This window comes from Microcoleus sp. T3_B1, from assembly GCF_036700445.1.
Taxonomy (GTDB): Bacteria; Cyanobacteriota; Cyanobacteriia; order Cyanobacteriales; family Microcoleaceae; genus Microcoleus.
In genome coordinates this window covers 1-46,322 of sequence record NZ_JAUBOX010000065.1, presented here as the reverse complement: position 1 = coordinate 46,322, position 46,322 = coordinate 1, and the positions used below count along the sequence as shown (strand labels likewise).

Sequence of the window (46,322 nt, the reverse complement as noted above, 5' to 3'; positions counted from 1 at the left end):
AGGGTTGATTAGGAAACTGGAAAATCAATAAAAAGCCGTCGTAGAACGACGGGGCTTCAGACCCAGTTTTTTGGTGACGGGAAGGAAGGCAAATCTTCATAATGAATTGTTAGCCCGTCTGGCGGGAGGAAGCGCTTCGCCCTTCGACGCTGAACTCTATGCTACAGCTTATCGACCGATCGAGCGAGACGGCAACCAATGCCTCGATATTTGGCAGGAAAAACTGGCTGTGGGCTGCGAGCTCCCTGTTTTACCGCTGTGGCTGCGCGGCGAGATTTGCTTGGCTGTGGAATTAAATCATATTTACGATCGAACTTGCCGAGAACACCGAATTGCTAGCAGCGCTTAGCATCAGGGCTCTTCGTCCTCACTACGAACTCTACTGCGCGAGAAACTAATGGCATGGAAACTAAATGGAACTACTTAAAACAACCGATGCCAAGTCAATTCTTTTGTCGCAGCATTTAAATTCCAGCGCAACAATTGACTTGCCGATTTGCCAATAATTCCCGAAAGTCCGATCGCCTTTCTTGGAGATTCAGTTGCCAGGGCGATCGCACTTTCGGCATCGCAAATCCCCCACTCCACCAAATTCTGTACTCCCGCCAACAGCGGCAGAGTAGTACCTGCCAAAGTAGCACATTCCAGGGCCGAGTGATAATCTAATCTTACCCAAGCTGTACCTTTTCTGACTTCAATTTGTCGGGAATCCCAAGGATAAACACCGTCAGGCAAACCCAAAGGAGCCAAAGCATCGCTCACTAAAAAAACGCCTTTTTGATACCTACCAGCGCGTAGCAAAAAATCAATCATTGTCGGAGAAACGTGCTTCCCGTCAGCAATTAAACCGCATTTTACCCCCGGATAAACAATCGCCGCTCCCAACAAACCCGGTTCTCTGTGGTGCAAACTCGGCATCGCATTAAAAGCGTGAGTTACCATTGAAGCCCCCCGCTCAAATGCTTGCTGTGCTTGCTCTGCCGTCGCTTGGGAGTGTCCGAGACTGACGGAAATTCCCAAACTTTGCAAATAGGAAATGACTTCGCCAGTGCTGTCTAACTCCGGCGCTAAAGTAATTATTTTGACAATATCGGCACAATCTCCTAAAACTTGCTTGACATTTTCTATAGTTAGCGGTAACAAAAACTCAACTGGGTGAGCGCCTCGCTTCTGGGGGTTGAGAAAAGGGCCTTCGAGGTGAACTCCAATAATTTCCGCTGTTTTGGGTTCAATTGTTGCGCGATCGGCGGTTTGTACAGTGCGGATATAATCAGCTATAGTTGAGAGCGATCGCCTAAACTTATCCAGCGAAGTTGTCACCAAAGTCGGCAAAAAAGCATCTACTCCCTGATTCCACAAAAATTGACAAATTTTCGGCAAAATTTCAATATGCTTGCTTTCTAAATCGGGAAAAGCAAAACCCAGGGCGCCGTTAATCTGCAAGTCAACACCGCCCAGAGAAAGCCAATCGCCTGCTACATCAAGCACGTGCAAATGGGGAGGACAAATCCGTTTAAATACGGCGTCCATCGGCAAAACTTCTTGAATGATTCCCGTTTCGTCAACAGCAAGCATCTGCAAATCCTTGCAACCGGGGATGCGAACATTGAGAATATCTGTGGGGGCGGCAGTTGGGGTTGTGGCTTCAGTCATCCGATTTTAGATTTTAGATTTTAGATTTTAGATTTAATATTCGCTACGGATAAGTCCGGTGGCTGGCGATCGGGAGGGGGAGCTTTTTGCTTTTTGCTGGCTCTAGGGCTGCTCAGACGGGGGCTTGTGGCAAAATTGCTTTGAAGGGTCAGTTTTGGTACAAAATATCTAAATTTGAGTTAACGCAATCATTTAAAATTAGCATTTATCTGAAATCTCAAATCTGAAAATTTTATGAATCAAGCGACAGTTGGAATTATCATGGGTAGCGATTCGGATTTGCCAACCATGAAAGATGCGATCGCAGTTTGCGAAGAATTCAACGTTGCTTGCTCCGTAGCGATCGTCTCGGCGCACCGTACCCCCTCGCGCATGGTGGAATACGCCCAAACCGCTCACCAACGAGGCTTGAAAGTCATTATTGCAGGTGCCGGGGGAGCGGCGCACCTCCCAGGTATGGTAGCATCTTTAACCCCCTTGCCCGTAATTGGCGTGCCCGTACCGAGTCGCCACCTCCAAGGCCTAGATTCACTGTACTCGATCGTGCAAATGCCAGCCGGGATACCCGTAGCAACAGTGGGGATCGGCAACGCTAAGAATGCTGGCTTGCTGGCAGTTCAGATACTGGCAGCTCATCAGCCAGAATTGCTAGAGCGAGTTTTGCATTACCGCAAAACTTTGTCCGAATCTGTACTGAAAAAACAAAATCTTCTAGAAGAGCTAGGCTATCATAACTATCTCAATCTCAACAAATAATCCATAAACTTTTGTAGTAAGATTGGAAAGTTTTCCGAATATTGCTGAGCTTACTAGCCGTAAAGAGGGTAAAAGTGATTAAAATGACTGTCGGAAAGAAAAAGTCAAAACCCGTCAGGCGGGAGTCTTTCAATTTGTCAGCAGCTAAATTTTTTACGAAAGTCAACAGGTTGAAGAAGTTACCACGGGCGATCGCCCGCCTCACTCCAAGTTGGCAAGCCTGTATACCTTTAGCTGCAATCATCGTCTTGGTGTGGGGATATGCGGCGGTAGCCCAAACAGCTCCCGCACCAACCACCGAGGAACAATTAGCAAGCCTTAAGGTGGGCATGGATACCATGTGGGTCATGGTGGCGGCGATGCTAGTGTTCTTTATGAACGCGGGTTTCTGTATGTTGGAAACCGGTTTTTGCCGCCAAAAAAATGCCGTCAACGTGCTGTCCAAAAACTTGATTGTTTTTGCGCTTTCTACGATCGCATATTGGGCGATCGGCTTTGCCTTAATGTTCAGTGACGGCAACGGTTTTATCGGCACCAGCGGCGGATTTTTCCTGTGGAACGTAGCTGACAACAGCCCCGCCACAGGAGAGGCTTATCAAGGCATTTTCGACTCGCTTAACTGGACGGGAGTGCCTCTTAACGCTAAATTCTTTTTCCAATTAGTTTTTGCGGGAACTGCTGCGACGATCGTTTCTGGAGCCGTTGCAGAGCGAATTAAATTCCTTGAATTCTTAATTTTCAGCTTGCTGCTAGTAGGAATTGCTTACCCGATTACCGGACACTGGATTTGGGGCGGCGGCTGGCTGGCAAAAGCAGGGTTCTACGATTTTGCCGGTTCGACAGTGATTCACTCGGTAGGCGGTTGGGCTGCTTTGATGGGAGCGGCATTTTTGGGGCCGCGGATCGGCAAGTACCGCGACGGCGATACTGTGGCGATGCCGGGACACAATATGAGCATTGCCACCCTGGGCTGTTTGATTCTGTGGTTGGGTTGGTTCGGGTTCAATCCCGGTTCGACAATGGCAGTCGATCCAAATGCGATCGCCCACATTGCGCTCACCACCAACACCGCCGGTGCCTTCGGGGGAGCTGCTGCAACCATTACTGCTTGGCTGTACCTGGGCAAACCCGACCTTTCGATGATTATCAACGGCATCCTCGCCGGCTTAGTCGGCGTAACAGCGAGCTGCGCTTGGATCAACTTGCCCAACTCTGCCATAATCGGCACGATCGCCGGTATCCTGGTAGTTTTCGCAGTAACTTTCTTCGACAACTTGAAAATTGATGACCCTGTAGGAGCAACTTCAGTTCACTTAGTCTGCGGCATCTGGGGAACTTTGGCAGTTGGGCTGTTTGCGGACGGGCCTACAACTGGACTTTATACCGCAGGCCCCGCAGCCGGATTGCTTGTGGGCGGAGGTTTCGGTCAACTCTGGGCGCAGTTGGTCGGCATTATCTCTGTAGGCGGGATGACCGTGCTGCTGAGTACGATTTTTTGGCTGGCACTCAAAGCTTTGCTGGGTATCCGCGTTTCTGCTTTAGAGGAGGCTGAAGGTTTGGATATCGGCGAACACGGGATGGAAGCTTACACCGGGTTTGTGAAGGAAACGAGCTTGGATAACAGAAGTGAGAGCGGCTACGGCGTTTATGGTGGGGGTTCTGGTGGGAGGCCTAACAAAATGTAGAGCGTGCGAAGAGATCGATCAATTCAGCTTTCGTGTCCTAAATTAGCTATTTATCAGCTAATTCACCCCTTTATTCAGAAACACCCGAATCTGAAATACCCGCCAACTTATGGCTGTCTATCGTTGTGCTCGCGTTTCAATATTCGATACGAACGCGGGCATATTTTTATTGTTAGTTTACGTTTAATGGCGTACATATAGCAGTTTTCGATTGCCTGAGATGTGCGCCATTAATTGGTAATTGATAATGGGGAAATGGGAATTGAGAATCTGTAAATCACGAGCGTTGAAAACTGGTGTATTGGTTAGAGTTGATCGCCAATTGCCTTAAGTTCTTCAACGAGGCGCTTGTTCTTGACATTCCTCCTGCCATCAAGGCGGGCGGAGACAATAGCGATTATTTCTAGTATATCTTTAGCTAAATCCTCGTCACAGCTAGCATTTTCGGTTTGATTTATAATCACTACCTCTGTCCCAAAGTGTTCGCACAAATTAAAAATTAGTTCAGAACCAAGTCTCAGCAGTCTGTCTTTGTGAGTTAATACCAACCTTTCTACTTGATTGTCTGCGATCGCCCGAATTAGATGTTGTAAACCCCCCTTACTGTAATTAACCCCAGAACCTACATCCTCAATGATTTGGAATTGCCACCCCTGAGATGCACAAAACAATTCCAAAACTTGTTTTTGTCTGTCTAAATCATCTTTTTGGTTGTGGCTGCTAACCCGAGCGTAAGCTATGGTTAAAGCGCCGTTGGGTTTTAAGCCGAGAAGATGAGCTAGGTCATAGCGTCTGTGACCATTAGCGGTGCGTTCGGGTATTAGCTTGCCTTCGGCTTCCCACCTGCGTAAGGTGGAAGCGCTCACACCTTTAATTTTGGCTGCTTCAGTTATAGTTAATTTTTTCATTTTTGGATTTTAGCATCAGAAATGGGTAATTTCGGTAAGTTTTAGATATATTTATGTCCCCGTCTGCCGGTTGGACAAGTCCGATTTATGGCAAGAAAGTTTGGTAGGCAGATTTTTTATGGTAAAGTAGTGCGAAAAAGCAAAGTTCTGCATCGCCGCCCTTGCCCAACACAGCACAGTGCTTGATTATTACAAGAATTGAGGCTTTAATTGAGCGGTAAAATTTGATGCAGCAATCAGTGCAAATTATTCGGTGTGATGGCTGCAAATAGCTTGAGTTTATGGAGAAGTTTGGAGGAGGTAGCAGAAGTAGAACTCATAAATCCCTCTTAGGGATGGAAGTTAGCCGATCGAAAACTGTTCCGGTTTGGGCTTTGCTATCTTTGGTGACGAACGGGGTACTGATACTTACAGTAGCTCAACTACTGCTGCGGGGAAACAACTTGACAGAACGCTTCCAGGCGAATGATGCGGTGACGGCAGAAGTGGCCCAGGAACAAATAGACCAACCGGCAATCTCTGCAAAGGCAGTGCTAGACGTGCCCGTTCCCGGGCCGCGACATAAATGGACGTACCAGCAGTGGGTGACGCAGTTGGGTCGCGAAGCTGAGGCGGCGGCGGCGAATCGACCCTCAAGACTGAGTGTTTTGGCTGGGGATTCTCTGAGTATGTGGTTTCCGACCAAGCTGTTACCAGCCGATCGAATTTGGCTGAATCAAGGAATTTCGGGGGAGACTTCGGTGGGTTTGCTGAAGCGGTTGCAGTTGTTCGATCGAACTGCGCCGGATACAGTGTTTGTGATGATCGGGATTAACGATTTGTTGCGGGGGGCCAGCGACGAAGGGATTTTGGACAACCAGCGGCAGATTATTCGCGATTTGCGGTGGGCGCACCCCAAAGCACAAGTAGTTGTGCAGTCGATTTTGCCCCACAGCGGGGAACAAGCTACTTGGGAAAATCGCGATCGGCTGTTGGCGATTCCTAACAGTCGGATTAGGGCAATAAATCGACGGCTGAAAGAAATTGCTAGTTCGGAAAATGTTTTGTATCTGGATTTGTACCCGCTGTTTGCGGATGTTGACGGCAATTTGCCAACTGAACTCAGCACAGATGGCTTGCACCTTAACGATCAAGGTTATCTGGTTTGGCGATCGGCCCTGCAACTGTTCGATCAGATGCAGTTGAAAAATGATTCATGAGTTATTAGTCATTAGTTAGAAAGATCAAGGATAAAGTAACACTCTCCACAACTCTCCCCCTCTCCTCCTCCCACTCTCCCCAACTCAAAACTCCTGCCCTCTCCTCAACTCCCCCTCTCGGATTGCTCTGCTATCACTGGCTATGTCAAGTATCCACTGATAGATGAAGAAATATGATACTTAGCTATTTAGTATAGGGCGATACAGAATCACTGTTGGTACACATGGTGCAATCCAAAAGGCATAGACCATGAGATTGATAGTTGACGAATTTAGATGAGTCCGGCTATACGAAGTCGCGGGGTTGAGGATTGGGGAATTATCTATTGAAGATTTGTTCCGCTAAAACAGGGACTTAAAACCAAATAACTATTGCATCTAAAATCCTCACATCTAAAATCGGCTCGGTCTTCCCTGAAAATTGCTGAGTATGAAAAGGTACGACTAACGTGATCAAAAAAAGTTTAACGATCGGCATCATGGCGCTGTGGCTGTTAAGCGGGCCGCTGATGGACAATGCCTTAGCTCAAGATGCTGGTGCCGCGGCTGCGGTGGCGCCGAATCCTATCAACAGTGGCGATACGGCCTGGATGTTGGTCTCCTCAGCACTGGTATTGCTGATGACACCGGGGCTGGCGTTTTTCTACGGGGGACTGGTGCGATCGCGCAACGTCCTCAACACCATGATGATGAGCTTGGTGATGATGGGAACGATCGGCGTCACCTGGACGTTGTGGGGGTACAGTTTAGCCTTTGATGTCACCGCCAGCAACCTCAATGATAAAGGGTTTGGTCAAGGGATCGAAAGCTTCATCGGCGGTTTCGACTGGATGTTCTTGAACAACGTCACGGCGGACACCCCAGATCCGATCGGCTACGCACCGACAATACCCCACCAAGTCTTCATGGTTTACCAGATGATGTTCGCCATCATCACTCCAGCCTTGATTTCCGGGGCGATCGTCGAAAGGGTAACATTTAAAACCTATTTCTGGTTCGTGCTGCTGTGGTCTACCTTCATCTACTCTCCTTTAGCCCACTGGGTTTGGGGTAGAGGCTGGCTGGCGGCGCTCGGATCTCTGGACTTTGCCGGCGGCACAGTCGTACACATTAGTTCCGGTGTTTCTGCGGTTGTCGCAGCTTGGATGATCGGACCCCGCAAAGACCACTTGAACAAGCCCCACACCCCTCACAACGTACCTTACGTCTTGCTGGGAATTGGGATGCTGTGGTTTGGCTGGTTTGGCTTCAACGGCGGTAGTGCTTTGAGTTCTGGTTCTTTAGCAACAGTGGCTTTTGTCACCACGATGATTTCTGCAGCAGCCGGCGGTTTAACTTGGACAATTGTGGAATGGGTGCTCAGAGGCAAACCGACAGCAGTGGGAATTGCTAGCGGTTTCCTCGCGGGATTGGTGGGCATCACACCTGCGGCTGGATTCGTGTTTCCAGTGGGAGCGCTTTTGATCGGATCGATTACTTCGGTTTGCTGCTTCTTTGCCGTTAGTTGGCGGGCTAAGCTGGGATTTGACGACTCTTTGGATACCTTCCCAGTTCACGGCGTAGGCGGAACTGTGGGCGCGATTCTGACTGGCTTATTTGCGACTAAAGCCGTTAACCCTCTCGGAAATGACGGGCTGTTTGCGGGGAATTCGGGGCTAATCGTGAGCCAGTTTGTAGGCGTTCTAGTTACTTACGTGTTTGCGGGTGTCGGCACTTTTGCGATCCTGAAAATTTTGGAACAGTTTATGGAACTGCGAGTGCCGTCATCTGCTGAAGACCAAGGTTTGGATATCGGCCAGCACGGGGAAGAAGCTTACGGTGAGGATTTTGCCGGCGGTTTCAGTTCGTTTGAATCGAGTTCTCCTTTTGCGCCGAAGAAGGTTTGAAGCTAATTTTCTGAATAAGTTCGATCGTGCAGAGACTCAGCAATCTTGGTCTCTGCAATTTTTTTAAGTTTTTTTTAACGAACCGCGAAGGCGCGAAGAGCGCGAAGAAGGAAGAGGAAGAAGGGTTAAGATGAGAGAATTATGCGTTTGATGCCTTCTTTGAGGATCGGAACGTTGAAGTTGATCAGAAGGCCTAGGGTGTTTTTGGTCATTTTAAGATAGGAGATAACTTGGGCTTCATGGATGGGAGCTAGCTTTTCGACAGCTTTTAATTCGACAATGAGGATATCGCCAACCAGAAAGTCTAATTGACCTTCGCCCACTGGATAACCTTTGTAAGTGATTGCTACTGGCTTTTTAGGGTGACAAGCTATCCCCCGCATCCGAAATTCAACTTCTAAGGATTCCTGATACACTGATTCTAAAAATCCTGGCCCCAAAAGCCGATGCACCTCAATAGCCGCCCCAATCACTCTATAAGCCAACTGTTCTAGCTGTTCGCCCAATTGTCTCATTCTTCTTTCTTCTTCCTTCGCGTCCTTCGCGTCTTCGCGGTTCATTCCTTCTTCCCTCTCATGTGTCGATCATATAAATAGCATATCCCCTCTTCGCTACTGAACCAATAAGCCCGATCGCACCCCAGGCATTCTAAAATCAAAGGTAATTAACCTAGATTTCTACTCGATACCGCATGGATACTAAAGCTTTTAAACGATCGCTCCAACAGTCGGAAAACTACCACCGCAAGGGTTTCGGACACGAAGCTGAGGTAGCTGGGGTAATGCAGACGGCTTATCAAAGCAGTCTGATCCAGCAAATTCGCGACAATAATTACAGGCTGGAACGCGGCGCAGTCACGATCCGACTCGCTCAGGCTTTTGGGTTTTGCTGGGGGGTGGAACGCGCTGTAGCTATTGCTTACGAGACTCGCCAGCATTTCCCCTCGGAACGGATTTGGATTACTAATGAGATTATTCATAATCCGTCTGTGAATCAGCATTTGCGCGATATGGAAGTTGGTTTTATTGCTGTTGAAAAGGGGCAGAAAGATTTTTCGGTTGTCGATAGTGGCGATGTGGTAATTTTACCTGCTTTTGGAGCGAGTGTTCAAGAAATGCAGTTGCTTAATGATAAGGGCTGCAAGATTGTTGATACTACTTGTCCTTGGGTTTCTAAGGTTTGGAATACTGTTGAAAAGCACAAAAAAAAGGATTACACTTCGATTATTCACGGTCAGTACAAGCATGAGGAAACTGTTGCTACGAGTTCTTTTGCTGATAAGTATTTGATTGTGCTCAATTGGCAAGAAGCTGAATATGTCAGCAATTATATCTTGCATGGGGGCGATCGCGAAGAGTTTCTTGCTAAATTTAGCAAGGCTTATTCTGCTGGTTTTGACCCGGATCGGGATTTGGAAAGCGTTGGGATTGCTAACCAAACTACTATGCTCAAAACTGAGACAGAGAATATTGGTAAGTTGTTTGAAAAAACGATGATGCGGAAGTTTGGGCCGGAGAATTTGAACGAGCATTTTCAGAGTTTTAATACTATCTGCGATGCGACTCAGGAACGGCAAGATGCTATGTTGAGTTTGGTTGAGGAAAAGTTGGATTTGATGCTGGTGATTGGGGGTTTTAATTCTTCTAATACTACCCATTTGCAGGAAATTGCGATCGACAAAACTGTTCCTTCTTATCACATTGATTGTGCGGAGCGCATTTTACCGGGAAATCGGATCGAACACAAGCCTTTGGGGGGAGATTTGGTCGTAACTGAAGGTTGGCTACCGGATGGTAAAATTGTAGTCGGCGTGACTTCGGGTGCTTCTACGCCTGATAAGGTTGTTGAAGATGCGATCGATCGCATTTTCGCAATGAAAGCGGCTGCGATTGTGTAATTATATTGTTGCGCCACTGCACTCGGAATCATAATTTTCTCAGTTAATTTTCTCAGTGCAGGGCGAGTGTCTCTTTGCCAGTGCGATCGAGACGCTCGCTCGTAAAAAGATATAATTCCGATGTTAAACTATAGCCTTTCTCAGAAAGATGAGGTACTCATGGGCATAGGGCATAGGGCATAGGGCATACCTCACTTTTTTGAGAACCGCTATAATTTCAACCCCATTCTCCCCAATTACCCGATCGCTCGCTTTTCTGATTTCTCATACTATTCACCCGCGTCATCGCTTCTGTGAATTTCTCCCTCGCTCCAAAAGATTATTTTTTAAATAAAATATTAAAAATTCGCCTTTTTTTTTGGGGTAAAAAGCTTGACTTTGCTAGATTGACAATGTATTATTTAATAATGGGAATAGTGACAAAATTTAAATTTATGTCACCACTCCCATTATCTAAAATATACCCCAAAAATCAACAGGAGTCAATAGGTAAAAACTCTTTTCTTTACGCCGCAATTTGAAACTGCCAAAGCAACACGAACGATACAACAATCGATGCAAAAAAAGGCGAATTAAGCTTTTCAGGCTATCCTAGATTGTGTAGCGTTTGCCTGAATCACGAGACGCAAGAGAGCGATTTATGCCATCTCAGACTTAAGGGGGATGCGAGGAGGAGCGAGGCTAAATTAGAAACAAGATCGATCGCAAATTTGAACCTTAAATTTATAGGCTTTATTCGCCGTCTGTGACAGCGCCAAAAATTCGAGTAGTCCGTATCCAGCTAAAATAAAAAAAAGCAGGACTCGCGTGCCGAGTATTCCATGAAACAATCCCTGACTCGCCAAATCACCGCAGGTATCGGAATGGCCGTGGCGCTGCTGATTTTCAATGCGGCTACATCCTACCGCAACACTCTCAAGTTAATCGAAAACGAACGCTGGGTGAGCCACACTCACCGAGTTTTAACCGAACTCGAAGCCACGCTTTCTACCTTAAAAGATGCTGAAACCGGACAGCGCGGTTATTTGCTGACGGGAGAAGAACGGTATTTAGAACCCTATCACAGCGCGATCGCCCGCATCAACCAACAAGTAGTCGGATTGCAGCAGCTAACGGCTGACAATAATCGGCAGCAACAGCGCATTCGCAACTTGAAAATTGCGATCGACTCTAAATTAGCCGAACTTGAAGGAACCATCAATCTGCGACGCCAACAAAAGTTAGAAGCAGCCCTGCGGGAAGTAAAATCCGGTAGGGGAAAGCAAATCATGGGCGGCATTCGGCAGCAGATAGCCACCATGACAGCCGAAGAAACTCAGCTATTGCAGCAGCGTGCCCGAGAATCTCAAACGAGCGCTACTTTGACAATCCTGACTTTTACCGTTGCCACTTTAGTAAATTTCCTGTTGATGCTGTTGGTTTACTATTTGGTGAAGCGCGATCGAACTTTGCGCGACAATGCCGAAATCAAGCAAAATCAACTGTTAGAACAGCTAGAACACGATCGCCACTCCCTACAATTAACCGAAGAACGTTTCCGCCTCGCCATTCTCAACGCACCGCTGCCAATTATGCTGCACGCTGAAAACGGACAAGTTTTGCAAATTAACAGCGCTTGGACAGAATTTTCAGGCTACCAACACTCAGAAATTCCCACAATTGAAGATTGGACAGAAAAAGCTTACCACAACCGCAAATCGCTAGTGCAAGCAGATATCGATCGGCTGCACCAATTAAACAGCCGCATTTCTGAAGGCGAATATATGATTGCCACAGCCAGCGGCGAAACTCGCATTTGGGACTTTTATTCCGCACCTTTAGGCCAGCTTTCCGACGGCAGAAGTTTAGTAATTAGTACCGCCATTGACATAACGGCACGCAAGCAAGCAGAAGCAGAAATTCGGATGCTCAACGCTACCTTAGAACGGCGAGTGGAACTCCGCACCAATCAACTTCAAGCAGCTAACGAAGAATTAGAAGCTTTCACCTATACCGTCGCCCACGATTTGCGGGCTCCCCTGCGGGGAATGCAGGGATTAGCTGAAGCTTTATTAGAAGATTACCGTGACATCCTCGACGAACTTGGTCAAGAATACGCCCAGCAAATTGTTAATTCTGGGCAACAACTAGAAGAATTAATCGAAGATTTGCTAGCTTACAGCCGCCTCAGCCGCACTGATTTATCGCTGCAAGTTTTAGACTTAGAATCTGCTGTGGTCGAGGCAATTGCTATGGTAAAAGCCGACGCTAAATCCAGCCACGCTCAAATCATTGTTCAATCACCCTTGCCTGCGGTAATTGCCCACCGCGTTACTTTAATTCAAGTAATCGCCAATCTGCTCACCAATGCTATAAAATTTGTGGAAGGCGTATCACCCCAAGTACAGATATGGGCAGAGGAACTTGAGCTGCCTCAAGAGGGACAGACAGACAGGGATACAGGGGGAGAATTGGAAAGGGGAACTGTGGGACAGTGGGAGCATTCTCAGTTACTTATGACCAGCCCTCTATTGCCAGTCGGCTTCATCCGTCTTTGGGTAGAAGACAACGGCATCGGTATTGCTCCAGAACATCAAAAACGCATTTTTGGGGTTTTTGAACGGCTGCACGGTATTGAGTCTTACCCCGGAACTGGTATAGGATTAGCTATTGTAAAAAAAGGAGTCGATCGCATGGGCGGTCAAGTTGGAGTGGAATCTCAATTAGGACAAGGCAGTCGATTTTGGATACAACTGAGAAAGCATGACGCAAACGCAGACGATTTTGCTGGTGGAAGATAACCCCGTTGATATTCTATTGATGCAGCGGGCATTTCGCAATGAGACTTTTGCTAATACTTCGCTGCAAATTGTGCGAGATGGAGATGCAGCGGTTTTTTATTTAAATGGGGACGGAGAATACAGCGATCGCGATCGCTATCCTTTACCTGCGATAATTTTACTAGACTTGAAATTGCCCAGGCGATCCGGTCACGAAGTTCTAGTTTGGCTGAGGCAGCAGCCGGAACTAAAACGCTTGCCGGTGGTTATGCTTACTTCTTCTAGGCAAACACTTGATGTCAAGCGCGCTTACGATTTAGGGGTAAATTCTTATTTGGTTAAACCGGTCGGGTTTGCTTCTTTATTGGAAATGATGCAGAGTTTTAGCGAGTATTGGCTCAACTATAGCGAACTGCCGGAACCTAGAGAATTTTCTGGTTTGTAGTAGCCGTTTCCCGGTTTTTATTGCTTGTTTACTCGTTACCAGGCTCTTTCGGGTAACGAGTAAATTAAGTTTCTAGTGAGTAAGCCCGTCCTGTCTCATCTTAAAGGGGCGATTTCTAACATTTTTATGATAATATATCGCCACTCTAGCTAATAGCAAAATTATTAATTGTTACAGTGCTACACATTCTGGTAATTGACGACAACCCAACAGATAGGCTGCTGGTCAAACGCGAATTAGATCGGCAATTCTCGCAATTGCAAATAACGGAAGTTTTTGACGATAGATTATTCGGGGAAGCACTGAAACGAGGCGGATTCCATCTGGTAATTACTGATTACCAACTACGCTGGACGAACGGTTTAGATGTGCTGAAAACTATTAAAGCTAGTTATCCAGAATGCCCGATTGTAATGTTTACGAATACTGGCAACGAAGAAATTGCTGTAGAGGCAATGAAATCCGGCTTGGACGACTACATTATCAAGTCGCCGAAGCACTATGTCCGCCTTTGCGTTACGGTTCGCGCAGTGCTCGATCGAGTTGCCGCCTGGAAGTCGCCCGACTGGAAAATCAACTTCATTCTCTGCTAGAACACTTAAATGTCGGAGTTTTTCGAGCGACTTCCGAGGGGCAGCTTTTGGAAAGCAATCAAGCTTTTTTGCGCTTGTTTGATGCCAGAAATTTAGCAGATGTCCAAGGGATTTATCTTCAGAAATTGTTTGTGCAACCCCTAGATTCAGGCAGGGCTGTTTCGGGGCAACCACGGGGGGATTGCCCCTACGGAAAACCAGGGTTTTGTAGGGGCGGTGCCCCCGTGCCCGCCCAGCCCATAGACGAGGGGGTCGGGGTTTCAGATATCGCGGCTCTTCACGAGGGATTGCCCGTACAAGACAATGAAACAGCCCTGCTAGATTCAGGGGAGTCTCGGTCTCAAAATATCGAAATTACCTTTCCTTTGCCAGACGGTCGAGTAAAATGGATTCGGTTTACTCAATATCTCTACAGCGCAGAAGGTGAAAGTACCATTGAGGGATTGGTTGAAGATATTACTGATCTCAAGCAGGCTGAACTTGCTTTGCGAGAATTTAATGAAACTTTGGAAGAGCGGGTGAGAGAGCGTACTGCTGAGTTAGAAGAAGTTAATGCACAGCTCGAATCGTTTACCTATTCAGTTTCTCACGACTTGCGCGCTCCTCTGCGGGGAATTTCGTTTTTTGCTGAAATGTTGCTCCAAGATAAAGCCAGCGAGTTGGATGCTACTGCACAGGATTACTTGTATCGGATTAATGACGCCGCAAGTCTGATGAATACTTTAATCGAAAATTTGCTAGAGTACAGCCGCCTCAGCAAAGCTAACTTGCCACTAAAAGCAGTCTCTCTTCATTTAATTGTGGCTCGATCGATCGCGCAACTAGAGGCGGAAATTGCCGAAAAACAAGCTCGGATAACGGTTGTCGAACCGCTACCTACGGTGTTGGCCCATCCTGCTACGCTGCTGCAAGTCTTGACTAACTTGCTTTCCAACGCTATTAAGTTCGTGCAGCCGGGGATAGAGCCGCAGGTGCGAGTTTATGCAGAAGCTGAGGAAGAATATATCTATCTTTGGGTAGAAGACAACGGCATTGGTATTGCAGAAAGATTTCAAGAGAGGATTTTTGGGTTGTTCGATCGCCTGCACGGTCAAGAAGTTTATCCAGGGACGGGAATAGGGCTGGCGATCGCGAGCAAAGGAGTCGATCGGATGGGGGGTGCGATCGGGCTGAAATCGACTCTGGGAATCGGTACCAGCTTCTGGGTAAAATTACGCAAGTGCGAGAGTTGAGGAAGCAAGTTCGGCAACGCGCAGTGAATCGGGATTTAAAAGATGAGGTTCTAGGGAAGAAGGTTTTAACCGCAATATTCTGCTGTAGCTCAAAGAATCAATCAACCCGCTTGTTCACACCCGAAGACAGCATAAACAATTAGTATAGTAACAGTTAAGTAATCTCTTGCACCTTTCCCGCTTGAGCAGGCTTTCTGATCTGTTTGACAACAACTTACTTAATTCATTTGCGTGTGGACACGCCCCTAAAAGCCTGGCTGAGGATATTACAAGCTTTAAAATATAATAAAATACAAGCAAATACAATAAAATTATTGGCAAGTCTAATTAACCCACCAAGTACATATTTAAATTGTCGAGATTGCTCAATAACATATTGTTAGATTTAAGAATGTTTGCGCCCATACAAAAACTAAAAGGCTAATGGTGTCTATTCTATTAATCGACGACAACCCGAACGATCGCCTGATGATCGAGCGAGAACTGAGGAAAACTTTTCCCGATTTAGAAATTAAGTCGGTTATTGATATCCAAACTCTCGAACAAATCCTGGTCGCCGGGGGTTTTGACCTAGTAATTACCGACTACCAACTGCACTGGAGCGACGGATTAACTATTCTCCGCAAAGTTCACAGCCGCTACCCAAATTGTCCGGTAATTATGTGTACTGACAGTGGCAGCGAACAAGTGGCAGTCGAAGCTATGAAAGCGGGTTTGAGCGATTACGTGTTCAAAGGGCGACACTTAAAGCGGCTGGCGGCGGCAGTGGGCGAAAGCTTGAAAAATCAGCAGTTGCGCGAGAAATACGCGAAAACGTCGGCGCAGTTGGCAATTTCGGAGGAAAGGCTGAGGTTGGCGATCGAAGCCTCGAAAATGGGAACTTGGGATTGGAATTTATTAAATGGCGAGGTGGTTTGGTCGGAGGGACACGAACTGTTATTCGGCCTGGAAAAAGGCAGTTTTGCGGGAACTTACGAAGCTTTTTTTAGCTGCATTCACCCGGATGACCAGGCCTCGCTCGCCCAGGCTGTTGCCTTTGCTTTAGAAAACAAAATAGAATACCAATACGAATTTAGAGTCATTTGGCCCGACGGCAGCTTGCACTGGATCGCGAGTAGGGGCAAGTTTTTTGAGGATGATACGGGTAAACCGGTGCGAGCAATCGGCGTGGTTTGGGATATTACCGATCGTAAATTATCGGAAGCCAGGGTGCAAGAAAGCGAGGAAAACTTGCGCTTTGCCCTAGAAGCAGCTAATACGATCGCTTTTAGCTGGGATGTGGCATCCGGGGAAGTCCGCCGTTCGCCCAATGCCGAAACACAGATGGGTTTGGGCCCAGACAGCACCTTTGGTACTTTTGAGCAAAAAAAGAATACGGTGCATCCAGAAGACCGCGAAAGCTTTTTGGCAGATTTGGATGCCGCACTCAGCGGGACGGGAGTCTACGAGTCGGAATACCGCCACGTGCGCCCCGACGGCTCAGTCATTTGGCTCCACGACAAAGGGCGGGTGGTTTTTGACGCATCGGGCACACCCCTTCGGCTGTTCGGGGTGGCGATCGACATTACGGATCGCAAACAGTTAGAATACGAGCGCTCGCGCGCGTTGGCGCGCCAGCAGTCGTATTTGCGCCGCCTGCAAAAGTTAACCTCCGCGTCAGTTGCTATCAACTCCACACTGTCGGTGGCAGAAATACTTCAGTTAGCTGCCGATAGCGCCCGCCAAATTCTGGAAGTCCACCAGGTAGCGGTCAACCTCAACCCCACCGCCAACTGGGATTCGGGAATTAGCAAGTTTTCCATGTCAGAAAAATACGCCGCGTGGCAAGATTACTGCGAAGAACCAGACGGTACGGGCATTTACCAACAAGTTTGCCAGCAGCAACAGCCGATGCGAATGACTCAAAGCGAGTTAGAGGCTCACCCGGCCTGGCGGGAGTTCGGCAAGGCTGCGGGGAAGCACCCGCCGATGCGGGGCTGGCTGGCTGTACCGCTGACGGGTCGGGACGGCAGAAATCTGGGATTGATTCAGTTGTCGGACAAGTATGAGGGGGAGTTTGCCGAAGATGATGAAACTATTTTAATGCAGTTGGCTCAGGCGGTGTCGGGGGCGATCGACAATGCCCGCCTTTACGAGGAATCTCAGCAGGCAAATCGCATGAAAGATGAGTTTTTGGCAACTCTTTCTCATGAGCTCCGATCGCCCTTAAACGCGATTTTGGGCTGGGCGCAACTGCTGCGGCACCGCAGTTTTAGTCCGGCTGCTACTGGGCGGGCTTTAGAAACGATCGAGCGAAATGCTAAATTGCAAACTCAATTGATTGATGATTTGCTGGATATTTCTAGAATTATTCGCGGCAAGTTGACTTTGAATCCTTGTGCGGTAAATTTGATTTCGATGGTGGAAGCAGCGGTGAATACGGTGCGGTTGGCCGCCGATGCTAAGTCGATCGATTTACGGTTTGCAATTGTAGATTTGGGCTTGGAGACTGCAGAGTTTTCCGAAGCCGGGGAGATTTCTGGCAATCCTGAATCTCAGTTAAATCCGAAATTTTGGGTATCAGGAGACCCCGGCCGCTTGCAGCAAGTGATTTGGAATTTGCTGACGAATGCGATTAAGTTTACGCCGCGCGGGGGGCGAGTTGAAATCCGGCTTTCGAGAGTTGATTCGGAGGTTGAGTTGGCTGTTACCGACACGGGAATTGGGGTTGCACCGAATTTTTTGCCTTACGTGTTTGAGTCTTTCCGCCAAGCGGATGCTACGATTACTCGCAATTATAGCGGTTTGGGGCTGGGTCTGGCGATCGTCCGGCAGTTGGTGGAACTCCACGGCGGCACGGTTTGGGCGAGCAGTCCGGGACTGGATATGGGATCGACTTTTACTTTCCGTCTCCCTGCGATGCAGGTAAATTCCATCGCCGGTGAGGAAGCGCAGGTTTTGGCTGGCGCTGGTAATTTACTGGGAGTTAAGGTTTTGCTGGTTGATGACGAGGTTGATTCGCGGGAATTTATGAGGTTTGTCTTGGGGGATTCCGGGGCCACTGTCATGGCTGCATCGTCTGCTGCTGAGGCGTTTGAGGTGGCTTCGCAGTTTGATCCGGATGTTGTGGTCAGCGATATCGGAATGCCGGAGGAAGACGGCTATTCGCTGCTACGAAGGCTGCGTTCTTTGAACACGCAGACAGGGAAATTTTGGGCGATCGCTCTGACGGCTTATGCTAGGGATGAAGACCGCGATCGTGCTTTTGCTGCAGGTTTCGATCGGCATCTGTCTAAACCTGTGCAACCCGATGTGTTGGTAGAGACTATAGTCAAGTTGAGGCCGCAAGGGCTAACAACTTAAAAAATTCTATTAATAAATGGTAAATGGTAAATGGTAAATGTGTTTGTAGTGGCGACTTTAATCCTCGTAAAACTCGCTCGTACTTGCCTTCCTCACTACCAATCTATAATGCTGATTTTACCGGACACCACCTGATTAACCCGACTGGATATCGACGGAATCGCTCAACTGAGAAATATAAAAATTTGTATTTTTCAAACTCTTCAACTTCTGCTTGTGGGGCTTTGCTTCTAGCCCGCCTAAAATATGCAATTTATATGCCGATTAGGTGATTGGTTTGTGTTAATATGCTAAAATATCCAACAACCACGCGGTAATTAGGTGGACAAACTTCAGACAGATATAGAGGCAATTTACTCTCAAATTGAGGAATTGCGCCTGGAACGCCAGCAGCTTAGTATTGCCGATGTTGTCCCAGCCGGTGATTCGCCCCAAGCGATCGCCGATGCTTATCGTCGTCACGCGAGGGAAAAAGCACAAGTATCGGCAGAAGTCAAGGGGATAGATGACGCGATCGCGGCTCTGTCTGCTCAACTAAGTCAGAAACAGCAGCAGTCAGTAAAGTTGCAAAGAATAACTCCGATGGAGGAGCAAGTTGAAGAAGGAAGATTACTAGCCAAGGGACACGCGGAACGGATTAATGAACTGGCGGCGGAACTGGCGGCGGAAGTGAAGGGACTCAAAGCCATCGCCGACCAAATTAGTCCCAGCTACTGGCAGGTTTATTACAAGCCTTTTATTACGGGTTTTAAGAGTATTTCTGTTCCCTACGTGCGATCGGACGGGGATGTTTGGACTATTGTCAATCGAGTAGTTTAGAGAGGCTGCGGGAGCAGAAATAATCAGCGCTCAAGACAATTTTTTTCCTGTCCCTATTCCTCTACCTCAACCTCGCAGCAATTGCTTAATAGTGCCGACCAATTCTTGAGGGTGAAATGGCTTGGCGATGTAAGCGTCGGCTCCTTGTTTCATTCCCCAATAGCGATCGAACTCTTCGCTTTTGCTCGAACACATTACCACCGGCAAATTTTGGGTTTTAGGGTCGCTTTTGAGCCGGCGACAAACTTCGTAGCCGTTCATCCGGGGCATCACGATATCCAGAACCACTAAATCTGGGCGGTTAGCCTTGATTTGCTCTAGAGCTTCTACGCCATCACTCGCTACGGTGACGTTGAGTCCTCTACCTTTGAGCAAGTCGGCGATCATCTCCCGCAGAGTGACGCTATCATCAACAACCATAACTGTACTCATAGAATAATCCCTACCAAGTTTCTGGGTTGAAACGTTCTCATTAACGTTTACACTAACGTTCACCTTCAAAGGTGTCTTTTCCTGATTGAGATTGCGCTCTGCTAAATGTAGTTTACCCACTTTTGCTGATTTCTCAATCATTTTCTGAGTAATTTCGGCCAAATTTAAAGTTCCGCGCAATCTCGGTTGACACAGGAGGCTATGTCCGTTAGTCTATCATTTTCTTTCTCAAATGGTACTATTATCAAAAAATCAGGGTATAGCTTGGTTGTGCGTTTCCGGTTGAGGACGGCGGCGCTCGGCCGCCTGCATCAACGGGAGCATCTCAATGAAAGCAGCCCTCCGCTAGAAATTGGAGTTTTGAGGCAGAAGGCAGGAGGCAGAAGGCAGGAGGAAAGAGGAAGAAGGAAAGAGGAAGAAGGAAGGAGCTAGAAGGAAGGAGCTAGAAGAAGTTTTTTTACAAATATGAGATGCTCCCTGCATCAACATTTGTCTAATTAGGATTTTTCGTACCTAAAGCCGATAGTTTTTGGTCGTAGAGCGTGTCTAAAACGACCGGACGCTGGCGGTAGCTGTGACCGGTGTTTTTGCAGCCGTTAGCAACGATTCCCAAGACGCAAGCTCCAGAAATTTTTAATTCTTCTAAAACTTTGCGAACTTGCGATCGGTCTGTTTGCCCAATTTGGACGACCATAATCGTAGCGTCTGTGCGAGCTGCGATCAAGTGGGTGTCTGCCAAGCCTGCTACTGGCGGGGTGTCATAAATTACTAAGTCAAAAAATGCTTGAAATTGCTCCATTAGATACTGCATTTTTTTGGAAGAAAGAAGCTTGATCGGATCGGGGGGAATTTGGCCTGCGGTGAGTACGAACAAATTTTCTTGGTTCGGGACTCGTTGAATCGCGTCGTTGAGGCTGAGATCGGTAGAGATGGCATCGCCCAGGCCACGCACGTTTGGCAGTCCTAACTTAGCGTGCAGTTGCGGGCAGCGCAAATCTGCATCTACTAGCAATACTCGCTGTCCGACTGCTGCTGCTGCTGTGGCTGCCAGGTGCAAAGCTACTGTAGATTTGCCGTCTCCGGCTACGGCTGAGCCGACTAAGAGCGATCGAATTGCCGTGCCTGCACTCAGCAAGTGAATGTTCGTGTATAGCGATCGAAATGCTTCTAAAAATTGATAGTCCAAGTCGCTCAAAATACTTGGTCCCCCGCTCGTCGAACCAGTATGTCTAGCTTCGGCCGGTTCGACTACTTCCACTTTCAAGTTCGATCGAGCTGATGTTAGTTTCCTCTGTCTGGCTGGCGGTCGGCGCTTAACTTTTTTGGTAAACGGAATCACCCCGAGTATTGGCAATCTTGTGGCCATTCTCAGTGATTCTGGAGTGTGGAACACAGTATTTAGTACCTCTACCACCAAGCCGACTGCTATGCCCAGCAGACTGCTTAAAATTACTGCCAGCGCTAACTGTTTTTTGGTTTGTTTGACGGTAGCTGTTATAGGCCTGCCGAATTTGTCTAGCGGAATTTCCGGAGGAGTGATCGGCACCCAGGGTATTTGCTGCTGAGCAGCATCAATCCGCAAGGCTTCTCGTTTTGCCAAGAAGTCCGACAAACTCTTAGTAACTACTTGCAGTTCCCGCTGTAAATTGTCGTATTGTCGGGTTGTAACTGAAAAGTTTCTAATTTTTTGGTTGAGAGCATTTTGCAAAGCTGTCATTTCGCGATCGCGCGCTTCAATTTCTTTGATTTGGGTCTCTAAATTTCCCATCACCACTTCTTTTGCTTGTTTAGTGGCGGTTAAAATCAGTTCTTCCCGACTTTTTCGCAGCGCTAAAACTGGCAAACTGTCTTCTCTGTACTGAGCTGCTTTTAAGGACAATTCCGAGTCTATTCTCTGAATTTGACCTAAGAGTCCGCTGTAAGCTTGTCCTTGGGTCATCAGCAGCCCCTGGGGATTATTTTCGTTGAGTAATTTTTCATAGCTTTGGTAGAGGTTTCGCATCCCTTTTAGCTGAACTCTAATTTCTACTTGCTTACCCCGAATGCTTTGAACTTGTTCAGAGAGAGATTTTCCCTCCATCTGAGGTTCAAACAAGTTGCTCTGCTGCCGCAGTCTTTGGACTTGCAGTTGCAGAACTTCCACTCTTTCTCGGAGCTTGGGCATCTCCGTATCTATAAATTTAATACCTTGATTAATGCCGATCAGCCGTTGCTGCAAGCTGTAGTCTAGATAAGCTTTAGAAATTTTATCCAATACGGTGGAAATTTTTTCTCGGTTTGAATCTTTGTAACGAACTTGTAAAATTTTTGTGCCTTGCTGTTTGCCATCTTTCGCGTAGCTGACGCGGTTGATGGACATTTTTGAGATCAGTGCCGTATAGTTCATTTTGGGATACCAGGCTCGCAATTCCTCAATCACGGGCTGCATCAATTTGGGGCTACGCAAAATCCTAATTTGGGTTTCGTAGTCTACTAAGCTAATTCCTTCTATATTAATTCTTGCTAAATCTGCCGCTTGGGTGTTGTTTAATTGTTTGGATAGCAAACCTTCAGCCGTGGCTGGTTCTACTAACAGGGAAAAGGAGCCTTCATACTCGATCGTAATCTGTTTAGACGTGAGGACGATCGCTGTTCATGCCAGGGCGCTCAAAGCAATGGTGGCTGCTGCCATGACCAGGAAGCGACGGCGCACGACGCCTAAGAGCCAGGACAAGTCTAGCTTTTCTTCTTCTCTCTCCTCTACGAAGTGATCTCTGTAGTTGTGAGCAGATAACTCCGGCAGTTTGCCATTCGATTTGGGTGTGAAGGGTTGGTAATCTTGTCTGCTATCCATATTCAGCCTGGGTATTTTTGAGGTTGGTATTTTTGAGGTTGATATTTTTGAAGCGGCCAGGTCGCGGCTGGGTAATCTTATTGTTTAGTTTATTCTAGCCTTTGCCAGGAATTATCCACCTCACCCGCCACCTTCTTACCTGAATAAAAATCGGAGAACGTTTATAAAATTTAACACTCCGGTAGCTGGCCCGACAGGTCCGATTACAGCGTTCATGCGATCGACAAAATCGACGAGACCCCTGCGAGATACGATAATCATGTCGTTGTTGCGAAGTTGAGGATTGGTTTCTTCGTTAATTCCTTGAGTTAAATTGACTTCGATCGTCCGTTTAGTAGCTGTACCGTCGTTATTGAGGCGGACTAGCTCAACTTTATCCCTTCTAGCTCTGGTATTCTCGTAGCCAAAAAATCCTCTGGAAACTAAAGCTTGATTCAGTGTGGCATTAGCTGGGAGCCTCAAGGGATCGAGGGATGTTCTGAGTTCTCCTACTACAAAAACGTTAATGCCAGTGGGAGCAAAGTTAGTGCTCGCGAGTACGCCAGCTTCTGCAGGGTTGACGATCGTAGCTTTGGGCACGATGATCGTGTCTCCCTCCTGGAGGATGGTATCTTGGGCGCCGTCGCCGGACTCTAGGAACTGCCACAGATTGACTGGGATAATTTGTTCGCCTCTTCTGGTGACGCGCCGCACTTGGATTTGCCGGATGTCGGCATCGGAGGTGATGCCGCCGGCTAGCTGAATGGCCCGGATGACGGTGGGAAAACCTTCGCGGCTGAGGTCGTTTGTGGTGTTACCGCCGATCACGACGTATGCCCCGGGGCGGGTGACTTGACCAACGATGGAGATCGATCGAGGTTTTTCTGGGGGTGGCGAAAAGTTGGCTGTCGCAAATTGACGAGCTTCTGCTTGGTTGAAGTTGGCGACTGTGGGAATCACGATTGTGTCTCTGTCTTGCAAAATGATGTCTTGAGAGATGTCTCCTTCTTGCAAGAATTTCCACAGGTTGACGTTGAGCACTTGATCCGGGCCGTCTCGTTGGGGACGGCGGACGCGGATGTTGCGGATGTCGGCGACACCCGTGACGCCTTCTGCGAGTCTGATCGCTTGGGTGACGGTGGGGTACTGGACACTCGGCGTGGCTCCCGGGCCAGGAGTTAGGGTAATGGTGAAGTTTCCGGGCCTGGTGACTTCTCCGATGACGCCGACGTTGAGGGGGCGGGCGGCGACGAGGCTGACTGTGACGATGGGGTCTTTGAGGACGCGACGGTAGGCGTTGCGGATGATGTTGGTGGCTTCTACTAAGGTGCGGCCACGGACGGAGACCAAGCCGATGAGGGGCAGGTTGACTGAACCGTCGGAAAGGACTTCGTAGCCGCGGCTGAGTTCGGGTACTTCGAGTATTTCTACTTGGATACGATCGCCTCCGCCGAGTTTATAGCTTTCCGGCGCTCTCCTAACGGGCGCAACGGTCTGGGCTTGGTCTGCGCCTAGGGGGATGGGAAGTTGTGCCGGGGTGCTTCTGGCATCAGCGATGAAAGTGGAAGCAAACAAGACAACACCCACAACCGACGGGGCTATCTGTCTGGGAAAATGGGTGTTAACCATACACCACCTAATTTTATTGACTATGATTTATATAAGTGTAGCCTTTTTAGTGCTGGGCAAAAAGCTCATTATTTTAAGCGATCGCCGAAAAAACGATGCTGTATTTTTGCTTTATGCCTAATTTCTGTGTTAGCGTGGTTGCGGGTTGACGGCTATATTTTATATCTAGATAATTTGCTCTTATTTCGGATAAAGGAAAGCAATTATGACTGAACCACTGTCTCTACCAAATATGCTGAAAGATCTGATCTTAGGGAGTTCTTCATTGACATGGATGCTACTTGCTATATTCGCGATGGTCACTCTACTATTATTTCACTTCGCCAGCTATAAAAAAAATAAGTTTGGCTTTAGAAAAAAGCTTTGCTGGTCTTTATATTTTCATCTCTCCCTTTCTAACACAACCTCCTTTTAATTACTTGCATTCTATTAACTTGAAAGAACCAGACGGTGGCACATTAAAACTCATACCTTATTTTTTTTACCCCTGGGTAGTATTGATTTTGATTTCAAGAATTAAAATTTTTAGTAGCAATTTTATAGAAGTTTTTGCCAAAATATTGACAATGAATCCTTTCTTTTTACTTTATACATTACTTCCATTACTGTCTACATTCTGGTCTCTCTTTCCTGAAGAAACGCTAAGAGCAGGCCTAGCTTTTTCAGGATTTACTGCTTTTGGTTTTTATATTGCAGCGCAATATAAATGGGAGGATTTATCTGGTTTTTGGCGGTGAGGATACACGGCCATCGGTTTGGCAAGTTTTGTAATGAAACCCCCTGGCTCAGGAGATTTTGTCGGCTTAACCCAATCTAAAAATTCTTTGGGTGGAGTCTTAGCTCTCTGTACGGCATTTTGGTATTTGCATTATTCTCAAGGCGCTAAAACTCCGAAAGAGCGCTGGATTGCTTTGGGAATGATGTTCTTTTCATTTTACCTAGTAAGGGCTAATAAATCGGGGTCGGCTCTAGTGATTACTATCATATTAATAATTGCTGTGTCGTCTCTAGATTTTCTAAAAAAATTAAGTTTTCAGTGGGCATTTACTGCTATTATATGTTTCCTGGTGGTCAGTATAATTATGACAGTTTTTGTAGTAGACAACCTAGAGGATATTATTGTAGGTGGGTTAGGCAAGGACTTGACTCTAACTGGGCGGACAGAATTCTGGCCGCAGTTAATCGCTGCGGTCAATCAGCGCCCCTGGCTGGGCTACGGATTCGATGGATTTTTTCAACAAGATAAGTTTGGCTCGGCTACTCCTGCTTATTTTATTTATACTCCTAATGGATTTCAACCTAAAAATCCTCACAATGGGGGGATTGGGATCTTGTTAGCCTTCGGTTGGCCGGGATTAATTTTAATGATGACTTCCTTGCTGCTGAATTTAGCTTACGCAGTTCGGTATTTGAGTGGTAGCACCATGGAAGAAGCGGGAATACCTATTTGTTTTCTAGTGTCTATTATTATAAGCAACATCACAGAAGGTTATATTATAAGTATAGCAAATCCTTGGCTGAGTTACGCAATGTTGACGGTTCGACTGGCGATAGATAATGCTAACAATAGTTCTAACAGTAGCACCAGTAGCCCTCAAAGGCGTTCTTTAGCTGGCACTGTCCATTGAAGTAAGCATTGGGCGGACCGTGGGTCAATTTGGGGAGCATCTCATATTTGTAAAAACACTTCTTCTGGCTCCTTCCTTCTTCCTCTTTCCTCCTGCCTCCTCCCTCGTGCCTCCTGCCTCCAAACTCCAATTTCTAGGTCGGCTGCTTTCATTGAGATGTTCTCTCAAGTTGTGATATGTTGTTATAGGATCAACCAGTCTAATTTTGCGAGATTGGCGACCATGCCAGAACTGCGTTTGTGTTTTGTAAAGATTTAAAATATTCTGATGCTAGATAAGTTAACTGCGGTCAGTCAAAGGCTCGGCCCTAATCTGCGCCAGGTACTCAGCAACATAGCTTGGCTGTTGACTGACCAAATCTTGCAGATGGGTTTGGGTTTAGTCGTAGGCCTTTGGGTGGCTCGCTATCTTGGTCCGACACAATTTGGATTGCTCAACTACGCGATCGCCTTTGTGTCGCTGTTTAGTTCGGTGGCCACGATGGGGTTGGGTACTCTGGTAGTGAGGAATATCGCTCGCGACCCAGAATGCAAAAATGAGACCCTGGGAACTGCCTTCGGACTGCAATTTACTGGTGGTATAATCACTCTGGTGTTAACTGTCACCGTGATTGCGCTACTCAAGCCCAACGACACTCTGACTCGGTGGCTGGTAGGTATCATCGCAGCGGGAACTATCTTTAATGCTTTTGAGGCTATCAATTTTTGGTTTCAGTCCCAAATCCAGTCAAAATATACAGTTTTCGCTAAAAATTCGGTATGTTTTTTAGTTGCTGCTTTCAGAATTGGCTTAGTGACAATTAAAGCCCCCCTGCTTGCCTTCGCCTGGGTGCGATTGGCAGAGGTGGCATTGGTAGGAATCGCTTATGTATATTTTTATAAGCTTACGGGGAATAAAATTAAGGATTGGCAATTCAGTTGGGAACGGGGCAAGGAACTGCTATCGGAGAGTTGGCCGATAATTTTGTCGGGATTGGCAGTTTATGTATACTCAAAAACCGACCAGATCATGCTGGGTGCGATGAATAAAAATGCAGAACTGGGCTATTATGCTGCCGCTGTGAAAATTTCAGAAATCTGCGATTTCTTGCCGATGATCATATCCAGCTCTATTTTTCCCAAATTAGCGAATTTTAGAAAGACAAATTATGAAGAATATCTAAATAAATTTCAAATTTACTCGGATATTATGATATTTTTATGGTTGGGAGTGGCCATACCAATATCATTACTTTCTCCCTGGATAGTGCATCTGCTTTACGGTGAAAAATATTCGAAGTCAGCAGCGGTACTGGCAATCTATGTTTGGGCGCAATTTGGCAGTAACTTTGGAGTAGCACGGAGCACATATTTGAACATAGAAGGTCAGTTACGCTACGGTCTTTACTTGACTGTAGTCGGATCTATTTTTAACGTAGGGTTAAACTTTTTGCTGATTCCTAAGTATGGAGCTTTTGGAGCAACGGTGGCTACTCTGATAACTTATTTTTACGTGATTATATTAGTCAATTTTTTGATTAAGGAATTGCGTCCTTTCGGAAATTTTATCTGGCGATCCCTTAACTTATACAAGGCCGCTTGTAGAATCAGAGGATTATTAAAGTGATTCAAATTAAACCTAAAATCGAACAGCGCTCGAATTGCCCCTATTGCGGGACAGATCTCAATCCCAAAACTATTTTGTGGCAGGGAATTCACATTGTTATAGATTCTAAGTGCGGCGGATGCGGCCGCGAAATCATCGATGAGCTGAAAGTAGGTCATGGAGTCACAAACTCCCTGCAAGTTGATTTAAGGAAAGCTGCAGTGTTTGCGGAGAATGCTTTCGCAAAGGATTGGTTGGGGAAAGCGTTACTCAACTCACTCCAAAATCCTCGACCCGAAAAACTTGAGATTGCAAAAGAATTTTTTAAGCCGTGCAAGCGAGCAATCATCTTAAACTGTATCGATCATCTTTATGGTCACTCCCTGTTAAAGTTGCTAAATGCACAAAGGCACTTAGACGGCAATCCGGAGTGTGGATTAGTGGTGATAGTTCCTAAGTTTTTAAGGTGGATGGTTCCCGATGGAGTTGCTGAAGTCTGGACAGTGCCTATTTCTTTACAAAATGGTCAAAATTACTATCCCAGCTTCGCTGAGTTTGTTGAGGAAGAAACTAAACGTTTTGAAGAAATTTATGTCAGTGAAGCTTATTCTCATCCAAGTCGGTTTGACATCACGCGGTTTAGTCGAGTACCCAAACACAACTTTGAGTACCAAGAAATAAAAATTACTTTTATTTGGCGGGAAGATCGCCTGTTAGTTAACCGTTTGCTCTTGCGAGGTCTTAGAAAGCTGAATCAAGGAGAAATCGCACTGGCATTGCAAAATTTGAAAATTCAGCAGTTATTTGAGAAAATTAGGTTGCAACTACCTGAAGCAAAATTTGCAGTGGCTGGTCTGGGGACAAAAACTAAGTTTCCAGAATGGATTGAAGATTACAGGGTGGATACTTTTAATGAAAAAATTGAAAAGGAAATATGCCGTGTTTATTCAGAAAGCCGCTTAGTAATTGGTCTTCATGGCTCTAATATGCTGCTGCCTTCTAGCCATGCTGGCATGACAATTGATTTGATAGATGAGCGGTGGGGGAACTTTGCACAAGATATTTTATACCAAGAAAGCGACCCTAGAATGGCTACTTTTCGCTATAGATTTTTGCCGTATCAGATTAGCAATGATACACTGGCATTCATAGCGGCTGTGATGGTTCTGAAGTGGTCTAAGTTTAAATCCCAGATGACGGCTGATGTTGTTGATTGAGATTGTGAAGAAAAACTGACCTATAACCATCAAATAAATTGTGGCATGGGTCAGGTTTAAGTGACAAGTCTGATTCAGTCACTCAACAATATCCCCATAACTCTTGAATCCCGACAGTCGGGCGTATCGTTAAATATTGTAAATTTAACCTCCCAATACCACGCGGAACTCAAGTTTGAAAGTTAGGATTATATAAAAATCATGGAGAAATTAAATGAAAAACAGAGGTTCTGTGTATATAGTCACTGGAATGTGCTGCGATCGAGAAGGTGAAGAAAGTATTTATCCTCAAGGATTAAATATCAAATCTTCATCAGGCCAGTTCCAATCTATTTACTGGCAGTGCGTTGTAGTATTTTTTGCTACGAGTGTGAGAAATAATCCTAGTGCCAATCATATCTTGTGTACCAATGCAGAAAAATTACCCAATCTAGGCAACTTCAACATGGAAGAATTTTTTGCCAACATCGGTGTGAAGGTGGCTCAGCTACCTTTCACCTATAAGCATCCGCTAGAATACTTCCACGCTTTCAGGAGTACATATTTCAAATTCGATATTGTTAAATACCTCAAAAACAACTCCGAATCGAACGATATATGTATGTCGCTAGATTCTGATTGCGTGTGGGTTAATTCGGTAGATAGAATGATAGAAGCAATCGAAAAAAATGGGATAGCTACTTATGAGCGCTTTTACCCAGAAGATCAAGCGATTAATGGTTTGACTAGAGGAGAAATGCAAAAAATTTACTCTGAACTAGGGTACAATATTGAGCAGGCTCCTCCTTATTTTGGAGCTGAATTAATTGGGGGAACCGGAGAGAATATTAAAAAATTATCTGAAGAAATTGACTTGATTTGGAATATTTCTTTAGAAAGGTTTGCACAAGGCAAATCCAAATTTAATACAGAGGAGCAGATGTTAACCTATATTTATAACAAGCAAGGGTATGCACCGGGAACTGCAAACCCTTATCTTGAACGGATATGGACATCAGCGCAATTTTACACGGCAAGTAAATCAAATTTTCAGCTTGATGTTTGGCATCTGCCAGCAGAAAAAAGTAGGGGAATTAAGAGACTTTTCCTACAAGTATCCAATCCCAAATCCTTGTTTTGGACTCTGCCAGTGGGAGAGGAGTTTATGAAATATGTTGGCGGATATGTAGGGATACCTAAACGTAATATTTCTAAAATAATAGTTGAGACTTTAGAAGACAGAAAATCCGGCATAAAAAGGAGACTATCTCATGTTAAAAATCTCATAAAGGGATGATCTGCCCAAAAATGTGGTGGTTGCAAATATATCGTTCAAATATCAAGTTTTCCCAACTTGATGATAAAGAAGACCTAAGTAATCATTAAAGATATAAGAGGAGAAAAATAAATGTATGACTGGCAACTAACAACCCCAATTGTCTTGATTATCTTTAAACGCCCTCAAGAAACACAAAGGGTGTTTGAGGCAATTCGTCAGGCAAAACCCCCCAAATTGCTAGTAATTGCTGACGGCCCGCGTCCAGATAGGCCTGGAGAAGATCGAGAATGTGCTGCCGCTAGAGCTATTATTGACCAAGTAGATTGGGACTGCGAAGTTTTGAAAAATTACGCCGACGTAAATCTCGGTTGTCGGCTGCGAGTTTCTAGCGGTATGAATTGGGTGTTTGATACGGTTGAAGAGGCAATTATTCTGGAGGATGACTGTCTCCCTCATCCTACATTTTTCCGCTTCGCTGAAGAATTGCTCGATCGTTACCGAGACGACCACCGGATTCTGTCAATCTCTGGTCAAAATGTTCAGTTTGGCAGGAAAAGAACTGATTATAGTTACTACTTTTCTCGCTACAATCACTGCTGGACTTGGGCGAGTTGGAGGCGAGCTTGGCAGCACTATGATTTAGATATGAAGCTGTGGCCAGAAATTCGTGATGGTAATTTTTTGATGGATGTACTGGGAGACTCCAATGCTGTAAAAGTTTGGACAAATATTTTTCAGCTTTGTTATGAAAAAAAATTACAGAGTTGGGCTTGTCAGTGGACATTTGCTAGCTTTATTCAAAATGGTATTAATATTCTTGCGAATGTTAATTTAGTTTCTAATATCGGACATGGTGTAGGGGGAACTAATACGGAGGATGTCAACAGTCCTTACAGTAATATGCCTGTAGAAGCTATAACATTTCCGATGAAACACCCGCCTTTTGCAATTAGGGATACGCAAGCAGATAATTTTACCCAAAAAACTTTATTTGATTACGATCCGCCGTTGTTAAGAAAGGTGCAAAAAAAAGTAGATAAACTTTTGAAACAATTCCGATAAAATCAGCTAGAAATCTAGAGGATAGGCAGGGAAAATGAAAGTTGTAATTGTTAATAGTTCTGATACGGAAGGGGGGGCAGCCCGCGCCGCTTATCGACTGCAAAAAGGTTTGCAGGGGATTGGTGTTTCTTCGCAAATGCTCGTAAAAAATAAGGGTAGTGGCGATTCAAGTGTAATTTCGTCACAGAATAGTATTACAAATAAGTTGGACAAGATTATTTCAACTTTATATAACTCGCCATTGCGACTTTACCCTGAGAGAAGGTCTGTTATTTTTTCTACAGAATGGTTTCCAGATTCTCTAGATGTCCAAATTTCCCAAATCAAGCCTGATATTATTAATTTACACTGGGTGTGTGGGGGTTATTTACAAGTAGAGAGTATTCCGAGGTTTAATCAACCCTTAGTCTGGACGCTGCACGATATGTGGCCTTTTACAGGTGGATGTCACTACAGTGAAGATTGCGATCGCTACACTCAATCTTGTGGTAGTTGTCCGCAACTTCACAGTAAGAAAGAGTCGGATCTGTCACGGTGGGTGTGGCAGCGGAAAGCTAAAGCTTGGAAAAATCTTAACCTAACTCTGGTTAGCCCTAGTATTTGGTTAGCTAAATGCGCTAATTCTAGTTCTTTATTCAAAGATTTTAGAGTTGAAGTAATTCCTAATGGCATCAATACTCAAAAGTATAAACCCATAAATCGTCAATGGGCGCGAGAAATTCTGAATTTACCTCAAGATAAACAAATTGTACTGTTTGGAAGTGCAGGTGGAACGGGCGATCGCTGGAAAGGATTTAACTTGCTCGTACCCGCTTTACAAAGCCTCAGTAAATCAGGCTGGAAAGATCGGATAGAGTTGGTGGTTTTTGGATCTTCTGAACCCGAAAATCCCATTGAACTTGGTTTTAAAACTAACTATGTCGGGAGACTCGCAGATGATATTTCCCTAGCCACTGTTTATGCAGCAGCAGATATTTTTGTCGCCCCTTCCGTGATAGATAACTTGCCAAATACAGTCATGGAAGCCCTTGCTTGCGGCATCCCCAGCGCTGCATTTAATATTGGGGGACTGCCCGATCTGATCGAACACTGCTCCAATGGCTATTTAGCTCAACCCTATGAAACAGAAGACTTAGCGCGAGGAATTGCTTGGGTTTTAGAAGATCCCAATCGGCATCAAAAACTTTGTATTCGCGCCCGCCAGAAAGTGGAAAAAGAATTTACCTTAGACATACAAGCAAATCGCTATTTGTCTATTTTTAACGATGTTGTGTCAACTCCAAAGTAAAAATCTGATTTTACGTAGTAAATTTTACCTGGCTATCGCTAAAAGCTGCACAATTGGGAACAATGAACCGTACTAAAATCGCCGCCCTTTTAACTTGCTTCAATCGCAAACAAAAAACATTGGCTTGCCTAGAGGCCCTTTTTAAACAGGTACTTCCAGCCGATGTTGATATTTTAGCCTATTTAGTCGATGACGCCAGCACGGACGGCACCAGCGAGGCAGTTCGTCAAATCTATCCTCAAGTCAAGATTTTTTCCGGCGATGGGAACTTATTTTGGAACGGGGGAATGCGTGGGGCTTTCAGCGAAGCAATGAAAGATGATCCAGACTACTACCTCTGGTTAAATGATGACACTATTATTTACCCACAAACAGTAAGTGTCTTGCTAGAAACCTGTCACAAATTATTAGAAAAAGGAGAAACAAAAGCCATCGTTGGCGGTTCTACCTGCGACCCAGAAACTGGTCAAACAACATACGGCGGTATGGTGCGAAATAACCCTTTGCACCCCTTCCGATATGGTGTCTTAGAACCAACAAAAGAGCCTCAAATTTGCGATACTATGCACGGCAACTGCGTATTAGTTCCCCGCAGTGTTGTGCAAATTGTCGGCAACCTCGATCCGGCTTTTGTCCATTATATTGGGGATTGGGATTATGGTTTACGAGCGAGACAGAAAGGATGTACAGTGTGGATTGCTCCCGGTCATTTAGGAACTTGTTCCCTCAACCCCCAGGTGACCAAAACGGCTGCTGAGAATTTAAGCGAAGGATTGGAGAAAATGAGCAAACCGAAAGGTTTATCCTTCAAAGATACTACCCTGCAACCGGCTCAAGAGTGGAAAGTATTTACTCAGCGGCATGGTGGCTTGTTGTGGCCAATTTATTGGCTGCTACCTTATCGAAGGTTAGTTTGGCTTTCAGTGTTGAGTAAGCTGGGATTGACTAAAAACAAAACTCAAGGTGAATAGGATGGTTGATAGAAATGAACTCCGCATTGCTTGGCTCGTTCCTTCGGCAGAATTTGGGGCCTATTGGCCGCCGGTTTTGCATGAGCTCAAAAAACTGATTCCGAACACGATTTTTTATACAGGTCGCCTCTGGCCTCGCTACGATCCGGAAGCTCCTGGTACAGAAGTAGTCGAAGTTGTGGGAGATACTGAATTCATCACCACCCAAAAGATAGAAACTGGGTACAGTCGTGGTTATATTAAGGCTACTCCGGGGATTATTTTTCCTCTTTTGCAATTCAAGCCCCAGGTCATTTTTGCTAGTGGATTTTCGATCTGGACATTGGTAGCTATAATCTTTAAGCCTATAGGGAAATGGCAATTGGTTTTAGTTTATGAAAGTAGTTCCCCGAATGTAGACTTTCGAGATTCTAAGGTGCGATCGACGATTCGACGCTGGATGGGTAAATTTGCTGATACCTTTGTTTCTAATAGTCGCCGAGGTAAAGAATATTTGGTAGAAGTGATTGGGGCTGCCGAAAGTAATATCTTTGCTCAACCTTACATGGTTCCTGATGCTAAAGCTTTGGTACAAAAGTTAGAAAATAATAAGTCTATCTCCTTGTCATTCCCCCACCCAATTTTTCTGTGCGTGGGTCAAGTAATTTCCCGCAAAGGGATTAAGAATCTGTTAGAAGCTTGCAGAATTTTGCAAAGCAAGGGATACTCGAATTACACAGTCATTATCGTTGGAGACGGGGAACAGCGATCGGAACTAGAAGCACTTACAAAAGAATGGGGTTTAGAAAAACAAATTGTTTGGACAGGGTGGATAGAATACGGATACTTGGGCTCTTATTTTCTAGAAGCTGATGTGTTTGTTTTTCCTACGTTAGAAGATACTTGGGGAATGGTGGTGCTAGAAGCGATGGCATTTGGTAAGCCGGTTTTGTGTTCAAAATGGGCTGGGGCTTGCGAAATGATCGTTGAAGGTGAAAATGGTTATATTTTTGATCCCTATCAGTCGGAAGGTATTGCAAACGCGATGCGGGACTTGATTGATTGCCCAGAAAAGTTAGCGATCATGGGCAAAAAATCCCAGCAACTGATCGCTGAACATACACCCGAAAATGCTGCGAAATTAATAGCAGATGTGACTTCGCTAGTATTGGAGAAAAGTTGATGAAAATTCTTTTATCTGCCTTTGCCTGCGAACCCGGACAAGGATCTGAGGAAGGAGTGGGCTGGAATGCGGTGGTAGAAGCCGCCAAGCATCAAGAAGTTTGGGTACTAACTCGCACCTTTTACCGTACCGCTATTGAAGCCTTCCTGGCCACGTACCCGAACCCTAACCTGCACTTTGTCTACATTGAGCCTTTCGGCTGGAGCGAAAACTTTAAAGGTAGACAGGGAGGGCTGCAATTGCACTATTACCTGTGGCAAATTTTGGCTTATTTAGAGGCGCGCCAGCTCCACCGCCAAATTAATTTCGATATCGCCCGCCACGTCACCTACGTTAAATTTTGGTCGCCCAGCTTCATCTCGCTGCTGCCTATTCCTTTTATTTGGGGGCCTGTGGGCGGTGGCGAAGCAGCCCCGAAACCTTTTTGGGCTGATTTTAGCTTTAAGGCAAAACTTTACGAAACGGCGCGAGATTGGGGACAGCGGCTCGGCGAAAGCGATCCCTTTGCCAGGATGACGGCTAGGCGAAGTGTCTTAGCTTTTGCGACAACGGAGGACACGGCGAAGCGGGTGCGGGCGATGGGTGCTAAAAAGGTGCAGGTGCTTTCCGAGGCGTGTCTGTCGAAGGAAGAGATGGCGAGGCTGGGAGAGTGCCAGATGCCAGGGCTTTCCCCGATCAGGTTCATCAGTATGGGGCGGCTGCTGCACTGGAAGGGCTATCACCTTGCGTTGCGGGCATTTGCCCAAGCTAACTTGCCGAATGCCGAATATTGGCTGCTGGGGGATGGCCCGGAACGCGCTCGCCTTCAGTCTCTAGCGCAGGACTTGGGCATTGCCTCTCAAGTTAAGTTGTGGGGGAGGCTGCCACGCGAGGAAACTTTGAGTAAGCTAGGGGAGTCTCATGTACTTATTCACCCTAGCTTGCACGATTCAGGTGGCTGGACTTGCTTGGAGGGGATGGCGGCGGGGCGCCCCATCATCTGCTTGGATCTGGGAGGGCCTGCTACTCAAGTGACGGCGCAAACGGGGATAAAAGTACCTGGTTACAATCCAGAACAGGCAGTGCAGGGTCTAGCTGAGGCGATCGCTAATTTAGCCGGCGATGCAGAGTTGCGATCGCGCTTGGGTGAAGCAGGTCGCAATCACGTCCGGGAAGTATATGATTGGGATGTTAAAGGCGAATTCTTTGCTCAATTGTGCGAAGATATAGTCTATAGAAAATCAGGATAACTTCTGATGGGTTCGATCGGGCAAAACAAAGAAAACTATATTTTTTCAGGCGGTGAAACGTGGGCGTTGCAATCATTACTGGCTCGGCGGGTTTAATTGGCTCTGAGGCGTGTCAGTTCTTTGCCAAACAAGGCTTAGATATAGTTGGGATCGACAATAATATGCGCCAGTTCTTTTTTGGTGCTGATGGTTCTACAAACTGGAACCGGCAACTGCTCGAAAAGTCTTTGGGTACCAAGTATTATCACTTAGATGTGGACATTCGCGACTATGAAGCGATTACCAATATCTTTCAGCGGTACGGCGAGTCGATCGAATTAGTAATTCACACAGCAGCTCAGCCCAGCCATGATTGGGCTTCCCGTGCTCCGAAAATAGACTTTACCGTCAATGCCAACGGCACTCTCAATCTTCTAGAAGTAACTCGCTTGTACTGTCCTAAAGCGGTTTTCATTTTCACTTCTACCAATAAAGTATACGGCGATACGCCTAACAGTTTGCCTTTAATTGAATTAGAACACAGGTGGGAAATTGAACCCGGCCATACTTACGAAAGTGGCATTCGGGAAGATATGTCAATCGATCAGTGCCTGCACAGTTTGTTTGGTGCTTCTAAGGTAGCTGCTGACATTTTAGTCCAAGAATACGGTCGATATTTTGATATGAACACCGCTTGTTTTCGTGGCGGCTGTTTGACGGGGCCAAATCACTCAGGAGCTCAATTGCACGGCTTTCTCGCCTACTTGATGAAGTGTGCTGTCACGGGAACTCCTTACACCGTGTTTGGCTACAAAGGCAAGCAAGTTCGCGATAACATTCATAGCGCTGATTTAATTTCGGCATTTTATGAATTTTATAAAGCTCCCAAAAGCGCCCAAGTTTATAATACAGGAGGAGGCAGGTACAGCAATTGTTCGATGTTAGAAGCTATCCAGATGTGCGAGGCCATTGCAGAACGCAAGTTTAATTGGACTTATGCTGAAGGGAATCGCATTGGCGATCACATTTGGTGGATTAGCGACAATTCAAAATTTTCCAGTCACTATCCCAACTGGAAAATGAAATATAACGTTAAACAAATCTTACAGGAGATTTATGAATGTAACCGCGAGCGTTGGCTGAAAGAGGATGCCAATGAGTGAGCCGGGCAAAAAGAAGGTGCTGGGAATTTCGGTAAACGATTGAAGAATACAAGGTTAAACAAATCTTAGGGGAGATTTATGAGTGTAACCGCGAGCGTTGACTTAAAGAGGTGCTCCATGATTGATAAAGGGAAAAAGAATGTACTGGGCATATTAGTAAATGCCGTTAATTATGAAGCGGCTGTTAGCAAAATTATTGCGGCAGCCAGCGCCGGAAAACCAATGTCAGTTTCTGCTCTCGCGGTTCACGGGGTAATGACTGGGGTTCTCGACAGCACTCATCGTTATCGGATTAATCACATGGACTTAGTATTGCCAGACGGACAGCCTGTCAGGTGGGCGTTAAACTGGCTCTACCATACGGAATTGCCCGATCGAGTTTGCGGGCCGAATGCGATGTTACAAATTTGCGAACGTGCGGCAGAAGAAGGATTACCTATCTATTTGTACGGATCTCAAGCTTCTGTACTGGAAGCTTTATCTCGCAATCTCTGCCAGCGTTTTCCCAAGTTAATTATTGCTGGAACTCAGCCTTCTAAATTTAGGCACGTGTCGCCCCAAGAGAAACAAGAAATTGCACAGCAAATTCGCAACAGCGGTGCAGCAATTACTTTTGTCGGTTTGGGGTGTCCCCGGCAAGAAGTCTGGGCTTACGAATACCGGGACGACTTATCAATGCCATTGATTGCTGTAGGTGCTGCTTACGATTTTCATGCGGGTAATTTGGCTAAATCTCCTGACTTTTTATCTAAAATAGGTTTGGAATGGCTGTTTCGGATGATGAAGGAACCTCGGCGCCTTTGGCAGCGGTATGTTTTTTTGAATCCGCTTTATATCTGGCTGTTTTTGCTACAAGCTTTGAAAATCAAACAGTTCGACCCCACAGACGCCACGCCGCCTGTAGAAGAAGTATTATATGGTTGAAATTTAAAAGTTTTTGGTGAATTATGGGTGCTCACAAGAAAAAATTTAAAAAGCAAACACATCGTAACTAATCGTTTTGAGGTGCAACTACGATCGCATATTCAAGAAAACTGATATCAAATCCGGTGGCATCGGAATTATAGTGGGAGCTTAAGAGCTCGCGATTTGGGTAGCGAGCTCTTAAGCTCCCACTGACATGATCCGAATATATAATTCCGATGCCACCGGAAAGGATATTACGCCCGAAAACAATTTTTACCTTATCTATGTGGTAAGCTGCCGACTGCACACCCTACATACAAAGTTTGTGCGTCAGTCTCGATCGAGTCAGGTGGATTTCTGGGTCAATAGCCGCATTTTGTTTGAGCGAACTCCTGGCATTGGGGATTATTGCAGGGAGCGCAAAAGTATTGTGACTGTTTGACATACTCCCCAGCCTGAAGGCGTGGGGATTCTTTACGCTTCATTGACGGACGCTACGCCCGGTAGTCTTACTCTGTCTCGACGTACATTTAGAGTCGTGCCGATGCCCCAGGCCGACTTTTTCTATATTTACCGAAGCGTTTTCATCTCGGTAGTGTTCTGTACCGCAATTTAAGCAAAGTATAGAACGCACAGACCAATCAATTTTTCCCCATTTATATCCGCAATCAGAGCAAGTTTGGCTTGTAGGTTCCCATCGACTAATAATTACGAACTCACGCCCAAACTTTTCAGATTTAGCCTCGCACAATACCCGAAATTCTCTCCATCCCTGTAGACTAATTGCCCTAGCAATTTTGCGGTTTTTGACCATGCCAGACACGTTTAAATCTTCCAAGACAATGGTTTGGTTTTCACTGACAACCTTGGTAGATAGTTTGTGCAAAAAATCCTTGCGAGTATCAGCAATCTGATTGTGGAGCTTGGCAATCTGAATGCGGGTTTTGTTCCGGCGCTTTGAGTCTTTGGGCTGGCGGGCTAACTTGCGTTGCAGCTTGCGGATTTTTCGGTCTAACTTTTTGTAACTGGGACTTTGGGCTGATGTTCCATCACTCATTACCGCAAAAGTTTTAATTCCCAAATCGATGCCGATACTTTGGTTCTTGGCATCAACTCGATTGGGTTGAATTTCTACGACAAAGCTGAGTAAATAGCGGTTCGCACAGTCTTTGATTACCGTGACCGAACTGGGCTCGGAGGGTAGCTCCCTCGACCAGATTGGTTTAACAATACCGATCTTGGCTAGATAAACTCCATCTCCTTTGATTGAGAAACCTCCGCGAGTCAACCTTGCAGACTGGCTGTTTGTGCGCTTTTTGAACTTAGGATAGCCGACTTTGCGTCCTTTTCTTTTGCTCTTGCAAGACTCAAAAAAGTTTTTGAATGCTGCTTCTAAGTCGGCCACTGACTGTTGCAATGGAATTGCAGAGACTTCGCCTAACCAAGCTCTTTCCTCAGTCTTTTTTGCCTGAGTGATAACAATCTTTTGGAGTTCAGCCGATTTAGGCTTCTTTTGAGATTGTTTGCAGATTGCAAGAGCATCGTTATACACAACACGAACGCAACCGAACAACTGAGCTAAGCTCTGCTGCTGTTGGCTTGTTGGATAGAAACGGTACTGATATCTTGCTTTCATGCTTACTCCGATAACATAATAGGGTGGCAATTGGGTAGCTAAATGACCAGAGAAAGATTAAGTATTCGCATTGCCGTGAGTCGGCTAGAGAAGCTGCGGAGAATTGCCAAACAGAAAGAAAAAACAATGACCCAACTTATAGAGGGCTGGATTGATAAACTTAAAGAGGAAAAGCCGTCAAACGAAGGACGGGGCTTTAGACCCAGTTTTTCGGTAACCAAACTGGATACAAAACCAAAAGTTTATTGCCCTTACCTCGCTCTTGCTATGGCTTTTGGGCTACAATCCGGATCGAATCGTACTTGTTTTCATCAGCCGCAAAAATTGTTTTCAGCAGTAGATTCCAAGCTTGGGCCTTACTGTTTTCTTTGGGCTTTACCATCCGAGGGGATTCCATTGAATCGAACACACTCAAAATTTTTCTTTCATCATCGATCCAACTGTTGGCAAATTGGCGATAGTAGCCATTAAACTCAGTAGAAATTATCTCAAATCCCGCTTTTTCACAGATAGCGCGGAAGCTCTGCGGTGTGAAGAAATACAAATGCCTTGGTACATCTAGATGCATCCATGCAATCCCTGATGACTTCAGCCCAATACAAGAGTTATTTGGTACTTCCATCACCAATTTGCCGCCATCCACGAGCAACTGCATGGCATTGCGGAGTGCAAGTAAAGGATCTCTGGTATGTTCGAGTACGTGGTTCATCACAATCATGTCGTACTGTCTAGACGTGACTTCCGGGGGCAAAGATTCAGCAGTACCATAAAATACATCAAGACCTCGCTGCTCGGCCAAAACCAAAGCTTGTCGATCGGGTTCTACGCCCCAGACTTTGTGACCATCTGCTTGCAGTTCTTGCAGCATTTGGCCGTTGGCGCAACCGATTTCTAATATCGAGCAGGAAGCAGTCGCGAACTGTTGCTTCCACCATTGACTTGTGACATCTACTCCGCGATCGAAACGCCAAGCTAGATGCGTGCGTAATTTATCCCAGAAGGAAATAGAAGAGGAAGACTCGGAACCTGTAGAGTCTATATGATGAGTATAGTAGTCGTCAATCTCGTAGAAACTGGCGATTTTGTTGAGTTCGGGTAAAGGATGAATGCATCCAAGTTGTGACTTTTCGCACCAGTACAATTGAAAGGATTCTTTGTTTGCAGGTCTGCGCCAATCACCGGGTATCAATAGCCACGGTTTCATATTCTGTCCCGATATCGGACAGACGACGGTAGGAATTAAGCAATTTTGACTTGGCATTTTAGTTTTCATTATTTAGGTACTTGATGTACTAATAACCACTGATGTTGGATTTCAAATCCGGAAATAAATTATGTGCCAGTGACCATTGCGGAATCTGAAATACAGCGGATGACGGCCCCAAAATTATTAGGTTTCGGAAACAGGATTGCTGCGGGGTGGTTTTCAGCTTACATCGCATTTAAGGTAACGCATTTAGCTTGCTTTGTCACGTGTAATAAAAAACTACACATTCCGCGATCGGGCTGTGAGTAAGTTTTCCTATATTTAGGAATTCAGCAATAATTAAAGTATAAATTAAGTTATAAAACTGGGTAGCGATGTCGGCTGCGATCGAGATAAATAAAAGCTTTATTGCCTTCATACCTAAGTAATATTATTTATTTTATTGCAAAAGCGAAGTATAAAATTTGCGATTTCATATATCGGTGGACGCAAATGTTGCGCCCGCTACGGTGCCTTGACATAAAAATTTAGCTCCCAGTTGAGTTGGGAAGCCAAACTTTTCTTTAATCTTCATCACAATAGCTGATTGACAAGCAGGGATTTTTATGTAGAGGTCGCCAAGGTCTCCTATCGATCGGCGTAAGCCCCCATCCGTTCTTTGATAAACCGGATATAAAAATGCCTGAAAGTAGACTTAATCACCCGCGGCATACCAAAGTCTATTGGCATCATACTTTCCGGCAACTTCCAATCCAAAACCTTGAGATTTTCCGGCTGCAAAAGCGGAAAATCAAGATCCTCCAAATTCGAGCAAAGCCCCAATCTCATCGCCGCAGCTACAGTGGGAACCGCCGCGGGATCAGCATTAATAATTTCAACTAAAGTTCTGTCCAAAGCAAACACATCATCAGAGGCAGCCAAAATTCCCAAAAACTTAGGTTCCCCGCCGCTTGGCCCGTTACCTTCGTGGCCGATAATGCCATCCAAAATCGTCAAATTAGGGTTAATTGCCCTGGCCGTTTCAACCAGCATTTCACCGAATCTGGCGCTATCTTTGCCAGCTTCCATGTGCCACCAAGCCTTCATTTTGCCTGGGACGCAGCCGAACAAATTTTTCACGCCCATTGTCACGGTTAATTGAACGTGAGATTTGAGTTTGGGCAAATTAATCACTACATCCGCTTCCATTGCTTCTTTGCAAATTCGCAGATGATTGAAATCTTCGCTGACAGTTTCGTAGCGTTTTCCTTGAAACTCAACTACTGGCAAATTCAGTTCTTCCAACAGTGGCAAATAACCGTTGGCTTTGGCTACACCCATTGCACTGCCAAAAGCTGGACTATCACCTAAAAATGGTTTTCCTCCCGCTTCAATGACCATTTTCGCCACGCAGTAAACCAATTCTGGGCGGGTGACACATTCTTTTGTAGGGCGAGAACCGGTGAGGAGATTGGGTTTGAGTAAAACCCGATCGCCCGATTTGACAAAAGCCGAGATTCCGCCCAAGGGTGCCAGCAAACTTTCTAAAGATTTTTGCAAGATTTGGCGATCGTAGGAATTGGCCTGAATTAAACTAACAGCAGACATAATTATGAATTAATTTGTAATTGGTTATCGATCGGGAATAATCTCAGTGTAACACAGGCACATAAAACCATAAGCAGGGTGATCTGCGCCTGCGTTACCAAGAATAATCTCAATACAAATGAACCCTAACTATTCGTTGGCAATCTACCAACTGCCGCCCGCTGCATCGTACTAACTCGCAGCGAGTTAGAGAATATTCCTTGACCTTGCAGTTCAGGGATAGCAGGTTTTACTTCTACTTTTACCACCCTGGCTGTGCAGATAAAAACCGTTTGATCGGCTAAATGGAAAGTCAACCAAGGTTGATTTAATAAATGCAGCACTTCCTCTTGGAATTCTTGTGCCGGTATCGGAATAGTGAAAGTTTCAGCCTGACCTTCCACATAATGAAATGTCACTTGAGTTGTGTTCTCTTTATCTTGAGTTAATTTGGCAAAAGAACCTGCGCGCATAAATCTTGCTCCCAACTTTAGACTATAAAAAAAATTCAGAATTAAATGTAAAAAAAATGAATTCTGAATTGTTTAACTTTCACCTGTGACAGCGATCGGGCAGAACTCAGAAGGCAGAAGGCAGAATTAAATCGAGTTCAGCCTTCTAGTTTCTAGCTGATTCCTGCGAGATCCTATACGTTAGCAGAAGATGTTGGCATAGCACTCATTTTCTCTAAATCTAGAACTTTTGCCAAGTCTTCTGCACTCATTAAACCCCTTTCTAGCACAATTTGCCGCAAAGATTTGCCGGTTTCTAGAGATTCTTTGGCGACAGCGGCGGCGTTGAGATAGCCGATGTGAGTGTTGAGGGCGGTAACGAGGGCGAGACTACCTTCTGCGTAGGCGAGACACCGATCGCCCTTAGCTTCTATTTTTTCGAGGCATTTGGTGCTCAGGGCGCTGATGGTATTGCCCAAAATTTCGATGCTGTGAATGAGATTGTAGGCGATCAGGGGCATCATCACGTTCAATTCTAATTGTCCCGCTTGGGCGGCAAGGGCGATCGCGCTATCGTAACCCATAACTTGAAAACAAACCATCGATGTCATTTCTGCCATCACAGGATTGTATTTTCCCGGCATAATCGACGAACCAGGTTGCACAGGAGGCAATTGAATTTCTTTCAAACCCGTTTTCGGCCCTGAGTCCATCAAACGCAAGTCGTGGGACATTTTAACGCAATCCTGAGCGAGATTTCGCAGTGCACCGGAGACATTTACAAACGGTGCCATACTCTGCATAGCAGCCATTAAATGCCTTGCTGGTTTCAGGGGGTGATCGATTAATTCTGAGAGAATTTCCGCAACTTTTTGACAGTATTCAGGGTGAGTGTTTAACCCTGTTCCTGCCGCACTTCCCCCCAATCCCAGGGATGTCAAATCATCGGATGCCCTGTCAATTCTCAAGGTATGTTCTCTGAGAATTTGCGCCCAAGCGCCGAAGGTATCGCCGAGTCGAACAGGTACGGCATCTTGCATATGAGTGCGGCCGGATTTAACGATATCTTTGAATTCTTCGGCTTTGTTTTCTAGGGCGACTACGGCATCCGACAAAGCCGGAAACAGAGTCTTTTCTAACGCCAACAATCCGCCGATACGAATCGCCGTCGGAATCACATCATTTGTTGATTGACCGTAGTTTACATGATCGTTAGGACTAATGCGCTTGTAGTTGCCTTTTTCGTCGCCCATAATTTCCAAAGCGCGATTTGAAAGAACTTCATTAACATTCATGTGGTGAGAAGTTCCGGCGCCGGCTTGGTAGACATCAACTACAAATTGATCGCGCAATTTGCCAGCTAGGATTTCATCTGCTGCTTGGACAATTGCTTGACTGATGTCTTGGGGAATGCAGCCGAGTTCGCCATTGGCGATCGCCGTTGCTTTTTTAATTAAAACACAAGCATCAACGTATGTTGATAAAGGCTTAATGCCACTAATCGGGAAATTTTCAATAGCCCTTAGAGTTTGGATGCCGTAGTAGACATTAGATGGGATTTGTTTGTCTCCCATCGAGTCGCTTTCGGTTCGGTAGGTTGCGGTTGGCTTTTGAGTCATATCGTCTGGTTTGTGATAATTAGGAATTGTGCAAACAGAACTTACGCACAGTTGGTCAGAAACCGGGTTTCTTGTCGGGGAATCTGTTTGAAAGCGTAGTTTTTTGTCAAGAAACCCGGTTTCTGAAGGTTTTTGTGCGTCCTGGACTGGCAATTTTTTTGGTAACACGGCTGACGGGCGATCTTACTTTTGGGCGCGCGCCGACAACTTTACAGTAATGCGTAAGTCCCGATCGTACAAAATTATCCCACATCTTAGGCTTCAATCTCAAATCTCAAATCTCAAATCGATTGACAGTTTGCAAAAGCTAAAATTAGTCAATCGGCAAGGGCGATCGCACCCAGACAAGGCGAGTCAGCTATAATCATACAAGTAGATCCATTTCACTCATAGTCTTAAACTCCCACGAACAAACCAGCAAAAACTTTCAAACACCCGCTAAATATTTTGATAATCGGCTTTAAGTGCCTCTGCGATTTTTCCGGCTTCAGTAAAGGCTATATCCAGCATTGTTCCCACCGCAGCCCTCCCGGAAAAACCGACGATTTTAATGGCTCACTGAACAGGGCTACAGTTATACTATTGAGGTTCAAGGCGATGGTTAGTCAGCGATCGATAAATTCTTGGTAAAACTGCCCATGCAAACCTAAGAAATTATCCATCCCCTTCTTTGTCAAATACCCGCTATTCTTACCAGTGTGCGGGTTTCTTACGTAGCTAGAAATGGTTTTTGAAACATTAGGATTCTCGCTCCACCTAATGTTGAATGCTGCATAGTTTGGGAAAAAGGTCATTTCTGCATAAGCATCTATGTGGTCATGTATCCACCATGCCAATGCTGTCCAATCTTGAGTGCGCTCATAGTAAGGGATGAATGATGTAACAATAATACATACTGTTGCTCCCATATACCCCTCTGAATCTTTTACATCCCAGATATGTTCTGCATAGTTGGCCTCATTACTGGCACAGTTGTACTGATTTTTATTCTCTGCTCCTTTGGCGTTCACCGCACAAGAACGATAGGCTGAGCGGATACTAATCCGACCAAGCGCATCTTGAATTGGTTCAAGCACCCTCTCACACAAATTCTTTCCTGCTGCGATCGCCAAGTCAGGATCGCTAGGAAGGTTAGGGATACCTTCAATTTGAGAGATTTCTGAATAAAGAAACTCACGCATGAAAAAACTCTTAGAGAGTTGAACCCGTCCTAGCTCTTCCAAAGCTTTAACAGTTTGTGGCTTTCTCATAGATTGAACTCCAGCAATTAGAGGTGAATAGCTTAATTTTAAACACTGGCAGATAATTTAGAAGCATTGTTTCAGCCAAAAGCAACGTTCCGGTTGAGTGGCTAGAAATAACTTTTGCATCACCACCAATATCTTTCGGTAGTCCGCTCCAACCGGGTTGTTAGGCCGCGGCGATCGCCACTTGACGCTGTTATTGTCCGCGTCCTGGTTTGCAATCTGCAAAACCTAATGCCTCTGTGTCAAGGAAACTAGCGATCGCCATCTCAATGACTGCTTCGATTGGGTATTCAATTTCAGCAGCACGAGCAATTAGGGCAGCACGAATTCGTTCAGGAAAACGTCCTAAAATAACTTCGGCATCAGCGAGGGAAAGTTGCTCTTGAAGTTTGGCTTGCATGGCATTTACATCTCAGTTGGAATTTGGACGTTGTAAGGGGGTTCAGTAGCTCTTAGAATGATGGCTTCTAGCTCCAATAGTAACGCAGGGTTCTGCCAGTGAGAAATTGTCTGTACTGCAATCCGTATGTCTTCATCGCTATATTTATCGAGCCATGCCCACAAAAAAGCTTTGTGCCCACCACTGAAGCGACCTCGTAAGCTCTTGGTTTTACCGATGTAGAGCAATCCATCAGTTCTGTGCCTGATTGCATAAATGCCAGGACGCGCAGGAATGCTCTCAAACCCACGGGTCAAGGGTTGACATTGCTCAAAAGGAATGAAAGCAATCGCGTCTAGAATTCTTCGCGCTTGGATTTGTATGTCAGAATCATTCGTTGTCATGAAGGCAAGAAGGCTGATTGCACAGAAATCATAATCCCACAAATTCTGTTACAACCATCATCAACTAGGGATGGTTTCCTGCGCGATCGCACAGAGAAGGCGATCGAGTCCGAGCTGATTTGAGCCTTGGCCGTGCCTGTGTTTTTCTAGGATATGGGAAAGGGGCGAGCGATCGGCTTTCACCTGTCGGTAAAAAATGTAAAGTTATTTCCGTAAAAAACCTGGTTTCTGCGTCCAGGAGTAAGCTGTTCAGCATCTAAAACGCATATTGCATAGTATAATATGATGATATTTATAAAAAGTCAATGCCTACTAAAA

The 46,322-nt window shown here is 45.7% G+C and carries 41 protein-coding genes; 25 read left to right on the top strand and 16 right to left on the bottom strand.

The window, feature by feature from the left end; translation table 11 throughout:
* The first annotated feature begins 73 nt into the window (after positions 1-73).
* The gene (locus tag QT990_RS26450) at positions 74-349 is read left to right on the top strand and encodes a hypothetical protein (protein WP_333144513.1); all 276 of its coding nucleotides are present in this window, start codon (positions 74-76) and stop codon (positions 347-349) included.
* A gap of 74 nt (positions 350-423) precedes the next feature.
* Here the strand turns inward: QT990_RS26450 and nagA are convergent, their stop codons facing one another.
* On the bottom strand, positions 424-1,653 hold the full coding sequence (gene nagA, locus QT990_RS26445; RefSeq protein WP_333144512.1) for an N-acetylglucosamine-6-phosphate deacetylase: 1,230 nt from the start codon (positions 1,651-1,653) through the stop codon (positions 424-426).
* Positions 1,654-1,887: 234 nt separating this feature from the next.
* Between nagA and purE the strand changes: the two genes are divergently transcribed.
* A complete protein-coding gene (gene purE, locus QT990_RS26440) occupies positions 1,888-2,409 on the top strand; it encodes a 5-(carboxyamino)imidazole ribonucleotide mutase (protein WP_333144511.1) in 522 nt (173 codons plus the stop codon).
* Positions 2,410-2,492: 83 nt separating this feature from the next.
* Entirely contained in the window at positions 2,493-4,094 is a 1,602-nt protein-coding gene (locus QT990_RS26435) for an ammonium transporter (RefSeq protein ID WP_333144510.1), read from the top strand.
* Positions 4,095-4,399: 305 nt separating this feature from the next.
* Here the strand turns inward: QT990_RS26435 and QT990_RS26430 are convergent, their stop codons facing one another.
* Positions 4,400-5,002, bottom strand: coding sequence for an IS607 family transposase (locus tag QT990_RS26430; RefSeq protein ID WP_333144509.1), 603 nt, complete (start codon positions 5,000-5,002; stop codon positions 4,400-4,402).
* 281 nt (positions 5,003-5,283) lie between these two features.
* Between QT990_RS26430 and QT990_RS26425 the strand changes: the two genes are divergently transcribed.
* Together QT990_RS26425 and QT990_RS26420 are read left to right on the top strand one after the other, a co-directional pair.
* Positions 5,284-6,201 (top strand): SGNH/GDSL hydrolase family protein, encoded by a 918-nt coding sequence (locus tag QT990_RS26425; protein ID WP_333144508.1) that lies wholly within the window; start codon positions 5,284-5,286, stop codon positions 6,199-6,201.
* Positions 6,202-6,650: 449 nt separating this feature from the next.
* Positions 6,651-8,087 (top strand): ammonium transporter, encoded by a 1,437-nt coding sequence (locus QT990_RS26420; RefSeq protein ID WP_333465934.1) that lies wholly within the window; start codon positions 6,651-6,653, stop codon positions 8,085-8,087.
* Positions 8,088-8,212: 125 nt separating this feature from the next.
* On the opposite strand, the gene QT990_RS26415 is transcribed toward QT990_RS26420, so the two are convergent.
* The gene (locus tag QT990_RS26415) at positions 8,213-8,647 is read right to left on the bottom strand and encodes a GxxExxY protein (protein WP_333144506.1); all 435 of its coding nucleotides are present in this window, start codon (positions 8,645-8,647) and stop codon (positions 8,213-8,215) included.
* 131 nt (positions 8,648-8,778) lie between these two features.
* On the opposite strand from QT990_RS26415, the gene QT990_RS26410 reads away from it, so the two are divergent.
* The 7 genes from QT990_RS26410 to QT990_RS26380 all read left to right on the top strand — a co-directional run bounded on the left by QT990_RS26410 (position 8,779) and on the right by QT990_RS26380 (position 19,174).
* Complete coding sequence (locus QT990_RS26410) at positions 8,779-9,984, top strand: 4-hydroxy-3-methylbut-2-enyl diphosphate reductase (protein ID WP_333144505.1); 1,206 nt, start codon at positions 8,779-8,781, stop codon at positions 9,982-9,984.
* A gap of 821 nt (positions 9,985-10,805) precedes the next feature.
* The gene (locus tag QT990_RS26405; RefSeq protein ID WP_333144504.1) at positions 10,806-12,764 is read left to right on the top strand and encodes a CHASE3 domain-containing protein; all 1,959 of its coding nucleotides are present in this window, start codon (positions 10,806-10,808) and stop codon (positions 12,762-12,764) included.
* Complete coding sequence (locus QT990_RS26400; protein ID WP_333144503.1) at positions 12,727-13,188, top strand: response regulator; 462 nt, start codon at positions 12,727-12,729, stop codon at positions 13,186-13,188. Before QT990_RS26405 ends, QT990_RS26400 begins: the two co-directional genes overlap by 38 nt.
* 176 nt (positions 13,189-13,364) lie before the next feature.
* Positions 13,365-13,781, top strand: a complete 417-nt coding sequence (locus tag QT990_RS26395) for a response regulator (RefSeq protein WP_333144502.1) — start codon at positions 13,365-13,367, stop codon at positions 13,779-13,781.
* Positions 13,700-15,013: an ATP-binding protein gene (locus QT990_RS26390; protein WP_333144501.1), complete on the top strand. Its 1,314-nt coding sequence runs from the start codon at positions 13,700-13,702 to the stop codon at positions 15,011-15,013. Before QT990_RS26395 ends, QT990_RS26390 begins: the two co-directional genes overlap by 82 nt.
* A gap of 423 nt (positions 15,014-15,436) precedes the next feature.
* A complete protein-coding gene (locus QT990_RS26385; protein ID WP_333144500.1) occupies positions 15,437-18,355 on the top strand; it encodes a PAS domain-containing protein in 2,919 nt (972 codons plus the stop codon).
* Between the two features lie 321 nt (positions 18,356-18,676).
* Complete coding sequence (locus tag QT990_RS26380; RefSeq protein ID WP_333144499.1) at positions 18,677-19,174, top strand: hypothetical protein; 498 nt, start codon at positions 18,677-18,679, stop codon at positions 19,172-19,174.
* Positions 19,175-19,240: 66 nt separating this feature from the next.
* On the opposite strand, the gene QT990_RS26375 is transcribed toward QT990_RS26380, so the two are convergent.
* Positions 19,241-19,606, bottom strand: coding sequence for a response regulator transcription factor (locus QT990_RS26375; RefSeq protein ID WP_039886668.1), 366 nt, complete (start codon positions 19,604-19,606; stop codon positions 19,241-19,243).
* A gap of 201 nt (positions 19,607-19,807) precedes the next feature.
* Between QT990_RS26375 and QT990_RS26370 the strand changes: the two genes are divergently transcribed.
* The gene (locus QT990_RS26370) at positions 19,808-20,038 is read left to right on the top strand and encodes a hypothetical protein (protein ID WP_333144498.1); all 231 of its coding nucleotides are present in this window, start codon (positions 19,808-19,810) and stop codon (positions 20,036-20,038) included.
* Between the two features lie 61 nt (positions 20,039-20,099).
* On the opposite strand, the gene QT990_RS26365 is transcribed toward QT990_RS26370, so the two are convergent.
* The 3 genes from QT990_RS26365 to QT990_RS26355 all read right to left on the bottom strand — a co-directional run bounded on the left by QT990_RS26365 (position 20,100) and on the right by QT990_RS26355 (position 24,047).
* A complete protein-coding gene (locus QT990_RS26365) occupies positions 20,100-22,151 on the bottom strand; it encodes a polysaccharide biosynthesis tyrosine autokinase (protein ID WP_333144497.1) in 2,052 nt (683 codons plus the stop codon).
* 87 nt (positions 22,152-22,238) lie between these two features.
* Positions 22,239-22,439 carry a hypothetical protein gene (locus tag QT990_RS26360; protein WP_333144496.1) on the bottom strand — a complete coding sequence of 67 codons (201 nt, stop codon included), beginning with the start codon at positions 22,437-22,439 and terminating at the stop codon, positions 22,239-22,241.
* A 135-nt stretch (positions 22,440-22,574) separates the two neighbouring features.
* A complete protein-coding gene (locus QT990_RS26355; RefSeq protein ID WP_333144495.1) occupies positions 22,575-24,047 on the bottom strand; it encodes a polysaccharide biosynthesis/export family protein in 1,473 nt (490 codons plus the stop codon).
* Positions 24,048-24,391: 344 nt separating this feature from the next.
* Here QT990_RS26355 and QT990_RS26350 point away from each other — a divergent pair, with 344 nt between their 5' ends.
* From QT990_RS26350 to QT990_RS26295, 12 genes are all read left to right on the top strand, one after another.
* On the top strand, positions 24,392-24,784 hold the full coding sequence (locus QT990_RS26350; protein ID WP_333144494.1) for a hypothetical protein: 393 nt from the start codon (positions 24,392-24,394) through the stop codon (positions 24,782-24,784).
* A gap of 33 nt (positions 24,785-24,817) precedes the next feature.
* Positions 24,818-25,675, top strand: coding sequence for an O-antigen ligase family protein (locus QT990_RS26345; RefSeq protein WP_333144493.1), 858 nt, complete (start codon positions 24,818-24,820; stop codon positions 25,673-25,675).
* A 267-nt stretch (positions 25,676-25,942) separates the two neighbouring features.
* Positions 25,943-27,280, top strand: a complete 1,338-nt coding sequence (locus QT990_RS26340; RefSeq protein ID WP_333144492.1) for a flippase — start codon at positions 25,943-25,945, stop codon at positions 27,278-27,280.
* Positions 27,277-28,476: a hypothetical protein gene (locus tag QT990_RS26335; RefSeq protein WP_333144491.1), complete on the top strand. Its 1,200-nt coding sequence runs from the start codon at positions 27,277-27,279 to the stop codon at positions 28,474-28,476. The genes QT990_RS26340 and QT990_RS26335 overlap by 4 nt, the downstream gene beginning before the upstream one ends.
* Before the next feature lie 214 nt (positions 28,477-28,690).
* A complete protein-coding gene (locus QT990_RS26330) occupies positions 28,691-29,752 on the top strand; it encodes a hypothetical protein (RefSeq protein WP_333144490.1) in 1,062 nt (353 codons plus the stop codon).
* 111 nt (positions 29,753-29,863) lie between these two features.
* Positions 29,864-30,796: a glycosyltransferase family 2 protein gene (locus tag QT990_RS26325; RefSeq protein WP_333144489.1), complete on the top strand. Its 933-nt coding sequence runs from the start codon at positions 29,864-29,866 to the stop codon at positions 30,794-30,796.
* Positions 30,797-30,830: 34 nt separating this feature from the next.
* On the top strand, positions 30,831-32,084 hold the full coding sequence (locus QT990_RS26320; RefSeq protein WP_333144488.1) for a glycosyltransferase family 4 protein: 1,254 nt from the start codon (positions 30,831-30,833) through the stop codon (positions 32,082-32,084).
* A 62-nt stretch (positions 32,085-32,146) separates the two neighbouring features.
* A complete protein-coding gene (locus QT990_RS26315; protein ID WP_333144487.1) occupies positions 32,147-33,055 on the top strand; it encodes a glycosyltransferase family 2 protein in 909 nt (302 codons plus the stop codon).
* A 1-nt stretch (position 33,056) separates the two neighbouring features.
* Positions 33,057-34,217, top strand: a complete 1,161-nt coding sequence (locus QT990_RS26310; RefSeq protein WP_333144486.1) for a glycosyltransferase family 4 protein — start codon at positions 33,057-33,059, stop codon at positions 34,215-34,217.
* Positions 34,217-35,446: a glycosyltransferase gene (locus QT990_RS26305; RefSeq protein WP_333144485.1), complete on the top strand. Its 1,230-nt coding sequence runs from the start codon at positions 34,217-34,219 to the stop codon at positions 35,444-35,446. Before QT990_RS26310 ends, QT990_RS26305 begins: the two co-directional genes overlap by 1 nt.
* Before the next feature lie 59 nt (positions 35,447-35,505).
* On the top strand, positions 35,506-36,588 hold the full coding sequence (locus QT990_RS26300; protein WP_333144484.1) for an NAD-dependent epimerase/dehydratase family protein: 1,083 nt from the start codon (positions 35,506-35,508) through the stop codon (positions 36,586-36,588).
* Between the two features lie 78 nt (positions 36,589-36,666).
* Positions 36,667-37,512, top strand: coding sequence for a WecB/TagA/CpsF family glycosyltransferase (locus tag QT990_RS26295; protein WP_333233842.1), 846 nt, complete (start codon positions 36,667-36,669; stop codon positions 37,510-37,512).
* A 463-nt stretch (positions 37,513-37,975) separates the two neighbouring features.
* Here the strand turns inward: QT990_RS26295 and QT990_RS26290 are convergent, their stop codons facing one another.
* From QT990_RS26290 to QT990_RS26250, 9 genes are all read right to left on the bottom strand, one after another.
* The gene (locus tag QT990_RS26290; protein ID WP_333309607.1) at positions 37,976-39,130 is read right to left on the bottom strand and encodes a transposase; all 1,155 of its coding nucleotides are present in this window, start codon (positions 39,128-39,130) and stop codon (positions 37,976-37,978) included.
* Positions 39,131-39,395: 265 nt separating this feature from the next.
* Positions 39,396-40,391 (bottom strand): class I SAM-dependent methyltransferase, encoded by a 996-nt coding sequence (locus QT990_RS26285; protein WP_333144480.1) that lies wholly within the window; start codon positions 40,389-40,391, stop codon positions 39,396-39,398.
* A 208-nt stretch (positions 40,392-40,599) separates the two neighbouring features.
* Positions 40,600-40,755 carry a hypothetical protein gene (locus QT990_RS26280; protein WP_333144479.1) on the bottom strand — a complete coding sequence of 52 codons (156 nt, stop codon included), beginning with the start codon at positions 40,753-40,755 and terminating at the stop codon, positions 40,600-40,602.
* A gap of 209 nt (positions 40,756-40,964) precedes the next feature.
* Complete coding sequence (locus QT990_RS26275; RefSeq protein ID WP_333144478.1) at positions 40,965-41,924, bottom strand: DUF362 domain-containing protein; 960 nt, start codon at positions 41,922-41,924, stop codon at positions 40,965-40,967.
* Between the two features lie 125 nt (positions 41,925-42,049).
* Positions 42,050-42,376: a hypothetical protein gene (locus QT990_RS26270; RefSeq protein ID WP_333144477.1), complete on the bottom strand. Its 327-nt coding sequence runs from the start codon at positions 42,374-42,376 to the stop codon at positions 42,050-42,052.
* A 173-nt stretch (positions 42,377-42,549) separates the two neighbouring features.
* A complete protein-coding gene (locus tag QT990_RS26265) occupies positions 42,550-43,974 on the bottom strand; it encodes an aspartate ammonia-lyase (protein ID WP_333144476.1) in 1,425 nt (474 codons plus the stop codon).
* A gap of 605 nt (positions 43,975-44,579) precedes the next feature.
* Complete coding sequence (locus QT990_RS26260) at positions 44,580-45,224, bottom strand: peptidase M15 (protein WP_333144475.1); 645 nt, start codon at positions 45,222-45,224, stop codon at positions 44,580-44,582.
* 190 nt (positions 45,225-45,414) lie between these two features.
* The gene (locus tag QT990_RS26255) at positions 45,415-45,621 is read right to left on the bottom strand and encodes a hypothetical protein (RefSeq protein ID WP_006631417.1); all 207 of its coding nucleotides are present in this window, start codon (positions 45,619-45,621) and stop codon (positions 45,415-45,417) included.
* 5 nt (positions 45,622-45,626) lie between these two features.
* Complete coding sequence (locus QT990_RS26250; RefSeq protein WP_333144474.1) at positions 45,627-46,046, bottom strand: GIY-YIG nuclease family protein; 420 nt, start codon at positions 46,044-46,046, stop codon at positions 45,627-45,629.
* Positions 46,047-46,322: the final 276 nt, after the last annotated feature.

Bases quoted from the DNA above. Each gene is read 5' to 3' on its own strand.
- QT990_RS26315 (WP_333144487.1), top strand. From the start codon at position 32,147: ATGAACCGTACTAAAATCGCCGCCCTTTTAACTTGCTTCAATCGCAAA.
- QT990_RS26310 (WP_333144486.1), top strand. From the start codon at position 33,057: ATGGTTGATAGAAATGAACTCCGCATTGCTTGGCTCGTTCCTTCGGCA.
- QT990_RS26265 (WP_333144476.1), bottom strand. From the start codon at position 43,974: ATGACTCAAAAGCCAACCGCAACCTACCGAACCGAAAGCGACTCGATG.
- QT990_RS26295 (WP_333233842.1), top strand. From the start codon at position 36,667: ATGAGTGTAACCGCGAGCGTTGACTTAAAGAGGTGCTCCATGATTGAT.
- QT990_RS26345 (WP_333144493.1), top strand. From the start codon at position 24,818: ATGAAACCCCCTGGCTCAGGAGATTTTGTCGGCTTAACCCAATCTAAA.
- QT990_RS26405 (WP_333144504.1), top strand. From the start codon at position 10,806: ATGAAACAATCCCTGACTCGCCAAATCACCGCAGGTATCGGAATGGCC.
- purE (WP_333144511.1), top strand. From the start codon at position 1,888: ATGAATCAAGCGACAGTTGGAATTATCATGGGTAGCGATTCGGATTTG.
- QT990_RS26280 (WP_333144479.1), bottom strand. From the start codon at position 40,755: ATGAAGGCAATAAAGCTTTTATTTATCTCGATCGCAGCCGACATCGCT.
- QT990_RS26410 (WP_333144505.1), top strand. From the start codon at position 8,779: ATGGATACTAAAGCTTTTAAACGATCGCTCCAACAGTCGGAAAACTAC.
- QT990_RS26425 (WP_333144508.1), top strand. From the start codon at position 5,284: ATGGAGAAGTTTGGAGGAGGTAGCAGAAGTAGAACTCATAAATCCCTC.
- QT990_RS26305 (WP_333144485.1), top strand. From the start codon at position 34,217: ATGAAAATTCTTTTATCTGCCTTTGCCTGCGAACCCGGACAAGGATCT.
- QT990_RS26355 (WP_333144495.1), bottom strand. From the start codon at position 24,047: ATGGTTAACACCCATTTTCCCAGACAGATAGCCCCGTCGGTTGTGGGT.
- QT990_RS26375 (WP_039886668.1), bottom strand. From the start codon at position 19,606: ATGAGTACAGTTATGGTTGTTGATGATAGCGTCACTCTGCGGGAGATG.
- QT990_RS26285 (WP_333144480.1), bottom strand. From the start codon at position 40,391: ATGCCAAGTCAAAATTGCTTAATTCCTACCGTCGTCTGTCCGATATCG.
- QT990_RS26290 (WP_333309607.1), bottom strand. From the start codon at position 39,130: ATGAAAGCAAGATATCAGTACCGTTTCTATCCAACAAGCCAACAGCAG.
- QT990_RS26415 (WP_333144506.1), bottom strand. From the start codon at position 8,647: ATGAACCGCGAAGACGCGAAGGACGCGAAGGAAGAAGAAAGAAGAATG.
- QT990_RS26340 (WP_333144492.1), top strand. From the start codon at position 25,943: ATGCTAGATAAGTTAACTGCGGTCAGTCAAAGGCTCGGCCCTAATCTG.
- QT990_RS26360 (WP_333144496.1), bottom strand. From the start codon at position 22,439: ATGGATAGCAGACAAGATTACCAACCCTTCACACCCAAATCGAATGGC.
- QT990_RS26330 (WP_333144490.1), top strand. From the start codon at position 28,691: ATGAAAAACAGAGGTTCTGTGTATATAGTCACTGGAATGTGCTGCGAT.
- QT990_RS26385 (WP_333144500.1), top strand. From the start codon at position 15,437: ATGGTGTCTATTCTATTAATCGACGACAACCCGAACGATCGCCTGATG.
- QT990_RS26275 (WP_333144478.1), bottom strand. From the start codon at position 41,924: ATGTCTGCTGTTAGTTTAATTCAGGCCAATTCCTACGATCGCCAAATC.
- QT990_RS26325 (WP_333144489.1), top strand. From the start codon at position 29,864: ATGTATGACTGGCAACTAACAACCCCAATTGTCTTGATTATCTTTAAA.
- QT990_RS26370 (WP_333144498.1), top strand. From the start codon at position 19,808: ATGTCCGTTAGTCTATCATTTTCTTTCTCAAATGGTACTATTATCAAA.
- QT990_RS26320 (WP_333144488.1), top strand. From the start codon at position 30,831: ATGAAAGTTGTAATTGTTAATAGTTCTGATACGGAAGGGGGGGCAGCC.
- nagA (WP_333144512.1), bottom strand. From the start codon at position 1,653: ATGACTGAAGCCACAACCCCAACTGCCGCCCCCACAGATATTCTCAAT.
- QT990_RS26270 (WP_333144477.1), bottom strand. From the start codon at position 42,376: ATGCGCGCAGGTTCTTTTGCCAAATTAACTCAAGATAAAGAGAACACA.
- QT990_RS26435 (WP_333144510.1), top strand. From the start codon at position 2,493: ATGACTGTCGGAAAGAAAAAGTCAAAACCCGTCAGGCGGGAGTCTTTC.
- QT990_RS26400 (WP_333144503.1), top strand. From the start codon at position 12,727: ATGACGCAAACGCAGACGATTTTGCTGGTGGAAGATAACCCCGTTGAT.
- QT990_RS26430 (WP_333144509.1), bottom strand. From the start codon at position 5,002: ATGAAAAAATTAACTATAACTGAAGCAGCCAAAATTAAAGGTGTGAGC.
- QT990_RS26255 (WP_006631417.1), bottom strand. From the start codon at position 45,621: ATGCAAGCCAAACTTCAAGAGCAACTTTCCCTCGCTGATGCCGAAGTT.
- QT990_RS26260 (WP_333144475.1), bottom strand. From the start codon at position 45,224: ATGAGAAAGCCACAAACTGTTAAAGCTTTGGAAGAGCTAGGACGGGTT.